General features: G+C 63.4%; 40 protein-coding genes, 1 tRNA gene and 1 pseudogene (1 of these 42 cut by a window edge). 20 read left to right on the forward strand and 22 right to left on the reverse strand.

All coding sequences use genetic code 11. The features are described from left to right. Together pdxY and MU516_RS15890 are read left to right on the forward strand one after the other, a co-directional pair. Positions 1-134 carry the 3' end of a pyridoxal kinase gene (pdxY, locus tag MU516_RS15885; RefSeq protein ID WP_260278253.1) on the forward strand. The gene continues 760 nt to the left of window position 1, outside the view, so 134 of the gene's 894 nt are visible here — the last part of the coding sequence; the start codon falls outside the window, past its left edge; its stop codon occupies positions 132-134. Next, positions 131-481 (forward strand): DUF488 domain-containing protein, encoded by a 351-nt coding sequence (locus MU516_RS15890; RefSeq protein WP_260278254.1) that lies wholly within the window; start codon positions 131-133, stop codon positions 479-481. Before pdxY ends, MU516_RS15890 begins: the two co-directional genes overlap by 4 nt. 115 nt (positions 482-596) lie before the next feature. On the opposite strand, the gene MU516_RS15895 is transcribed toward MU516_RS15890, so the two are convergent. From MU516_RS15895 to MU516_RS15910, 4 genes and pseudogenes are all read right to left on the reverse strand, one after another. Next, entirely contained in the window at positions 597-1,007 is a 411-nt protein-coding gene (locus tag MU516_RS15895; protein ID WP_260278255.1) for a cytochrome C-552, read from the reverse strand. Positions 1,008-1,018: 11 nt separating this feature from the next. Further along, positions 1,019-1,456 carry a molybdopterin-binding protein gene (locus tag MU516_RS19490; protein WP_425606872.1) on the reverse strand — a complete coding sequence of 146 codons (438 nt, stop codon included), beginning with the start codon at positions 1,454-1,456 and terminating at the stop codon, positions 1,019-1,021. 66 nt (positions 1,457-1,522) lie between these two features. After that, positions 1,523-2,534: pseudogene (locus MU516_RS19495) on the reverse strand (molybdopterin-dependent oxidoreductase); the annotation flags it as partial. Next, complete coding sequence (locus MU516_RS15910; protein WP_260278258.1) at positions 2,416-3,105, reverse strand: FadR/GntR family transcriptional regulator; 690 nt, start codon at positions 3,103-3,105, stop codon at positions 2,416-2,418. The pseudogene MU516_RS19495 and the gene MU516_RS15910, both read right to left, overlap by 119 nt. An 86-nt stretch (positions 3,106-3,191) precedes the next feature. Between MU516_RS15910 and MU516_RS15915 the strand changes: the two genes are divergently transcribed. After that, positions 3,192-3,944: a sulfite exporter TauE/SafE family protein gene (locus MU516_RS15915; RefSeq protein WP_425606871.1), complete on the forward strand. Its 753-nt coding sequence runs from the start codon at positions 3,192-3,194 to the stop codon at positions 3,942-3,944. Positions 3,945-3,954: 10 nt separating this feature from the next. On the opposite strand, the gene purU is transcribed toward MU516_RS15915, so the two are convergent. The 7 genes from purU to MU516_RS15950 all read right to left on the reverse strand — a co-directional run bounded on the left by purU (position 3,955) and on the right by MU516_RS15950 (position 12,695). Continuing rightward, complete coding sequence (gene purU / locus MU516_RS15920; protein ID WP_260278259.1) at positions 3,955-4,839, reverse strand: formyltetrahydrofolate deformylase; 885 nt, start codon at positions 4,837-4,839, stop codon at positions 3,955-3,957. Between the two features lie 22 nt (positions 4,840-4,861). Beyond that, positions 4,862-6,271 (reverse strand): L-serine ammonia-lyase, encoded by a 1,410-nt coding sequence (locus tag MU516_RS15925; protein ID WP_260278260.1) that lies wholly within the window; start codon positions 6,269-6,271, stop codon positions 4,862-4,864. Continuing rightward, positions 6,272-7,543 (reverse strand): serine hydroxymethyltransferase, encoded by a 1,272-nt coding sequence (gene glyA, locus MU516_RS15930; RefSeq protein WP_260278261.1) that lies wholly within the window; start codon positions 7,541-7,543, stop codon positions 6,272-6,274. Positions 7,544-7,611: 68 nt separating this feature from the next. Beyond that, positions 7,612-8,142, reverse strand: coding sequence for a sarcosine oxidase subunit gamma (locus MU516_RS15935; RefSeq protein WP_260278262.1), 531 nt, complete (start codon positions 8,140-8,142; stop codon positions 7,612-7,614). A 10-nt stretch (positions 8,143-8,152) separates the two neighbouring features. Further along, positions 8,153-11,143 (reverse strand): sarcosine oxidase subunit alpha, encoded by a 2,991-nt coding sequence (locus tag MU516_RS15940; protein WP_260278263.1) that lies wholly within the window; start codon positions 11,141-11,143, stop codon positions 8,153-8,155. After that, a complete protein-coding gene (locus MU516_RS15945) occupies positions 11,140-11,430 on the reverse strand; it encodes a sarcosine oxidase subunit delta (RefSeq protein ID WP_260278264.1) in 291 nt (96 codons plus the stop codon). Before MU516_RS15945 ends, MU516_RS15940 begins: the two co-directional genes overlap by 4 nt. An 11-nt stretch (positions 11,431-11,441) precedes the next feature. Continuing rightward, positions 11,442-12,695 carry a sarcosine oxidase subunit beta family protein gene (locus MU516_RS15950; protein WP_260278265.1) on the reverse strand — a complete coding sequence of 418 codons (1,254 nt, stop codon included), beginning with the start codon at positions 12,693-12,695 and terminating at the stop codon, positions 11,442-11,444. A 101-nt stretch (positions 12,696-12,796) separates the two neighbouring features. On the opposite strand from MU516_RS15950, the gene MU516_RS15955 reads away from it, so the two are divergent. Next, positions 12,797-13,789, forward strand: a complete 993-nt coding sequence (locus tag MU516_RS15955; RefSeq protein ID WP_260278266.1) for a GlxA family transcriptional regulator — start codon at positions 12,797-12,799, stop codon at positions 13,787-13,789. A 52-nt stretch (positions 13,790-13,841) separates the two neighbouring features. Here MU516_RS15955 and MU516_RS15960 read toward each other — a convergent pair whose 3' ends face one another. The 7 genes from MU516_RS15960 to MU516_RS15990 form a co-directional block, all read right to left on the reverse strand. Then, on the reverse strand, positions 13,842-15,347 hold the full coding sequence (locus MU516_RS15960) for an NCS1 family transporter (RefSeq protein ID WP_260278267.1): 1,506 nt from the start codon (positions 15,345-15,347) through the stop codon (positions 13,842-13,844). A gap of 74 nt (positions 15,348-15,421) precedes the next feature. Beyond that, positions 15,422-17,197 (reverse strand): hydantoinase B/oxoprolinase family protein, encoded by a 1,776-nt coding sequence (locus MU516_RS15965; RefSeq protein ID WP_260278268.1) that lies wholly within the window; start codon positions 17,195-17,197, stop codon positions 15,422-15,424. A gap of 23 nt (positions 17,198-17,220) precedes the next feature. Beyond that, on the reverse strand, positions 17,221-19,302 hold the full coding sequence (locus tag MU516_RS15970; protein WP_260278269.1) for a hydantoinase/oxoprolinase family protein: 2,082 nt from the start codon (positions 19,300-19,302) through the stop codon (positions 17,221-17,223). Between the two features lie 25 nt (positions 19,303-19,327). Further along, positions 19,328-20,611, reverse strand: coding sequence for a TRAP transporter large permease (locus tag MU516_RS15975; protein WP_260278270.1), 1,284 nt, complete (start codon positions 20,609-20,611; stop codon positions 19,328-19,330). A gap of 1 nt (position 20,612) precedes the next feature. Continuing rightward, entirely contained in the window at positions 20,613-21,206 is a 594-nt protein-coding gene (locus MU516_RS15980; protein ID WP_260278271.1) for a TRAP transporter small permease subunit, read from the reverse strand. Between the two features lie 73 nt (positions 21,207-21,279). Then, on the reverse strand, positions 21,280-22,326 hold the full coding sequence (locus tag MU516_RS15985) for a TRAP transporter substrate-binding protein (RefSeq protein WP_260278272.1): 1,047 nt from the start codon (positions 22,324-22,326) through the stop codon (positions 21,280-21,282). Between the two features lie 89 nt (positions 22,327-22,415). Further along, positions 22,416-23,138, reverse strand: a complete 723-nt coding sequence (locus MU516_RS15990; RefSeq protein ID WP_260278273.1) for an isochorismatase family protein — start codon at positions 23,136-23,138, stop codon at positions 22,416-22,418. 174 nt (positions 23,139-23,312) lie between these two features. Here MU516_RS15990 and MU516_RS15995 point away from each other — a divergent pair, with 174 nt between their 5' ends. Beyond that, entirely contained in the window at positions 23,313-24,212 is a 900-nt protein-coding gene (locus tag MU516_RS15995) for a LysR family transcriptional regulator (protein ID WP_260278274.1), read from the forward strand. A 93-nt stretch (positions 24,213-24,305) separates the two neighbouring features. On the opposite strand, the gene MU516_RS16000 is transcribed toward MU516_RS15995, so the two are convergent. Beyond that, positions 24,306-25,766 (reverse strand): sodium:solute symporter family protein, encoded by a 1,461-nt coding sequence (locus MU516_RS16000; protein ID WP_260278275.1) that lies wholly within the window; start codon positions 25,764-25,766, stop codon positions 24,306-24,308. A 229-nt stretch (positions 25,767-25,995) separates the two neighbouring features. Then, entirely contained in the window at positions 25,996-27,225 is a 1,230-nt protein-coding gene (locus MU516_RS16005) for an aminopeptidase P family protein (RefSeq protein WP_260278276.1), read from the reverse strand. Between the two features lie 101 nt (positions 27,226-27,326). Here MU516_RS16005 and MU516_RS16010 point away from each other — a divergent pair, with 101 nt between their 5' ends. Beyond that, complete coding sequence (locus tag MU516_RS16010) at positions 27,327-28,232, forward strand: LysR family transcriptional regulator (protein ID WP_260278277.1); 906 nt, start codon at positions 27,327-27,329, stop codon at positions 28,230-28,232. Positions 28,233-28,500: 268 nt separating this feature from the next. Beyond that, positions 28,501-29,244 carry a hypothetical protein gene (locus tag MU516_RS16015; RefSeq protein ID WP_260278278.1) on the forward strand — a complete coding sequence of 248 codons (744 nt, stop codon included), beginning with the start codon at positions 28,501-28,503 and terminating at the stop codon, positions 29,242-29,244. 99 nt (positions 29,245-29,343) lie between these two features. On the opposite strand, the gene MU516_RS16020 is transcribed toward MU516_RS16015, so the two are convergent. Then, a complete protein-coding gene (locus MU516_RS16020) occupies positions 29,344-30,447 on the reverse strand; it encodes a site-specific integrase (protein WP_260278279.1) in 1,104 nt (367 codons plus the stop codon). Between the two features lie 137 nt (positions 30,448-30,584). On the opposite strand from MU516_RS16020, the gene MU516_RS16025 reads away from it, so the two are divergent. From MU516_RS16025 to MU516_RS16085, 13 genes are all read left to right on the forward strand, one after another. Next, positions 30,585-31,040 carry a MerR family transcriptional regulator gene (locus MU516_RS16025; RefSeq protein WP_260278280.1) on the forward strand — a complete coding sequence of 152 codons (456 nt, stop codon included), beginning with the start codon at positions 30,585-30,587 and terminating at the stop codon, positions 31,038-31,040. A 26-nt stretch (positions 31,041-31,066) separates the two neighbouring features. Next, the gene (locus MU516_RS16030; protein ID WP_260278281.1) at positions 31,067-31,312 is read left to right on the forward strand and encodes a hypothetical protein; all 246 of its coding nucleotides are present in this window, start codon (positions 31,067-31,069) and stop codon (positions 31,310-31,312) included. Continuing rightward, positions 31,309-31,635 carry a hypothetical protein gene (locus MU516_RS16035; protein ID WP_260278282.1) on the forward strand — a complete coding sequence of 109 codons (327 nt, stop codon included), beginning with the start codon at positions 31,309-31,311 and terminating at the stop codon, positions 31,633-31,635. The genes MU516_RS16030 and MU516_RS16035 overlap by 4 nt, the downstream gene beginning before the upstream one ends. Before the next feature lie 21 nt (positions 31,636-31,656). Then, positions 31,657-34,320, forward strand: a complete 2,664-nt coding sequence (locus MU516_RS16040) for a PriCT-2 domain-containing protein (RefSeq protein WP_260278283.1) — start codon at positions 31,657-31,659, stop codon at positions 34,318-34,320. A gap of 363 nt (positions 34,321-34,683) precedes the next feature. After that, a complete protein-coding gene (locus MU516_RS16045; RefSeq protein WP_260278284.1) occupies positions 34,684-35,196 on the forward strand; it encodes a hypothetical protein in 513 nt (170 codons plus the stop codon). Then, positions 35,186-36,994 carry a phage terminase large subunit family protein gene (locus MU516_RS16050; protein ID WP_260278285.1) on the forward strand — a complete coding sequence of 603 codons (1,809 nt, stop codon included), beginning with the start codon at positions 35,186-35,188 and terminating at the stop codon, positions 36,992-36,994. Before MU516_RS16045 ends, MU516_RS16050 begins: the two co-directional genes overlap by 11 nt. Before the next feature lie 60 nt (positions 36,995-37,054). After that, positions 37,055-37,243 carry a type II toxin-antitoxin system Phd/YefM family antitoxin gene (locus MU516_RS16055; RefSeq protein ID WP_011910684.1) on the forward strand — a complete coding sequence of 63 codons (189 nt, stop codon included), beginning with the start codon at positions 37,055-37,057 and terminating at the stop codon, positions 37,241-37,243. A 3-nt stretch (positions 37,244-37,246) separates the two neighbouring features. After that, positions 37,247-38,794 carry a site-specific DNA-methyltransferase gene (locus MU516_RS16060; RefSeq protein WP_260278286.1) on the forward strand — a complete coding sequence of 516 codons (1,548 nt, stop codon included), beginning with the start codon at positions 37,247-37,249 and terminating at the stop codon, positions 38,792-38,794. Between the two features lie 11 nt (positions 38,795-38,805). Then, positions 38,806-41,439, forward strand: coding sequence for a DEAD/DEAH box helicase (locus tag MU516_RS16065; RefSeq protein ID WP_260278287.1), 2,634 nt, complete (start codon positions 38,806-38,808; stop codon positions 41,437-41,439). An 11-nt stretch (positions 41,440-41,450) separates the two neighbouring features. Then, on the forward strand, positions 41,451-42,188 hold the full coding sequence (locus tag MU516_RS16070; RefSeq protein WP_260278288.1) for a DUF3800 domain-containing protein: 738 nt from the start codon (positions 41,451-41,453) through the stop codon (positions 42,186-42,188). Positions 42,189-42,387: 199 nt separating this feature from the next. Then, complete coding sequence (locus tag MU516_RS16075) at positions 42,388-43,800, forward strand: phage portal protein (RefSeq protein WP_260278289.1); 1,413 nt, start codon at positions 42,388-42,390, stop codon at positions 43,798-43,800. Beyond that, positions 43,793-45,604: a prohead protease/major capsid protein fusion protein gene (locus MU516_RS16080; protein WP_260278290.1), complete on the forward strand. Its 1,812-nt coding sequence runs from the start codon at positions 43,793-43,795 to the stop codon at positions 45,602-45,604. The genes MU516_RS16075 and MU516_RS16080 overlap by 8 nt, the downstream gene beginning before the upstream one ends. 2 nt (positions 45,605-45,606) lie before the next feature. Then, positions 45,607-45,816 (forward strand): phage head-tail joining protein, encoded by a 210-nt coding sequence (locus MU516_RS16085; RefSeq protein WP_260278291.1) that lies wholly within the window; start codon positions 45,607-45,609, stop codon positions 45,814-45,816. 182 nt (positions 45,817-45,998) lie between these two features. Here MU516_RS16085 and MU516_RS16090 read toward each other — a convergent pair. After that, positions 45,999-46,075 (reverse strand) — tRNA-Met (locus tag MU516_RS16090). Positions 46,076-46,146 lie beyond the last annotated feature (71 nt).

Consider the following 46,146-nt stretch of genomic DNA (forward strand, 5'->3'; position numbering starts at 1 on the left):
GCGTGGCGGCGGCACTGGCGCGCACATCCGGCGAGCCTTGGGCCGAAATGCCGATCGCAGCCGCCATCTTTGCCATCGTCACGGCCACGGGTCGAGAGACGATGCCTGAATCCGGAACGGAGCAAATGCGATGACACAGATCTGGCTCAAGCGCGCGTATGAGGCCCCGGCGCCGTCGGATGGGCAGCGCATCCTCGTCGACCGCCTGTGGCCGCGCGGCGTCTCGAAGGAAGAATTGCACCTCGACGACTGGATGAAGGAAATCGCGCCCAGCGACGCGCTGCGCGACTGGTTCGGTCACGACCCGGCCAAGTGGAAGGAATTCCAAACGCGATATGCAAAGGAACTGGACAAGAACGGCGACGCCGTCGCGCCGCTGAAGCAAAGGCTCGACAAGGGGCGCGTGACGCTGGTCTTCGCCGCCAAGGATGAGGCGCATAACAACGCTGTGGCACTGAAAGCCTATCTCGAAGGCAACTGATATCATCGGTCGGCCGCCGCGGCACCAGTCTACCACCGCTCAACATCGTGAGGCCCGCGATACGAGGCCGCGCGATGCACGTTGACCCCGACCTTACGTCTCGTCCGGGCGGCAGCTACCGCTCGGACGAGAAGTGGGCCTTGAGATAGTCGAGGATCACGGTCTTCGTCTCGGGTTCGGGCTCGAACATGCCCTGTTCGTCGACCATCCACTGCCACAGATCGTCCCAACGGGCATCGGTGATCCGTTGTTGTTTGATGATCTCGGTGGAGTGACAGGCGGTGCACTGATAAAACGTATCCTCGGCACCCCGCGCATCGGGCAGTCCGCCAAGCTCTTCATTGGCGGAAATCTCCGCCTCGGGATCCTGCGCCGGTGCGCGCAGCGCCGCCATCGGATCGTCGGCTGACGGTGTTCCTGCCGCCGAAGCCGCAGCACGCATCGGATCGGGACGGCTCTGCGCCATTGTCGCGGCAGGGATGCCTAACAGGGCAACGGCGACCGCTGCGGAAATCAGGGCACGCATCCGCTCTCTCCTCATGTCGCGATCAGGGCGATGCGATGCACCATGTTGTTGCCGTAACCGCGCGGGTTCCAGCCCGGTGTCGTGACCGGCTGGCTAAGCCCGTTCTTGTCGGTCGCCCGCGCCCAGACCTCATAGTAGCCAGCCTGAGGCAGTGTCACATCCGCACGCCAGCGCTGCCAGGCAAATCGGTTCGGCGGCGGGTCAAGCTTGGCCTCCTGCCAGGTCTGGCCGAAATCGATCGAGACATGCATGGCTGCCACGTCACCATTGCCGGCCCAGGCATGACCGCGCACCTCGCTGGCCGTGCCCGACGCCACCTCGGTCCCGGTGCGCGGGAAGGTGACCAGCGATTTGACCGGCATTTCGGTCATCACCACCATATCCTGTTCAGGAACCTCTGTGCCCGGCGAGACGGGATAGGCCGGGAGACGATAGGAATAGCCGGTCATCTTGGCCCCGTCATGTTCCTGATCCCGAATGGTGATCTTGGTCAGGTATTTCTGGCAGGCCGAACCCGGATAGCCCGGAATGACCAGCCGCAAAGGAAACCCATGCAGCGCCGGGATGTCCTGCCCGTTCATGTCCCATGCGATGATCCCGTCCTCGGCCATCGCGTTGTCAATCGGCACCCCGCGCGAAATCACCTCCTTCTCGGAATCGCCGGAAAGATGCACGTCATTGCCGTAATGCGCGGTATAGACTGCGCTGTCCTTGACCCCGGCCTTGGCCAGCACGTCCTTGAGCCGCACCGGTCCATTCCGGGCAACCGACGGCGCCCGTGGTCCACTGGTTGCCCGAGGCGCCGGGGTTGAAGAACGCCCGCCCGTTGCCGCCGCATTCCAGCACCAGCGCGCTGGTGACATTCTCGAACCCCGATTTCAGATCCTCGATGCTCAGTTCCAGCGGCGTGTCGACTTCACCGTCGATCGTCACCGTCCAGCCAGCCGCGTCGCCGTCCAGCGCGGTCTGCGGGACAAGCCCGTTCATGCGGATGAAAAGATGCTCATAGGGCGTGAGGTCGTCATCCAGCAAATAGGCCGGCACCTCGGCGTTCAGCGGCCGGTCGCTCAGCACCGAAAGCCCATCCTTGTCGCCCAGATGCTCCTGTCCGGTATCCTGCGCCAGCGCCACCGGGATCAGCCCCATGGGCAGATTCCGTTCGAACGGGATGGTCATCCCCAAGGCCGCCCCCAAGGCCGAGGCCCCCCCCGCGCAAAAGCGCGCGGCGCCCGGTGTCAGGATTGTCCGTGCCGCAGTCCAGAGTTCTCCGGTCACTGACTGAATGAATATCGCTGTCCCGATCTTCCAGGTGATCTGGCATGAGGTCCTCCTCTTTCCTCGCGACTCCTCGAAAGAATCATGCCACACGAATGTGCCATTCGACAAATACGGGGTGGCCTGACAGACCTCATGAGGCCGAATTGCCGGTCGCACCCATGTCCAGGCTGACCGTTTCGAGATGAATCGCCATCGCCGCCGATGCGCCACTGGTATCATGACGCTCGACGGCATCGACGATCCGGTCATGCTGGTCGCTGTGGATGGTTCTGAACGCCTCCACCCCGATGCGACGATATGTCCTTTCCCACGCTCGTTGCCAGGCAACGCGACGACGTACGCCGGACAGATAGCCGAGAAAGCCTACAAGCACCGGATTGCGCGAGATGTTGGCCAACGCTTGATGGAATGCGTCGTCCGCCTGTTCGCATGCGGCGCGGTCGGGGGCCTGACGGCCCTGCCTGACTTTCTGCCGCAACAGGGCGATGTCATTGGCAACGGCATGTCGCGCAGCTTCGGACGCCACCATCGGCTCCAACAGCATCCTTGCCCGCATCACGTCGGGTGGCGTGGCACCCTCGATCAATAACAGGTCACGGAGCGGCAGATACCGGGGCCTGGGTCCGCGAAAGGTGCCCTGTCCGACATGGCGCCAGATGGCACCGTCCTTCTCAAGCGCCGACAGGCATGTTCTGAGTGTCTGCCGACTGCAACCAAGTTGGCGCGACAGATCCCGTTCGGCGGGCAATCGCGCTCCGGGTTCCAGATCTTCCAGCAGTCCGACTAGTGCTGACCGCAGTTCGGCTGTTTTGCGTCTCATCTGCAGCCCCCTTCCACGGACCAATTTGCAGACCAATATGGAAAGGCGCAAGTGACATAGACACACGCACCGAACGGATCCAACACATGTTGCTTGAACTGCTTTTTCTTTCTATTGCCGGTTTTGCGGCGGGCCTGCTGAATGCCGTTGCTGGTGGCGGGACATTTCTCAGCCTTCCTGCCCTTCTCTATGCTGGCCTGCCCCCAGTCAGCGCCAATGCAACGGCGACTTTGACGGCGCTGCCTGGTTATCTCAGCAGCGCATGGGGATTCCGCGAGGACATGCGCGCGGAAGGCGCACTTGGCCTGAAAGCGATCATCGGCATCGCAGCGTTGGGCAGCATCCTCGGGGCGATCCTGCTGATCATCACACCGGGCGACACCTTCATGGGGGTCGTGCCGTGGCTCTTGTTGCTGGCCACCGTGATGTTTGCCGCCACCCGGTCCCTTCTGAAACTGTTGCGACAGCATGGAACCGGGCTTGCCGGCCCTGCCATATCCTGCGCGGCCATCCTTGCGGTGGCAATCTATGGCGGATATTTCAATGGCGGTGTCGGGATAATGTTGCTGGCGGTCTTCGGACTGCTCGGCCATACCGACATGCATGGCATGAATGGCTTGAAGAACCTGCTGTCTGCGGTGCTGTCGCTGATTTCGGCGGCGACCTTCGTGGCTGCAGGGCTGATTGCGTGGCAACCGGCACTGCTGATGGCTGTTAGCGCCACATTGGGCGGCTACGCAGGTGCGCGCCTCAGCCGTCGAATCGTGCGAACAGACCTTTTGCGCGTGTTCATCGTTCTGGTCGGCGCCGTCATGACTGTGGCATTTTTCATGATCTGACAGCGGCAGTTCAGCCCATCCGCTCGGACGCGAACTCGCCTGGGCTGGCAGGGAACACCACTGTCTTGTCGGCGTTCAGAAAGACGCGTCGGTGAATATGAGCATGGATGGCACGGGCCAGAACCTGATTTTCGACGTCGCGTCCCAAGCTTACATAATCCGAAGCGTTCTGGGCATGGGTGACGCGGATGATGTCCTGCTCGATGATCGGTCCCTCGTCCAGATCTGCGGTCACGTAATGGGACGTCGCGCCGATCAGCTTCACACCGCGATCAAACGCTTGTTTATAGGGATTGGCACCTTTGAATGAGGGCAGGAACGAGTGGTGGATATTGATGATCCGCCCGGACATTTCCTGACACATCTGATCGGACAGCACCTGCATGTAGCGTGCCAGCACGATCAGATCCGCGCCGGTATCGCGAACGATTCGCATCTGTTCGGCTTCCGCCTGCTGTTTGCTGTCCTTGGTGACCTTTATGAAGTGGAACGGGATATCGTGATTCACGACAATCTTCTGATAATCCATATGATTCGAGATCACGCCCACGATATCGACCGGCAGCGCCCCGATACGCCAGCGATACAGCAAATCATTCAGGCAATGTCCGAAGCGCGAAACCATGATGATGACCTTCGACTTCCGGGCGGGATCGTGAAAGGCAAACTCCATTCCGGTTTCGTCAGCGATCGGCGCGAAGGCTTGGCTGAGTGACTCCGGAGTCTGCTCGGATTGTACCGAAAACATCAATCGCATGAAAAAGCGGTCATTCACGACATCGGAGAATTGCGAACTGTCCAGGATGTTGCAGCCTTGCCGAGCCAGATAGTCCGCTATCCTTGCCACGATTCCCGTCCGGACCGAGGACGAGACCGTCATGATGAGGTGAGACATTCCCAGCAATCCTTTCCGGTTCTCAGCATTCAGGCAGGTTGACGGCAATCCCGCCGGTCGAGGTTTCCTTGTATTTCAGGTCCATGTCGCGGCCGGTCTGAAGCATCACCCGAATGCAGTTATCCAGCGGCATGACGTGCTGCCCATCCCCGCGCAGCGCCAGAGACGCTGCCGAAACCGCCTTGATCGCGCCCAGCGCGTTTCGTTCGATACAGGGAACCTGCACCAGCCCCGCCGCAGGATCGCAGGTCATGCCCAGATGATGCTCAAGCGCGATCTCAGCGGCGTTTTCCACCTGCTCGTTGCTGCCGCCAAGCGCCGCGCACAGCCCGCCCGCCGCCATTGCGGATGCCGATCCCACCTCGCCCTGACAGCCAACCTCGGCACCCGAGATCGAGGCGTTGTGCTTGATGATGCCGCCGATTGCAGCGGCAACCAGCAGCAGGTCGCGACAGCCTTCTTCGGTCGAACCGACGCAATGGCCCCGGTAATAGCGCAGAACGGCGGGCACGACCCCGGCAGCGCCATTCGTGGGCGAGGTGACAACACGACCGCCGGCCGCGTTTTCTTCGTTCACCGCCATCGCGTAGACGCTCATCCAGTCATTAGCATGATGCGGTTGGGCGAGGTTGCGACCTTTTTCGGAGAGAAGCTGATCGTGGATCTTTTTCGCCCGTCGCCGAACATTCAGCCCGCCCGGCAGGACGCCTTCCTGCGACAGTCCGCGCGCGACGCAATCATCCATCGCCTTGAGGATATGATCGATTTTCTGGTCAAGCGCGTCTCCTTGCAGCAAGGCCTCGTTCGCGCGTTTCATGGCCACGACGCTGGACCCGGAAGCCTTGCCCATCGCCAGCATTTCGGCGGCAGTTTCAAACGGATAGGGAAAGTCCGGGCCAGCTCTGCCATCATGCATCGGCGCAGTGGCTGACCGCTGCCGTTCCAATTCGGCAGCAGTCAGGACAAAGCCGCCCCCCACCGAATAGTAGGTCTGCCGGTAGCAGGTATGTCCGTCCCTGTCATAGGCACTCAGAATCAATCCATTCGGGTGCCCGTCAAGCGGTGGCCCATAATCAAAGACCAGATCTTTCGACGGGTCGAAACGCAGTTCGCCAAGTTCTTCGGGGTGGACAACGCAATTTTTGCGCAGTTCTGCCTCGATCGTCTCGGCGCGATCAGGGTCCAGCGTCGCGGGCAACAGACCACAAAAGCCCAGCGCCACCGCGCGATCCGTCGCATGCCCCTTGCCCGTAAAGGCCAAGGAGCCGTGGAGGCTTACACCCAGCCGGTACAACTCACCCGCCCCCGGTATCCGTTCAACACCACCGCGCAGATCGTCCAGAAACCGTCCGGCAGCGACCATCGGCCCCATCGTGTGCGACGATGACGGGCCGATGCCGATCTTGAAGATGTCGAAAACAGAAAGAAACATTCATACGCCCGGTTGATAGATCGGGTGCGCCTTGCACAACGTTTGAACCTCGGCGCGAACGGCCGCCTCGACATCGCGGTCGCCATCGGGATTTCCGGCAAGTCCGTCGATCACCCGCAGGATCAGATTTCCGATCTGTTCGAACTCGGCCTCGCCAAAGCCGCGCGTCGTTCCCGCAGAAGTGCCAAGCCGGATGCCCGAGGTCACGAACGGCTTTTCGGGATCGTTCGGGATGGCGTTCTTGTTGCAGGTCAGCCCGGCACGTTCCAGCGCGATCTCGGCTGCCTTGCCGGTGACGCCCTTGGGCCGCAGATCGACCAGCACCATATGGCTGTCGGTCCCGCCCGAGACGATCCCCAACCCACCGGCCATCAGCGTATCGGCCAGCACGCGGGCGTTGGCGACGACATGCCGCGCATAGTCGCGAAATTCGGGGCGCAGTGCCTCGCCGAAGGCCACGGCTTTGGCGGCGATGACATGCATCAGCGGGCCGCCCTGATTTCCGGGAAACACGGCCGAATTCAGCTTTTTCGCCAGCGCTTCGTCATTGGTCAGGATGATCCCCCCGCGCGGACCGCGCAGGGTCTTGTGGGTGGTCGAGGTGACGACATGAGCATGGGGCAGCGGATCGGGATAGAGACCCGCCGCGATCAGACCCGCATAATGCGCCATATCCACCATCAGCCAGGCACCGACCTCATCCGCGATGGCGCGGAAGGCGGCAAAGTCGATCTTGCGCGGATAGGCCGAGGCACCCGCGACGATCAGCTTCGGCCGTTCAGCCAACGCCTTTTCACGCACCTTGTCCATTTCGATCAGATGGCTGTCGGGTTCGACCTCATAGGATACGACATCGAACCACTTGCCCGACATGGTGACGGGCGAGCCATGGGTCAGGTGGCCGCCATGGGCCAGCGACAGGCCCATTATCTTGTCGCCGGGATTGAGCAGCGCCAGGAACACCGCCTGGTTGGCCTGCGCGCCGGAATGCGGCTGGACGTTCACGAATTCCGCGCCGAACAGTTCTTTCAGGCGGTCGCGGGCGATATCCTCGACCTCGTCAACGAATTCGCAGCCGCCATAATAGCGTTTGCCGGGATAGCCTTCAGCATATTTGTTGGTCAGGACCGAGCCCTGTGCCACCAGCACATCACGGCTGACGATGTTTTCGGATGCGATCAGTTCGATCTGGTCCTGCTGACGCCCCAATTCGCGGCCAATCGCGGCGGCAACGGCTTCGTCTGACAGGGTTGTCGTCTTGGTATCAAGCATTGGGTTCCCTCCCTAGGGTCAAACCGGATCTCGGCGAAGAATTTTGACGTGCCGACATGCGGGCGCGATCAGAGACCGGCGATCAGCTCGGCCTCGGCCTGCGCCAGGAGACTGCGGACATGCGGGGCAAAGCTGCGCCAGATATCCATGCGGAATTCGGCCGGGCCATCGCGCCACAGCACCACCGTGGCGCTGTCGAACACGGTGCGGACGGCGCGCCCCTCGGCCAGCGCCTCGATATCGCGCGGGCAGCCCGTTGCCAGAAGATCAAGAACCTGCGGCCCGGTCAGCCGCAACGTGATCTCCCGGTCGCTGATTTCGGTCAGGCTGTGGGGCAGCCGTGCATAGGCCTCTCGCGCGGCATCGACCAACGCCGCGGGCTCCGTCGTCAGGATAAGCCATTCGTCAGGGCCAAGGCACAGCGTCTCGCCCGTGGCAAAGCCCGCCCGGTCGCCGACCTTCTGGGGCAATTCCATCGCCAGCGCCGCTGCCATGTCAGCGCGATGCTCCGGCCGGACACGAAGCGAGAAACGCACCAGATCGGCCAGTTCCTTTATCTGCACAGGTGCAGTGGCAAAATCGTGTTCCTGCATGTTCATCACATCCTCCTCAGGCTTTCAGCCGCTCGCCGTCCGGGTCATAGAAAACGGTCGAGGTGATCTTCGCCCGCTGGATCCCGCCCGGCATCGGGATATGCACCGTCTCGCCCATGCGATCATGCCCGCCTTCGATCACCGCCATGGCAATCGGATAGCCCAGCGTGCCGCAGTCATAGGACGAGGTGACATGCCCGACCATCTTCATCGGCTTGGGCTGGTTCGGGTCCAGCACGATCTGCGCGCCCTCTTCCAGCTTGCTGCCATCTTCGGTCAGCAGACCGACCAGTTGCTTGCGGCCCGACGTCACCAGATCAGGACGTTCCAGCGAACGCTTGCCGACGAAGTCGGGCTTCTTCTTGCCGATGGCCCAGGTCAGGCCCGCATCCTGCGGCGTAACCGTGCCGTCCGTATCCTGACCGACGATGATATAGCCCTTCTCGGCACGCAGGACGTGCATCGTCTCGGTGCCATAGGGGCAGATGTCATAGGCCTTGCCGCTTTCCATCAAGGCGTTCCACAGCGTCAGGCCGTGGCGCGCGGGGACGTTGATTTCAAAACCCAGCTCGCCGGTGAAGGACAGGCGGAACAGCCGGGCTGGCAGGCCCGCGACGCTGCATTCGGCGACCGACATATGCGGGAAGGCGGCGCCCGACAGGTCCAGCCCATCGACCAGCGGTTCCAGAACCTTGCGGGCATTGGGGCCGTTCAGGGCGATGGTGGCCCATTGTTCCGTCGTCGAGGTCAGCCAGACATTCAGATCGGGCCATTCGGTCTGAAGGTAATCCTCCATCATGTTCAGAACCCGCGCGGCACCCCCGGTGGTGGTGGTGACGTGGAACAGATCGGGTGACATGCGGCCGATCACACCGTCATCGCGAATGAAACCATCCTCGCCCAGCAGCAGGCCATAGCGGCAGCGGCCAATGCCCAGCTTGGTCCAGGGGTTGGTATACATGCGGTTCATGAACTCGACCGCATCCGGCCCCGCGACCTCGATCTTGCCAAGGGTCGAGGCATCGAAGATTCCCACTGATGCGCGGGTCGCGCGACATTCACGTGCCACGGCGGCATGCATGTCCTCGCCCGGCTGCGGGAAATACCAGGCGCGACGCCATTGCGCGACGGGCTCGAAGGCGGCGCCATGCGCCTCGGCCCAGCCATCGATGGGCGTCTTGCGGGTCAGTTGGAAGGTCTCGCCCCGCATATAGCCCGCGAAGGCGCCGAAGCTGGTCGGCGTATAGGGGGGTCGGAAGGTCGTCAGACCGACCTGCGGCGGTTCCTTGCCAAGCGCGTCGGCGGCGATCATCAGGCCGTTGATATTCGACATCTTGCCCTGATCGGTGGCCATCCCGTTCGTCGTGTAACGTTTGACATGCTCGATCGAGCGCATGCCCTCGCGCACGGCAAGCCGCAGATCCTTGGCGGTCACGTCGTTCTGGAAATCGACGAAGGCCTTGGCCTTGCCGGCGCTACGGTCGGTGGGCAGTTCCTTCTGGCTGCTGCCGGTGCCGGGGCGGTCGCCCTCGACCTCGAAGCGACCTTCCGAGATGGTGAGCCCCATCGCCTTCACCGCCGCCATTCCGGCCGCATTGCCGTCGACAAGGGCGGCCTCGTATCCCCAAAGCCCGCGGCCCGCACCGGCGATCTGGCAGGCCTCGGTCTTGTGATCGGGCAGGAAGGTCTTGCTGTCCGCATCCCAGGCGAGCGACCCCTTGGTGTGCGAGAACAGGTGCAGGGACGGCGTCCAGCCGCCCGACATCAGCAGCGCGTCGCAGGCGATCTTGGCGGGCTTGCCGACGCGGCCGCCCGCGACAGGGTTCACCCGCACCGAGGCAATGCGCAACCGGCCTTTGGTGCCGGTGGCGGTATGGCCCTTCAGCACGCGGATGCCGCGCGTCGCGGCTGCATTGGCCAGATCGGCGCGCAGATCATCGCGGGTGTCAATGATGGCCGCGATCCTGCTGCCGGCATCGGCCAGATCGAAGGCAGCGTACCAGGCGCTGTCATGGCTGGTCAGCACGGCGACGTTGTCACCGACGCGGACGCCATAGCGGTTCAGATAGGTCTGCGCCGCACCCGCCAGCATCACGCCGGGGCGATCGTTGCCGTCAAAGACCAGAGGCTTTTCCAGCGCGCCCTGTGCAAGGATCACCTGCTGCGCGCGGACCCGCCACATCCGTTCGCGCGGGGCATCCTGCGGCAGATCGTCCAGATGATCGGTCAGTCTTTCGCACAGCGCGACCATGTTCTGATGGTAATAGCCGATGGCGGTCGTGCGGGTCATCATGCGGACGCCAAGCGCGCGCAGTTCCGCCAGCCGCGATGCCAGCCATGTCCAGGATCCGGCCTTATCAACCCGCACCGATGGATCGGACAGGATCGAGCCACCCATTTCGGAATTCTCGTCCACCAGCACGACCCGCGCACCCGCCAGGGCGGCGCTGTGGGCCGCAGCGATCCCCGCCGGTCCGGCGCCAACCACCAGCACATCCGTGTGCAGGTAACGCGAGGCATAGGTGTCGGGATCTTCCTCGCTGGGGGATTTGCCCAGACCCGCGGCAGCACGGATGAAAGGCTCATAGACCTTGTCCCAGAAGCTGCGTGGCCACATGAAGGTCTTGTAATAGAAACCGGCCGAGAACAGCATATAGGCGCGATCGTTCACGGCCCCGATGTCGAAGGACAGGCGCGGCCATTTGTTCTGGCTTTCGGTGACCAGCCCTTGGCGCAGTTCCTGCATGGTGGCGCGGGTGTTGGGTTCAAACCGGCCCGGCCCGCGCGAGGTGCCGATCAGGGCATTCGGTTCCTCGGACCCGGCGGTGACGGCACCACGCGGACGGTGGTATTTGAACGATCGTCCCATCAGGTGAACGCCATTGGCCAGCAGGGCCGAGGCGACGGTGTCCCCGCGCAGTCCCTGATAGGATTTGCCATCGAAGGTAAAGCTGACCGGGGCATCGTGATCGACGCGGCCGCGTCCGGGGATGCGATAGCGGTTCATTCTGCGGCCTCCTTGAGGTCGGGGCGGGGTTGTCCCGCCTTGTAGGTGGTCAGGAACCGGTCGCTTACCGTGTCGCGCGCGGCATTGAAGAACCGCCCGCAGCCGATATGGCGCCAGCGCTCGAAATGCGTGCCGCGTGCGTTGGTGCGGATGAACAGGAAGTCGCGCCATTCCTCATCCGTCAGGGCCGAGGGATCGGCGGGGCGATCGATATGCGCCTCGCCCGCATAGGCGAATTCCAGTTCCGGCAGGGTTTCTTCGCAATAGGGGCAATTGATCAGCAGCATGTCGGTGCTCCTTAATGTGCGACGGCGGCGGCGGCAGCTTCGTCGATCAGCCGGCCGGTGGTGAAACGTTCCAGCGTGAAGGGGGCGTTGATCGGATGCGGTTCGTCCTTGGCCACGGTCCAGGCCAATGTGTGGGCCGCGCCCGGCGTGGCCTTGAACCCGCCCGTGCCCCAGCCGCAATTGACGTATAGCCCCGGCACCGGCGTCTTGCCCAGAATGGCGCTGCGGTCGGGCGTGACATCCACGATACCGCCCCATTTGCGCAGCATCCGCATGCGGTTGAAGATCGGAAACACCTCGCAGATCGCGGCGACGGTATGTTCGATCAGGGGCAGGCCGCCCCGCTGGCTATAGCTGGTATACTGGTCGGTTCCCGACCCGATCACCAATTCGCCCTTGTCGGACTGGCTGATATAGGCGTGGACGGTGTTCGACATGACGACACAGGGAAAGATCGGCTTGACCGGTTCGCTGACCAGCGCCTGCAACGGATAGCTTTCAAGCGGCATCCGCACACCCGCGCTTTCCATGACGACGCTGGTATTGCCCGCTGCCGATACGGCGACCTTCTTGGCCCTGATAAAGCCCTTGGCGGTATCGACCCCCTCGACCGCGCCATCCGCGCCGCGCCGGATCGCGATGACCGGGCAGTTCTGGATGATATCGACCCCCCGCGCCGCCGCCGCGCGGGCATAGCCCCAGGCCACGGCGTCGTGCCGCGCGGTTCCGGCCCGCATCTGCAACGCCGCGCCCATCACCGGGTAGCGGGCATCGGGCGATATATTCAGCGGCGGGCAGAATTTCTTGGCCTCGGCCGGTGTCAGCCAGCGGTTGTCGACACCGTTCAGGCGGTTGGCGTGAATGTGGCGCTGAAACGACTGCACGTCATGGACGCTATGCGCCAGCATCATCACGCCGCGCTTGGAATACATGACGTTGTAATTCAGATCCTGCGACAGGTTTTCCCACAGATCCAGCGCGTGATCGTACAGCCGCGCGCTTTCGTCATAGAGATAGTTCGACCGGATGATCGTCGTGTTCCGCCCGGTATTGCCACCGCCCAGCCAGCCCTTGTCGATGACCGCGACATTGGTGATGCCATGTTCCTTCGCCAGATAATAGGCCGCGCCCAGCCCGTGCCCCCCCGCCCCCACGATCACCACGTCATATTCGGCTTTGGGCTGACTGTCGGGCCATTGCGCGCGCCAGTTCTTGTGACCCGTCAGCGCGTTCTTCAGCAGCGACATCGCAGAGAAATGTGTCATCGAACCTGTCCTTGCGGGCGGTGGAAACTCATCAGCAGGAATGCCCGATTCTTGTCGGAGATGACTGTATTTTTCCGCCAGTACGATGTTATATTTGCGCCATGGCGCAGATATCCGAGATACCCTCACCACGCCTTCGCATCGGGTTCGTTCTGGCCCGCCGCTTTACGCTGTCGGCGTTTTCGAATTTCGTCGACGTACTGCGCCTTGCTGCGGATGAGGGCGATCGGTCCCGCCCGATCCATTGCAGCTGGCGGGTTCTTTCAACCTCGTCCGACCCCATTCGGTCCAGCTGCGGCATTGCGGTAACGCCCGACGAACGGCTGGGTGATCCAGGGCGCTTCGACTACATCGTCGTTGTCGGCGGGCTGATCGATGAGATGGACCGGCTAACCCCCGAGTCCACCGCATTCCTTCACCGCGCAGAGGAATCGGGCGTTCCTCTTGTCGGTGTCTGCACGGGGGCATTCATTCTGCATCGCGCCGGGCTGATGCAAGGATATCGCTGCTGCGTCAGCTGGTTTCACCATGACGATTTTCTGGAACAGTTCGACGGGCTGCATCCGGTTTCAGATCAGATCTATGTCGTGGATCGGGACCGGCTGACCTGTTCAGGAGGGGCCAGTTCCGCGCATCTGGCGGCGTTTCTGGTTGATCGCCATATCGGCAAGGCCGCCGCGCAGAAAAGCCTGCATATCATGATCATCGATCAGGCCATGGCGGCCGAAAATCCCCAGCCCGGTCTGCCGCTGGAACTGAAATCCACTGATCCGATCGTGCGTCGTGCCTTGCTGATGGTGCAGCAGAATCTGGAGGCACCGCCCGATGTCGCCACGGTTGCGTCGCGGCTTGGCGTCAGCCGCCGCAAGCTGGAACGGCATTTCACGGCATCGCTGTCCCTGCCACCTGCAGAAGCGTTCCTGAAAGTGCGGCTGTCGCATGTTCGCATGCTGCTGACCCGGTCCCGGCAAAGCATCAGTCAGATCGCCGCCGAGGCCGGGTTTTGCGACGCCTCGCACCTGATCAGGGTTTTCCGTGAACGCACGGGCACAACGCCCGAAGCCTGGCGCCATGGGACAAGCGCCAACGACTGAAAAGCCCGCCTCAGCAGGTTGCCAAGGCGGGCCGATACGGCGCTGACGCAGCCTACAAATCTTCGCGACGCGCGCCCGAGGCCGAGGTTTCCGCAAGGCTACGACGGCTGAAGCCCTTGCCCTCATCATAGGTCCAGCTGACCCCGACCGAGGTGGCAAGAAAAGCATCGCCCGATGGCTGATCCATTTCGATCTGCGGATAGCGGGACAGGACAAAGGCTTTCATCAGCAGCAGATAGAGGATCAGGCCCAACGGAAAGCCGATCAGGATCGCATATTGCGAATACCAAGCCGCCAGCCCACCGGCGATGACCCAGGCGATCAGGCCCGCCGGGTTGAACCCGCCCGCATAGCTGAACTGGCCCTCCATCTGGTAAAGCTCTGGCACATTCAGGCGGCGGCGCCTCAGCAGATAGTAATCGGCGATCATGATCCCGCCGATGGCCGACAGGAAGGCGCCATAATACCCTAGGAACACGAACAGGTTGTCCAGCAGTTGCCAGGGCATACATAGCGTGCCAACCACGCCTGCGATAACCACCGCCATCTTGTAGTTGATGACCCGCGGCGCGAAGTTGATGAAGGTCAGCGCAGACGGGATCAGGTTGGCAGAGTTGTTGGTCGACCACTGCGCCAACACCACCAGTGCCAGCAACAGGATCAGCGACAAACCCTGCCCCTGCCCCTGGATCACCTCGACCGGGTTCCAGTTCCCGGTGGCGATAAAGCTGACCGCCCCGATCCCCGCGATCAATGCCTGCGTGATAGGCAGCGCCACAAGCTGCGCCCAGAAGACATTGCGGTTGCGGCGAGTGAATTTGCGCGTTCCCGGCTCGACCGCAAGAAAGCGGGTCAGGTTCGGGATGTCGATGGCCATGGTCGACCAGAACGCCATGTTCGAGATGAACAGGATCGCGATGCTCATCTGTTCGGCACCTTGCCAGGTCCAGATATTGATGCCCTCGGTCTGGGCGACACCCTCAAGCGTGAAATACATCCAGATCGAGATCGCGATGATCGCCGGTGCGGCAAGCGAGGCAAGTCGTTCAACCGATTTGATGCCCATGGCGGTATTGGCGACCTGAAGCGCCGCGAAGACCAGATACCACAGGAACCATGAATCGAATCCCAGGAAATACTGTCCGATGCCGTTCAGGGCCAGCGCCCCCAGATAGGTCTGGATACCGAACCACGCTGCCGCGACAACGCCGCGCGACAGTGCCGGTATATGGGTGCCGCGCACCCCGAATGGCGCGCGCAGATAGACCGCGAAGGACAGTCCATGTTCGGTGCCGATATCGGCTGTCAGCAACATGAAGGCACCGATGGCCAGATTGGCCAACGCAATGATGCCGATGACCTGAGCCAGCGGGATGCCGCCTTCGACACCACCAGCTCCCAGCGAATAGGTCGCGATGATGACCGCGATCCCGACCCAGATCCATGCATAGCCCAGCATCCCGATGGGGCGTTGACTCAAATTGGTGGGCAGGATCGCTTCCTCGATCAGCGCGTCGTCACCGCGCCTGTCACCCTCAAGCGTTTCCGAGATTTCCATGATGTTCGTTCCCTGTCGCAGTTTGTTTTATTGCATATCCCGGCGCGATTTCTGCGCCGGGACGGGGGGCGTGCTTACGCCGACATCTTCTTTCGCAATGCGCCTGTGGCCTCGACATCAAGACTTTCGTCCTCAAGGTCGATCACCACGCCATAGACATCGCGGGCATCTTCCAGCGAACAGAAACCGTCCAGAACGTCCTCCAATACCTTTGCCGGCGTTCGTTTCAGCGGGTCGCCATAGCCGCCACCATTCGGGCTGTAATAGGCCATCACATCATTGGCGCCGACTTCCAGCCCAGAGAATTTCGACGGCATCTCGCGCAACTCATCGGGATTGTCCGAATTGTAGATCAGGCATTTCCCGACCGTGCCCTCGCGCCCGCCAAACGCACCCCAGGGCGCATCGGTGTGGCGTTCGGATTCATGCGTGATGAAGGCCGGCGTCAGCACCCGCTGTGCCTTGACCACGCCGATGCCGCCCCGAAACTGACCAGCCCCCGGAGGTGCGTCGTCGCGCAACTCGTACCGGTCGCAGATCATCGGAATGTGCATCGCCAGATCTTCCAGCGGATTGTTGCGGGTATTGGCCATCAGATTGTCGATGCTGTCTGGCCCGTCGCTGCGCGGGCGACCGCCATAGGCCCCCTCGTTCACCTCCAGAAAGACCCAGTAATCGCCCGACGGGCGCACGCCGGAATATGCCGCAAAGCTGATCGAGGCCGAAGACCCGGCGATCACCTTGTCCGGCATTACCGGCGCCAAGGCGCGGATGATCAGGTCGATCATGCGATTGCATTGGGTAAAGCGCGCTTCGGCCGAGGCGGGCGCACGTGGGTTGAAAATCGAACCTAGGGGCGCTGTCACCTTGATCGGCCTGAAGGAACCTTCGTTCGAAGGCACGCGTGTATCCGATACCGCCGTGTCCAGCAGCAATTTGCGGAATGCGGCAAAGGCGGCAACCTTGGTCGAGCCCTCGAAGGGCACGTTATAGGCGGTCGGCGTCTGATCGGCCGAGCCGGTCAGATCCACCTCGACCTCATCGCCCGTCACCCGCAGCGTCACCTTGACCTTCAGGCGCTGTTCGCGGTTGCGCCCGTCATCGTCCAGCCACCCTTCCGAGGTGTATTCGCCATCGGGAATTTCGGCGATCCGCTTACGCATCATCCGCTCGGAATAATCCATCAGCTGATTGGCGGCGGCAAACACCGTGCCCTCGCCATATTTTTCGATCAGTTCGACAAAGCGCTTGGCGCCCAGCCGGGCCGAGGCGACCTGCGCCTCGATATCGCTGACCAGTTGCTGCGCCGCGCGGCTGTTCATGCGGATGAAGTTCCATATCGCATTGTTGGGTTTGCCCTTGCGATAAAGCTTGACCCCCGCCAGCAGCATCCCTTCGGCAAAGACGTCCGGCACGTCGATTATCAAACCCGGCGTCGCAGCGCCAATATCGACATGATGCGCAGTATTGCCTGCAAAGCCGACCAGCCGCCCCTGATAGAAAACCGGAACGACCACCGCCAGGTCAGGCGTATGCGAGGCACCGTGATACGGGTGGTTGTGGACGACCACGTCGCCCTCGTACCATTCGCCATCCTCCAGGGTTTCCTCGATCCCCCTCAGATAACCGGGGATCGATCCGATATGCATCGGCGTCGATTCCGACTCGCACAATGTGTTGTAATCCGTGTCGAACAACCCCGCACCCAGATCCTGACTTTCCCGGATGATCGACGAGAATGACATGCGGTACAGCACATGCCCCATCTCTTCGGCGATGGTCTCAAAGCTGCCGCGGATGACCTGCAAAGTGATGGGGTCGACCTCGACGCTGGCATCGGTTTTCGTCATGATGTTCATCATCTTGTCCTCTCTCACTCGACGCCGGCCAGGCGAACGCGTGTGTTGCCATGTTTCAGCGTTTCGGCGACGTAGCCGGGCGGCACCAGCGTCGTTGAATTGTGCTGGATCAGAATGGCAGGCCCCTGAATGACATCGCCCGCGTACAGCTTGCCCCGGTCATAGCGCGGCGTTTCCAGCGTGCTGCCGTCATCGAAGGTGGTCGGGCGCACGAACATCAATGCGCGATCAGTGCTGGATCCGTCGGTGTCGGGTACCTCGGGGATGGTGATCTTGCGCGCAGCCGCCGATCCGATGGCGCGCAGGGTGATCAGCTCTACCCCGGCGTCGCGATAGGCATAGCCGTAATCCAGTTCGTGCTGATCATGGAAACTGTCGATGATGGTCGAAAGATTTTCGGCCGTTACCTCGCCTTCGGGCATTTGCGCCCGCAATTCGAACCCCTGCCCGTGATAGCGGCACTCGGCCACCAACTCGATATGCCTTGCATCTGCCGGAATATCATCAGCATCAAGCTCCGCCCCGATATCGGCCTTCAACTCCGCGACCGCCTGATTGATGCCAGTCAGTTCTGCGTCACCGGCCTTGGTAAGTTCGATGATGACCGGCGCGGTATGTTCATATTGCAGATCGGTCTTCAAAAGGCCGACGGCGGCGGTGATGCCGGGCGCGACCGGCACGATCACATCCTTGGCCGACACCGCCTCGGCCAACGCGGTGCCATGCAGCGGTCCGGCGCCGCCGAAGGGCATGATCGAAAATTCGCGCGGATCAACACCGCGCGCGACCGAGTTCGACCGGATCGCCAGCGCCATGTTGGAATTGATGATCTTGATGATCCCAAGCGCCGCGTCCCTGACCGTCAGCCCAAGCGGCTTTGCGATCTTTTCCTCAACCGCCTTGCGGGCCAGATCGGCATCCAGTTGCAGATCGCCGCCAAGCGCCATGTCCGGGTCCAGCCGGCCCAGCACGATCTGCGCATCCGTCACGGTGGGCTCGGTGCCGCCCCGGCCATAGCATGCCGGACCCGGTTCTGACCCGGCCGATCGCGGCCCGACGTTGAAGCCGCCTGCATCGTCGATAAAGGCTACCGATCCACCACCGGCGCCGATCGTGACAAGGTCGATCATCGGTGTCAGAACCGGGTGACCCGACACATAGGTATCGCGCGGGTTCATGATCTTGATCTGATGATCGGGAATGGTGCTGATATCGGCCGAGGTGCCGCCGATATCGACGGTGATGATATTGCCGGTGCCGACCAACTCACCCTCGGACGCGCCGCCGATGACACCACCCGCCGGCCCCGACATCAGAATCCGCACCGGCCGTCTGGCGCAGGCATCGACCGTCGAGACGCCGCCATTCGACTGGATGATCCGCAGCTTGGCCCCGACGCCGGAATCGCGCAGCCGCGCCTCCAGATCCCGCAGATAATAGGCGGTTTTCGGCCCGACATAGCTGTTCATCGCCGCTGTCGAGAAGCGTTCGTATTCGCGCAGCACGTTGGCGACCTCGGAGGAAAGCGTCACATAGGCGTGCGGGATTTCCTCAAGGACGATCTCGCGGGCGCGGCGTTCATGGCTGTCGTTCAGAAAGGCGAACATGAAACCGATGACGATGGAATCGATGCCACGCTTGCGAAACAGGGCGCAGGCCTGGCGCACCGCATCCTCGTCCAGCGGGGTTTCGATTTCGCCGGTCGGTGGCAGAATGCGCTCTGCAATGGCGATCCGATTGCGGCGCTTGACCAGTGGCTGACTTTGCCAGGGCACGTCAAAATGCAGGCTGAAATTATGCGGCCGCTTGTGGCGCCCGATGTGCAGAATGTCGCGGAACCCCTGCGTGGTCAGCATCCCGCATTCGCTGCCATTATGTTCGATGGTGATGTTGGTCGCGGTCGTCGTGCCATGCACGATGGTCTCGACCGCAGAGGTGTCGATCCCGGCCAGTTCGCAGATCCCGCGAACGCCTTCCACAACGCCGATTGACTGATTTTTCAGGGTCGTCGGAACCTTATGGTAGAAGACCCCGCCATCTGTCTCAAGCACCAGATCCGTGTTGGTACCTCCGACGTCCACGCCTATCCTTGCCATGTCCATTTCCCTTCCTGTTGTTCGTTCATCCGAATTTCTGTGGCATCCAGAGCGCGATCTGCGGAAATGCCAGCAGAAGGCCGATCATCACGAGAAGCGCGATCACGAATGGCACGGCGCCCCGGATCACGTCGTTCATCGAACCCGTCCCGCGCACGCCCTGAATGACATAGAGATTGACCCCAATCGGCGGAGTGATCAGCGCCGTTTCCAGAAGCAGCATCATCAGGATGCCGAACCAGACGAGATCATAGCCCAACCCGGCCACGATCGGCGCGACGAGGGGTGTCGCGATCAGCAGCAACGACATCGCCTCCATGAAGCAGCCCAGCACCAGGAATCCGGCGACGATCACCAGCATGGTCTGCATCGGCGACAGGCCCAGCCCCTCGATTGCATTGGCAAGAAGCGCGGTCAGCCCGATCACCGAAAGGACGAAGTTCAGAAACATTGCCGCCAGCACGATCAGCATGACCATGGCGGTCGTCCGCATCGTACCTTCGATGGCGGCAATCAGCATCGCCAAGGTCAGGGTGCGGTTTCCGGCGGCCAGCAGAAGCGCGGCGACGACGCCAAGCGAGGCGGCCTCTGTCGGCGTCGCAAGACCCGCATAGATCGATCCGACGACCACAAGAAAGATGCCCAGAGGCGGCAGAAGGTCAGGCAGCGCGGCGATGCGACCCTTCCAGCTTGTCTTCACCTCGCGCCCGCCCCACCCCGGACGGGCGAGACAGGCAAGAAGGACGGTCAGGCCAAACAGTCCTGCAAGCAGCAGACCGGGGACAAACCCCGCAAGATAGAGCTTGGGAACCGAACTATTGGTCAGCAGCCCATAGATGATCATGTTGATCGACGGCGGGATCAGGATGCCCAAGGTGCCGCCGGCGGCCAGCGTGCCCATGAAAAGCGGTTCGTGATAGCCGTCGCGCCTAGCCTCGGGCAGGGCCACCGTCCCGATTGTCGCCGCAGTTGCGATCGACGAACCCGAGGTGGCGGCAAACAGCGTGCTGGCACCGATATTCGAATGCATGAGACCGCCGGGTAACCAGCTGAGCCACTGCGCCAGGGCGCGATACATCCGGCTGGCGATACCTGACCGCAACAGGATCTCACCCATCAGGATGAATAGCGGCACGGCAATCAGGATGAAGTCAATGCTGTTCGTCCAGAACAGGTCACCCATCGCGCGATACAGCGGCATGGGCGAATAGATCTGCGCGAGGATCAAGGCTAGAAGCCCAAGAACTGCAGCGATCGGCACCGAAAGACCGATCATCCCGAACAATATTCCGGTCGTGACGCCAAGCATGTCAGGCCTCCTTCCGCTCTGCGATGGTGATGGTCCCGGTCTCTGCCGCGATTTCCTCTTCCTGGGTCATCGCGCCAGCGAGTTCGCTGGCACGGCGAAGGTCGCCGCGCAGCAGCGCCGCCGCTACGCCCCACAGCACGAGCAGCGCGCAAAGGCACAGGGCGATCCAGCCAGTCAGCCACAGGCTTTGCGGAAAAATTAGAGGGGTTTGCAGGGGGGTGATCGCGCGCGCGCCGCTGTTCCAGGTTTCGCCGACGGCAAGCACCGCCCGCCACGTCACCAGCGCCGAGAACAGCGCCATGCAGATGATGGCGAGAAGGTCCAGCGCGGCGCGCACATGCGGGTGCAACAGGGCGTAGGCGGCGTCGATCCTGACATTGGACCGCGTCAGCAGGGCGTATGGGAAGGCAAGCGAGGTCGCTATCGCGAAAAGATAGCCCGAGATCTCGTCCGACCCGCCCATGGTCAGCCCAAACAGCCGCCGGGCAAGGACATCGGCGCTGACCATGAGGGCGGCGAAAAGCATCATCGCCCCTCCCAGCCAGGCCGCGTAGCGGGATAGACGGGTCGCGAAGGCATGCAGTTGATCATACATCTGCAACAACTTTCCTGTTGACCGTTATGAACCTGCGGATGCCCGGATGCGCCGGGCATCCGCGCAGGCGCGATCAGGGCTTCGGAACGCTCAGCCCTGCCGCCTTGCCCGCTGTCGCGTTCCATGTGTCGGCGCAGTCTGCGCCACAGCGTTCACCCCATCTTTTCAGAACGAACTCGCTCAGGATCTTCTGGCGCGCCGCCTCATCCTCGCTGGATGGTGTGGTCAACGCGGCTTTTCCCGGCTCGCCCCACGGACATTCTCCCTCACCCGTCAGGCAGGCGACCCCGATGGCCTGGTTCGCTTCGGCCTGCTGCCAGCCCTTCGATTCCATCTCTGCCAGCGCATCGGACAAGGCCGTCCGCGATTCCTCGTCCAGCTTGTCCCAGACGCTGTTGTTGATGGCCGTGAAGGTGATCGAGTATCCGACGGGCAGCGCGAAGACATAATCGACCACCTCCTGCCAGCTTGCTTTGTAAGCCGATACGGGATCGGTGATGGCGCAATCGGCCACGCCTTTTTCCAGCGCGGGAACCACCTCGGCAAAGGGCAATGTCACGGTGACGCCGCCGGCCCCCTCGACGAAATCACCCAGCGTGGCAGAGTGCACGCGGATTTTCTTTCCGGCGAGATCCGAGATGCCAGACACCGGACCGCGGCAATAGATCATCGAGGCCGGCCAAGGATGCAGGGACAGGATGCGGGCGCCGTAGGTTTCCTGAAAGATCCTGTCCATCTCGGGCTTGTAGGCGTCGGCGATGGCATGCATGGTCGCGAAATCCGGCGCGATGCTGGACAGATCGACACCTTCGATCGCCGGGTTTTCCGAGGCGACATAGCTGCCGAGACCGTGGGCGACCTCGAAAACGCCTTGTTTGACCAGGCGCATCACCTCGGTGCCCTTCAGCCCTGCCTCGGTGATCGGGATCGCCTCTGCAGTCAGCGCGCCGCGTGTCGCCTCGGGCAGGGATTCTGCCCAGAAAGGCTTCTCCAGCGACTGCCAAGATTCTAGGTTGCCCCAAGTGCCGATGACCTTGAAGTCGTGGGGGGTGATCTCGGCGACGGCGGGAAGTGCGCAGACCGCGCTGAGGGCTGCGGTGATGGCAAGGATCGATTTCATTGTGTCTCTCCTGTCGATGACGGCGTTGTTGGTTTTTCGGTGCCGTTCAAGAAAATCGCCCCGCCCGATGCTCGGGCGGGGCGGCGGGATCACTCGGCCGCGGTGTTCAGCGCGGCGAGACCGTCGATATAGTCGACACATTCATCGACGGATTTGACGTCGCCGAACTTGGCGTCGATATCGAAGAGGTTCCAGGCCACCGCGCCGGGCACACGGTCGCCGATGCATTCGCGCACGGCGATCGGGCGGAAGCCGTCGGCGATGCCGTCGCAGATCGTCTGACGCACGCAAGCGCAGGCGGTTACCCCGGTCACAAGGATTGTATCGACGTTATTTGCACGCAGGATTCCTGCAAGTTCGGTTCCGTGGAAGGACGATGCGCGCTTTTTCAGCAGGGTGTATTCACCCTTGACCGGCGCGATCCGGCTGTCGATCGCCCACAGATCCTTGTCGGCCAGATCCACGACATCAACCGGGATCTTGTCGTGCCACAGGCCCATGTCGGTGAAGGGGGCATTACGGTCGGTGATCTCATAGGCCGTCGTGACGTGAACTACGGGCAGGTTCTGGGCGCGAAACGCCTTCAGAAGACGCTGCATGCCGGGAATGATCTCATTGTCCATCTTCTCCTGATCACAGGTGAACGGATTGCCGGGGCGGGTCCAAGCATTCGCAAGATCGACGCTGACAAGCGCCGGGCGCTTGCCGAAGCCCACGCGACGCTGAAATCCGCGTTCTTGATATAGCTTGGTCGATGCATCGAACGCAGCCTGTAGCATGCGATCAAGTTCGCGGTTGTCGATATCACTCATCCAGATTCTCCATCATTGATTTGCCTTTTCTTTCGGCGCAGTTGTCGATCAGAGAGGCAGTCAGAGGTCGCTGCTCCATTGCCTTCATGAATACGATGACGCAGAATCGGATCGCGCTGAATTGTCATTTCACCAGATGTTAATGCACCAGAAGCATTAATTGGAGACCGCGTTATGCAGGCCATCCCCGAGACCGCGCTGCTGCGGTCCTTTCTTGTCGTCGCGCAGGAACTCAGCTTTCGCCGGGCAGCGGATCGACTTGCGCTGGACCAATCGGCCCTAAGCCGCCGCATCCAGAAGCTGGAGGTCGAGTTGGGCTACGCCTTGTTCGAACGCTCGACCCGAGAGGTCACGATGACAACCGCCGGGGTCAGTCTTTATCGCGGCATATCGCGCAATCTGGACGATTGCATGCGGTCGATTGACGAGGCGCGCCGGGTCGCCGCAGGGCTGACGGGCCGGGTTCGCATCGGATATATGGCCTTTGCGGCGACCGAACTGATGCCAAGGGCCGTATCGCGCTTCAAGTCAGAGCACCCCGATGTGTCTGTCGAGATGCGCTATATCCACACGCAGGCGCAGAAAATCGCGATCGCCAATGACGAGATCGACGTCGGCTTCCTGATTGGGCCTTACGACAATCCTGACTGTCATAACGTCACCTTGTCCGATGACATGCTTTATGTCGTGACGCCCAAGGGTCACCCCATCCAGCGGGCGCGCACGCTCGAACCTGTCGACATCGCGAATTATTCGGTAATCCTTGGGGACATGTCCGAATGGGGCGAATACCGATACCGGCTGGAAGACATGTTCGGACAACTCGGCATTACCCTGAAGCCCGACCTTGAGGCCAGCAACACGCTTGCCCTGATCGGTCTGGTGGCGGCGGGGCTTGGCATCACCGTCTATCCCGAAAGCCTGATTGGTTATCTGGGCAACAATGTCGAAGTGCGCCCTCTGCACCACAGCCTGTTCAGAATAAAAACGGTCATGGTCTGGAAACGAACCAATCACGGGCGGGCCGTCACAAATTTCGTGGCCATGGCCAAGCATCGCAGAGTGGAAAGGTGATAGCCTGCGTGTTGCGATCACAATCGGCGGCACTGCAACGGAACAGTCAAGGCGCCGGAAACGCCCGACGCCTTGACCTGCGGTTCAACTGCTTCAGGCGGTGCTTGGACTTGGTACAAACCGCCCGCCCGTTACCAGGCTGACCACGACGTAGAAAACCGTCGCGACAAGGCAGCCCGTAAGTGGCCCTACGACCCAACCTGCCTGCGTCCACAGCAACATGCTGCCCGATACGGTAAAGCCGCTGATCATGCTTGCCAGCGCGCCCCAGCCGTTGCCGCGCCAGAAGGACGCTACAAAAATCGGCCCGACAAGCGCGGCCAACAGCGTCCCGGTGCCAAGAATGCCCAGCCATGACAGAAGGAACGGCGGCGCGAACAGCATCATCAGCAGACCCGCCAGACCCAGGACGACCACCGCGGCACGGTTGATGAACAGGACCGTCGCCGGATTCTTGTGCCGCGGAAACAACGCCAGACGCATATCATGCGAGGCGGCCGAAGCCACGGTGTGCAACAGCGAATTTGCCGTCGATTGCATGGCGAACAGGATGCACAGGGTGATGAAACCACCAAGCGCGGGATGCAGGAATGTTTCCAGATAGACCGGCATCGCCTTGTCGGCCTCGGCCAGATCCGGCATCTGCACCCGCATGTAAAGTCCCACAATTGGGATCAGCGACAGGATACAGGCAAACGGCGCCACGTAGGCCGCGACGGTGGTGAACTTCACATCCGGCCGGAACGCCAGAAAGCGTACCGCCATATAAGGCAGCACCGCCGAGAACATGAACGCATAGGGCAGAACCATGAACACCGCCGTCGGCGTCGTGCCATAGGGCTGCGCGGTGGATGGATTGACCAGATCCGGCTGGATATCATTCAGGGCCGCGACTAGTTGCAACGGGCCGATATCGCCGAAGATCTGAATGCAGATAATGACCGCTGCAATCATCATGCCCACCAGCATCAGCGCATCGGTCCAGGCCACGGCCAACAGACCGCCCGCCACGGTATAGATGATAATGATCGCGATCATCAGCGTCGCACCCCAGGCTTCGGGCAGGTCCAGCCAGCCAGCCGCCAGAATGCCCACCGCCTTGATCTGGCTGGTCAGAAACACCAGCAGCAGCACGATCGTCATGATTGCCGCGACACCCTGAACCCAACGGCCCAGCATCCCGTCTGCATGGGTGCGCGCCGCGTATTCCGGGATCGTGCAGCTATGCATCTCTTCTGCACGTTTCGACAGAAAGCGTGCGAAAAACAACACCGCGATGACCATCGCCGGCGCAAACATGAAATTGCCCAGAAGCTCGATCGCGCCAAACTGATAGGCGACGCCGGGTGAGCCCATGAAGCCCCAGCCGGAATACCCCGTCGCCACAATCGTCGCCGCCCCGACAAACGGGCCAAGCGAACGCCCGGCAATCAGAAATCCGCTTTCGTCATCGCCGTCCGCATGCACCGTCGCGCTGGATTTCCAGCCCAGCCAAAGAAGCCCGGCAATCGAGCCCAGCATGATCAGCCAGTTAAGCCAAAGATATTCTTGCATGGCAGTCCTCCCCACCTGCTGTCAGACCAATGACCGGGCGCCTCCCGCGCCCGATACGACCGGTCAGGATTGACGGATCGCTCCGATCAGAAGTCCCAATGCGCCGACGGCAAGCGTCGCGACATTAAGAATGATGAACCAGTCCAGAACCCAAGAATTGAGCATCGGTCATTCCCCTTCTTCGCATTGAAAAGGGCCCCCGCCAAAGCGGCGGAAGCCCATGTTTCGCTCAAGCCGCCTTGGCCTTGCCCTTCACGATCAGATGCTCGGGACCGTAGGGGAAGCCGGTGATATTGCGATTGCCGGCTTCTTCGATCACCAGAATGTCGTGTTCGCGATAGCCGCCCGCGCCGGGCTGGCCTTCGGGAATGGTGATCATCGGCTCCATCGATACGACCATCCCGGGTTCCAGAACCGTTTCGCAATCTTCGCGCAGTTCCAACCCCGCCTCGCGGCCGTAGTAATGGCAGAGAACGCCAAAGCTGTGGCCATAGCCGAAGCTGCGATATTGCAGCAGGTTTTCGGCGGCATACATCTCGTTCAGCTCGGCCGCGATTTCGGAACATTTCTTGCCCGGAACCAGCAGTTCCTTGCCGCGATCATGGACCTTGCAGTTGAACTCCCACAGACGGATATGTTCGTCGCTGGCATCTTCCGCGAACAGCGTCCGTTCCAGCGCGACATAGTAGCCCGCAACCATCGGGAAGCAGTTCAGCGACAGGATGTCGCCACGTTCGATCTTGCGGCTGGTCACCGGGTTATGCGCGCCGTCGGTGTTTACACCCGACTGGAACCAGGTCCAGGTATCCAGTAACTCGGCATGCGGCCAGGTTTTGGCGATTTCGCGGACCATCGTGGCCGTCGAATGCAGCGCGACTTCGTGTTCCGGCACACCCACCGCCGTCGCTTCGACGCAGGCCGCGCCGCCAACATCGGCAATGCGCGCCATTTCGGTGATATGCGCGATTTCCTCTGCCGATTTGACCATGCGCAACCGCATGGCCGGCGCGGCGATGTCGACGAATTCGACACCGGGAAATTCGGCCTTCAGCAGGTTCAACAGGTCGATATTGACGTGATCGAACTCGATCCCGATCCGCTTGGCCGCGCCGACAATCTGACGGATGGCATGGAAATAATTATCCTTCTGCCAATCGGTATAGGTGACATTCTCACCGAAGGTCCGACGCCAGGGCTGGCCGCCATCGATGCCAGCGCTGATTGATGTCGCCTTGTCATGATCGACAAGGAAGCCATAGCGACGGCCGAACTGGCAATACAGGAAGTCCGAATAGTAGTTAATGTTGTGATAGGACGTGAAAAGCGCCGAATCTATACCGTTCTTGGCCATGTAGCCACGAACAGCGTCCAGCCGGCGCTGCATCTCGGCCGCCGAGAATGTCGGCGCCACCTTCTTGCCGTTCCCGGCGAAGCTTTGAATTCGGTCCCGAGTTGTCATGTCGCTCCTCCTGATTAAATCTCCCTCATTCTGCGCCTCTCTTTACCCAGCGTCAAAAGACGATATATAATCGTCTGATTAGTTATTATAATGTGACTGTCATGACTCTATCGCCGCTCAACGCCCTGCGCGCCTTTGACGCCGTCGCGCGATCAGGCAGCTTCCGCGCTGCCGCAGAACTGCTGTTCGTGACCCAGCCGGCGATCAGCCATCAGGTCAAACATCTTGAAGAGTGGCTGGGAGCGCCCTTGTTCGACAGAAGCGGCAGGGTGCCGATCCTGAACCAGAGAGGTGAGGCCCTCTCGCGCGAGCTTGCCTTTGCCTTTGACCGTATCGATTCCGCCTGCGACCGCATGCGTCCGCAGAAAAGGGACAACACACTTGTAATCGCGGCCATCCCATCGATCGCAACCTGCTGGCTGATCCCAAGGCTGCCACGCTTCCGCAAGCAATATCCTGAGATATCGCTCAGGATCGTCTATGCGCATCACGGCGACGACATAGATTTCAGTGATGTAGATCTTGCATTCGTATTTTCGAAGGGTGAACCAAGCGGGCAGGATTTCACTGCCAAGCTTTTCCTGTCCGGAAAAAGCGTGCCCGTGTGCAGCCCCTCATTGCTGTCGAGTGAGCGCGCACAAGGCATCGGCGCGGCTGAATTGCTGGGTTTGGACCTGCTTCACGATACGGATGACAGCGGCTGGAAAACCTGGCTGGCAAAGGTCGGGCACCCTGTGTCAGAGGGACAGCTTCCCGGACCCATCTTCGAAGACTTCAATCTGCTGCGCATCGGCGCCCTGTCCGGGCAGGGTATCGCGCTTTGCTCAGTTGCCATGATCGAACCGGATCTTGTCGATGGTCGATTGATCAAACTGTCTGACGTTACTGTTCTGGAAGAGTTTGGCTACTATCTCGTAATCTCCGGAGTTCCAGCACGCAGACAATACGTTATGCGCATGAGGGAAACATTTTTGAAGTGGCTATTCGAAGAACGCACATTTTCCTGACTCCTCCTTCAACGTTGATGTGGCGTTGATGTGGATGCGCGCTTGTGGTGCCTGACTGCTTTAGTCGGCATCCAAGCGTTTGATTTTGTGTAATATTTTGGTTGCGGGGGTAGGATTTGAACCTACGACCTTCAGGTTATGAGGCAACCCGACGGGGCCGGAATAGTCTTTCAAAAGCAAATATTTAGAGAGATTTTGGGTAGGCGACGTCGGCGTCGTGTCGCACGGAGCAGACGCAAACCATTGGGAATAAACGGGAAAACCCCGCATGTTCATGAATCAGCGAACCTCGGTAGTTTACAGTCTATTGGCCGACTATGTGCGCAGTCCTTCCCTGCGTCATATGCGAGAGCAGCGCTCCGTGGCCAAGCTGGCCCTCGAGATCGTCACGAGACTGGATCAGGACAGTTCCATCTGGAAGAAATGGGAAGGCCCGCGGGACAAGGTCTTGGCCTCAGCGATAGAGTGCTGGATCCCGAAGGACGACATGCTCGCCTTCCTGAATGGCCTGCCTGGCCCTGCCCTGACGATGACCGATCTCGAGCAGCGCATGAAGGCCATGATCGAGGAGGAATACCTCGGAGATCCGGAACCGAAGCTCGAGGCCGAATGTCTGGCCATCTACCAGGCCGAGAAAGAGGCTGGCACGGAAATGCCCGCCATCATCGGGCGGCTGGCCGATTATGTGGGCGCGCAGTGGCAGCGCCTGCGCGACGAGGAGCGTGCGGAGGCGGAGCGGCGGTCGGAAGCGGCGCGCCTGGAGCGGGAGCGGCGCCTCCTGTCCTATGCCGATTGTCCGTGGACCCAGATCAAGGGCTCGAAGTATTTCTATTGCCGCAAGAACAGCCGGGTCTTCCAACTCAAGCCCAACAGCGACAAGAGCCTGACGCTCTATCGGGTGCAGGAGGTCGATGACACCGCCAGCGGCGACATGATCGGCCGCTATCGATCCCGTGGGGATGCCAGCAAGGTGGTGGCCAAAGCTGCCTATGAGCCTGATCCGTTTCGATAAAGCCGTTCAGGGCCCTAGCACAGGGGCTTGGGCGAGAGTGCATCCCCGGCATCCGGGGAGAGGCAAGCGAAGCATTCTGCTCCCGCCACTCAGAATCGGTCACCCGAGCAGCTTGGCCTCGACCTCGGCCATGGCGTTCTGGTGGTCGGGCGACGGGAACAGGTGGCCGTAGCGCTCCATGGTCATCTGAATCGAGGAATGACCTGCGAAGGTCATCACTTCCTTGATCGAGAAGCCCTGCTCGATCCAGAGCGACACCGCGAAATGGCGCAGGTCGTGCCAGCGCAGCTTCACGCCGACCTGCTCCTGCAGCGTGCGGAACCGGGACTGCGTGTTGGTGTGCTGGAGGACGCCACCGCGCGGCGCGGGGAAGACCAGCCCGAGATCGCTCTTCGGGCAGCGCAGTTTCCAGCGGCGCAGGGCGTTCAGCACCATCGGCCCGGCGGGGATGTCGCGATAGCCCGCGCGCGATTTCGGCTCGCCCATCTGGTTGTAGGCGTCGGCGCGCTGGCGGATGTGGATGAAGCCCTTGTCGAAATCCACGTCCTGCCACCGCAGGCCCCGCAGTTCGGAGGCGCGCAGGCCTCCAAGAGCCGACACGATTAGGTGCGGCTTGAAGTCCTCCTCGGCCGCCTCGATCAGCGCGCGGATCGTCTCCTTCGAGGGCACCGGCGCCTTGTAGTCGATCCGGCTCGACTTGATCACCCGCACGCCCTGCGCGGCGTTGGTGAACAGCTGGCCGTTGTCGATGGCGTGGTCGAGCAGCAGCTTCAGCACCGAGAGCGCGCGGCGGGTCAGATGCTCGGATCGGCCGTTCAGCAGCAGCCGGTCGCGGAACTCGTTCACATGGCGGCGGGTCAGCTGGACGATCAGCTTGTCCCCGATCCCGATTTCGGGATCCGTGACGTGCAGGCGCACGTAGTCGCTGTAGCCGCGGAGGGTGGACCGCTCCATCCGCCGCCCCGTCTTGCACCGGACCTCGCAATGGTCGAGCCACGCCTTGGCGGCGTCGGCCACGGTGATGCTCTCGCTGTCGGCCAGATAGGTGTTGTTGGCGACCAGCGAGCGGACCTTCACCAGATAGACGTCGGCGTCCTTCCGGCGCGGGAACAGCTTCGAGCGGCGCTTGCCGGCCTGGTCGGTGAAATCCACCTGCCAGCGCACCAGGCCCGAGGGCAATGTTCTCTTCCGGATCGTGGCCATGCGCGTCCTCCAACGCTTCATCACGCTCAGGTTCTCGGGACAAGCAAGGCCCGAATTTCCGAGGCGGACGAATGCCATTGACAGTGTGTCGGAGGTCATCTATCCATAGCTCAGACGAACTGTCAAAGGTTATCGCCATGAACCAGGAATTCACCATCCAGCAGCTCGCGGATGCGGCGCAGCTGACCCGCTATCAGGTCGAGGCATGGATCTCGCGCGGCCACTTCAAGCCGGAAAACCCGGTCGAGACCGGCAAAGCCCGGAAGTTCACCTACGAGGATGCCATCGTTGTCGGCGCGGTTGCCGAGTTCAGCCGACTCGGGCTCTCGCCTGCGGTCGTCTCGATGCACACGGCGCAGCTGCGGTTCCGCGACGGGCGTGGGGCGCTGTTCGTGATCAGCACGGTCTTCCGGCAGGTCAGCGCCACCGAGGCCAACCCCGACATCGAGGGCGAGATCGATATCACCTCGGGCAGCATCGTCCCGACCGCCGAGATCGCCGGCATCGTCGCCGATCCGAAGGTTCGCGCCTTCGCGGTGGTGAACCTCGAGCAACTCGAACACCGGGTGCAGGCCTCCCTCGGCGTCGCCTGACCCCACCAGAAACTTCGGAGGACATCATGCAGGAGCATTTGCGGGCTGGACCCGCCACGGGAGAGGTTTGCCCGACGCTGGCCGACGATCTGCTGCGCGGCGCAGACGCCATTGCGATCTTCGTCTTCGGCGACGCGAAGGCGCGGCGGAAGGTCTACTACTATGCTGGCGAGGCCAAGGTGCGGATGCCCACCTTCAGGATGGGCAACGTGATCTGCGCGCGGAAATCCCGGCTTCTGGACTGGATCGAGCAGCAGGAGGCTGCGCAATGAGAGTGGCACCCCTCCTCATCACGCCCGACGACCACGTTCGCTATGGCAACGCGATCCGTCATTGCCGGGCCGAGATGCTGGACCTGGTCGAGAAGGCGATCTCCGACACGATCCATCATGCGCAGGCCCGGAAGTGCCTGGTCGAGCTCGACCGCCTGCGGACCGAACTGGAGATCCATCTCCACGGAATGGTGCCGCCACGGCAGGATCCGCGGCACCTGAGGACGTCGGTCTACTCCGGTCAAAGCACCTTTTCCTGGAAGCGGCTCGCCCGGGAGGACCGTTCGCGCGACGCATTCGCGAGCTGGGACGTGGGGTACTGAGCCATGGAGGACGCCGTCCGCGTGACCGACGACCAGGCTGGCGCCGATTCGGTGGCGGATGCTTCCGCCGTGGCGCATCCCTCCAGAGCGCCTGAAGATCCGACCGAACTGCGCCTGCAGCTCCATCGCCACGGCTATCGCCCGGTTCCGGTGCTGGGCGCGCATGTCGCCATGAAGGCCGCAGGCAAGCGGCCGATGATGAAGGGCTGGGAGACCGTCTGCGCCAGCGCCGACGAGGCCGAGATCGCGCGCTGGACGAAGGCGCAGCGCAACTGCACCAACACGGGCCTGCTCTGCGGCGCTCTGATCGGCGTCGACATCGACGTTCTCGATCCGGATCATGCGCGACGACTACAGGAGATAGCTCTCGACATCCTCGGCCCCACACCGCTCCTGCGTATCGGCAAGGCCCCAAAATGCCTGCTCGCCTTCCGCACCGAGGCGGCGTTCGACAAGGTGCAGACACCGGAATTCCAGATGCTCGACGGCACGGTAGCGCGGATCGAGATCCTTGCGACCGGCCAGCAGTTCGTGGGGTTTGGCGTCCACCCCGACACCCGCGCACCCTATGTCTGGCCGGAGGCTTCTCCCCTTGATGTACCGATGTCGGACCTGCCCCTGCTCGACCAGGACCGCGCGCGCCGCTTTGTCGATGCCGCCGACCGCTATCTACGCGCCGCGGGCGGCCAGACCGCCGCCGATCGCCGGGACATCGACCGCGAGGGGCGCAAGGTCGCGGGGCTTAAGCGGAACCAGACCCCATCGCGCCAGCTGGTCGAGGAGGCCGTCGCCTGCATCCCCAACAACGACCTTCCCTATGACGAGTGGATAAAGGTCGGCCTCGCCCTTTACGCCGCGCTCGGTCCCGATGGCCGCGACCTGTGGGAGACCTGGTCGGCCGAGGCGGCCAAGAACGATCCCGCCGTCACCGCCGAGAAATGGGAGAGCTTCGCCAGCGTGCGCAGCGTCACCGTCGGCACGCTGTTCTGGCTGGCGCGGCAGAACGGCTGGCGGGCCGCGAAGCCGCACCGCTTGCGCGCTGGTGAGCAAGTCGAGCACGACGGCGCGCCTGACAACGACGAGTTGCCCACGCACGACGATGCCGGGCGGCCGATCATCTATCTCTTTGCAGGACAGATGCCCACGATCATCGACATGGCAGAGGGGGCGCTGCTGCACGCAGAGCTGGGCTACTATCAGCGCGGCAGCATGGTGGTGCGCCCGGCGATGGTGCCAGTAGCAATCTCGGACGGCCGCAAGATCGACGCGCCGCGGCTCGTGGACGTCAAGGCTCATCACATGGCTGAGGCCTTCACCCGCGTCGTCTCCTTCAAGCGGTTCGACAAGCGCGCCGAGGAATGGGTGAATTCCGATTGCCCCCATCGGATCGCGGAGACCTTTCTAGCGCGTGAGGGCCAGTGGCGCCTGCCGGTACTGACCGGCATCATCAACTGCCCGACGCTGCGGCCCGACGGCTCGATCCTCGATCTGCCCGGCTATGATCCACAGACCGGCCTGCTGTTCGACCCGCAGGACGTGCGCTTCCCCGCCCTGCCGCGCGATCCCGACCAGGCGACCGCACTGCGCGCGCTCGGCTTCCTCAAGGACCTGATCTCGACCTTCCCGTTCGTCACCGACGCGGACCGCTCGGTCGCGCTCTCCGGGATCCTCACCGCGCTGATCCGCCGGTCGCTACCCACGGCTCCGCTACACGGGTTCAACGCGCCGACGGCCGGGACGGGTAAATCCATGCTGGTCGACCTGGCAAGCCAGATCGCCACCGCCCGCCCCGCGCCGGTGATCGCGCAGGGCAAGTCCGAGGAGGAGATGGAGAAGCGGCTGGGCGCGGCGCTCATCGCGGGCGACGTGCTGATCGCCATCGACAACTGCGAGGAACCGCTGGGTGGCGAGCTTCTGTGCCAGACCCTCACCCAGACCAGCCTCAAGGTCCGCATCCTCGGCAAGTCCGTCAACGCCGAAGTGCCTAGCAACGCCGCCGTCTTCGCCACCGGCAACAACCTGACCCTCGAGGGCGACATGACCCGCCGCGCCATCCGGGCGACGCTGGACGCGGGCGTCGAGCGGCCCGAGTTGCGCGCCTTCGACCGAGATCCCCTCGCCATGGTGACGGCGCAGCGCGGCGACTACGTCGCGGCCGGGCTGACGGTGCTGCGTGCCTTCCACATCGCGGGTCGGCCCCAGATGCGAGCGCCGCTCGGCTCCTTCACCGACTGGTCGCGCTGGGTGCGCGACGCGCTGATCTGGCTCGGCGAGGCCGATCCCTGCATCACGATGGAGGGCATGCGCGGGGCCGACCCGAAGCTGGAAGCCCTGACCACCGTGCTGGAGCAATGGCGTGAGGTGATCGGCATGGACCGAGTCAGCGTTCGCGAGATCATCGAACGCGCGACGGAACAGCGCTCGCAGCTATACGGGCGGTCGGAGTTCACCCACCCCGAGTTCCGCGAGGCCCTGCTGCGCGTGGCGGGCGAAGGCGGCGCAATCAACGGCGGGCGGCTCGGCAAGTGGATCGGCGGGCAGCAGAACCGCATCGTGAACGGGCTGCGCCTGATCTCGGCGGGCGTGTCGGCAGGGCGCGCGCGGTGGCAGCTGGAGATCGCGGAAACCGGGACGGCGCCGATCAACAACGGTTCTGAAGTTCTCCGGAGCAATGCCGATGCGTGACGCTCATTCCCGATCCGTCTGGTGGGTTTGGTGGGTTTGGTGGACTTGTCCCGGCCCAAATCTGTGTTTGTCGCCCGAAGTGTCAGCGACGTGGGACGTCGCGACACGTGACGCCATGCATCATGCCACCATGCATGAAAACATGACAGTTTACAGGGGCGGGCCGGATCACCCCACCAATCTCCACCATCCCCACCAGACAGATCGTCAACCGGCGGGACGGCCGGGCTCGCCCCGTGACAACTTTAGAACCGTCGTTAGCGGCCGGGACCACCGGATCGCGGGCCGCCGGGCGGTTCCTCCTGCGCCGATCCGTATGTGGGGACGCGCAGCGCATTGGCCCGCCAGCGTCAGGGGGCGGAAATGACTAAACTCGACAGCGCCGAGACCAAGACCGCCTTCGCCGCCCGCGTCGGGCTGACCAAGGGCCGCATCTCGCAGCTGGTGGCCGAGGGGCTGCCGGTGCGCGCGGACGGGCAGATCGACGTGGCGGTGGGCCTCGCCTGGATCGAGGACAACCTTGACCCGGCCCGCCGCAACAAGGGTGGTGCCACCAGCGCCCCTACCCGCGTCTCGACCACACTCGCCGAGGCCAAGCGGCTGCATGAGATCGTGAAAGTCCAGCGTGCGAAGCTGGCGTTCGAGAAGGAGCAGGGCCTGCTGGTGGAAACCGCCGCCGCCACGCGCACCGTGTTCGCCCGCGCGCGTGCCGAACGCGACGCGCACATGGCATGGGTGCAGCGCACCGCTCCGCTGCTGGCGGCCGAGCTTGGGGCCGATCCGCGCGCCACCTTCGCCGCCCTCGACCGGATGATGCGCGAACATCTCGAACAGCTGGCCGACCTGCCGCTGGGGAGCTTCGGTGATGGTGCCTGACATCGACCTCGCGTGGCGGCGCGGCATCCGCCCGGAACCACCGATCCCGGTCTCGGACTGGGCCGACCGGCATCGCATCCTGCCGCCGACATCGGCCGAACCGGGCCGCTGGCGCACGGATCGCACGCCCTACCTGCGCGACGTGATGGATGCGCTGTCCACCTCCAGTCCCTGGGAGCGCGTCGTACTGATGAAGGGTGCACAGACCGGCGGCTCCGAGGCCGGGCTGAACTGGCTCGGCTATATCATCCAGAATGCCCCCGGCATCGCCATGCTGGTCATGCCCTCCCTCGACATGGTGCGGCGGAACACCACCGTTCGCATCGACCCGCTGATCGAGGCCACACCTGCGCTCCGCGAACTGGTCGCCGCGCCCCGCTCGCGCGACGCCGGGAACAGCCTGTTCCGCAAGTCCTTCCCCGGCGGCCAGCTGGTGATGACCGGGGCGAACAGCGCGGTGGGGCTTCGCTCCACGCCCGTCCGCTACTTGTTCCTCGACGAGGTGGACGGCTATCCCGGCGACGCCGATGGCGAGGGCGATCCGGTCGATCTTGCCATCCAGCGCACCGCGACCTTCCGGGGGCGGCGCAAGATCTACATGGTCTCGACGCCCACCTTGAAGGGCCACTCCCGCATCGAGGCGGCCTATCTCGACAGCGACCAGCGGTATTTCCATGTGCCTTGTCAGCACTGCGGCGACATGGCGCCGATCACCTGGGCGCGCATCCACTGGCCTGAGAGGCGGCGCGACCAGGCGCATCTGGTTTGCGGGGCCTGCGGCGGCATCCACCACGAGCACGAGAAGCCCCGCCTGCTGGCGGCCGGGGAATGGCGAGCGACGGCCGAGGGCGACGGCCGCACAGCTGGATTCCACCTCTCCGCACTCTATTCGCCATGGGAGACATGGGCCGAGATCGCCGCCGAACATGGCCGCGTCCGCAAGGACCCCGCGCGCCTGCAGGTCTGGGTCAACACCAAGCTGGGCGAGTCGTGGGAGGATCAGGCGGGCGACACCGTTCCTGCCGACCCGCTGATGGCCCGGCGCGAAGAATGGGGCGAGGCGCTGCCCGCCTCCGTCGCGGTGCTCACCGCGGGCGTCGACGTTCAGGGCGACCGCATCGAAGTGCAGATCCTCGGCTGGGGCCGCGACGAGGAGGCGTGGGTCATCGACTACCGCGTGCTCTGGGGCGACCCCTCCGGGCCGCGACTCTGGTCCGATCTCGACATGGTGCTGCAAGCGACCTTCCCGCATCCTGCGGGGCTCGACCTGCCCGTACGCGCCGCCGCCATCGACACCGGCGGCCACCACACCAAGATGGCCTACGAGTTCTGCCGCACCCGCCTCGCCCGCCGCATCTGGGCGATCAAGGGCCGCGGCGGGCCCGGCATCCCCGTCTGGCCGCGCCGCCCGACGCGGACCAACAAGGGCAGGATTCCGCTCTTCATCGTCGGCGTGGACGCGGTGAAGGACGCCGTTTACGCCCGCCTGCGCCTCACCGAGCCCGGCCCCGGCGCCATCCATTTCCCCCGCCGTCTCGACGCCGACTACTTCCGCCAGCTGACCGCCGAGCGCGTCGTCACCCGCTTCGAGCGCGGACGCCCGATCCGCTCCTGGCAACCCAAGCGCGACGGCGAGCGCAACGAGGCGCTCGACACCTTCGTCTACGCCCACGCCGCCCTGCACGGCCTCATCAGCATGGGTCTCAGGCTGAACGAGGAGGTGGAGGGGGTTGCGGCCTCGCCGACGCGGACGGATGCGGATGCTGCGAGGGTGATCCGGTCGGCGTGGATGGGGTGATCGAGGATTGACCATGAGGACCTATTGTGACCATTCTGACCACAAATCAGGGAGGGGCCCATGAAGGCCGTGTCTGCCCGTGAGGCCAAGCATCACTTCGGCCAGTTGATCGACGAGGCGCGGGCCGAGCCGGTGGTCGTCGAAAAGCATGGCCGTCCGGTGGTCGTCGTCCTTGCGGTCGAGGAGTACCAGCGGCTGACCGGACGGACCGTGGAACCCTCCGGCAAGAAACGAGAGGACGAGCGGTAGCGCATGCCGATACTGAACTGGCTGACACGGGACGAGGACATCCGCACGGCGCAGCGCGTGCCCTATCGCCTGCTGGAGGAAGTCCCGGATTTGTCGGCTGGCGACGGTGGCGCGGGCAACATGCTGATCCAGGGCGACAACCTGGAAGCGCTGAAGGCCCTGCTGCCCTTCTATGCCGGCCGGGTGAAATGCATCTATATCGACCCGCCCTACAACACACGCTCCGCCTTCGAGCACTACGACGACAACCTCGAGCACACGCAGTGGCTGGCCATGATGTGGCCCCGTCTGGAACTGCTCCGCGATCTTCTGGCCGAGGATGGCTCGATCTGGGTGTCCATCGACGACAACGAGGGGCATTACCTGAAGGTCATCATGGACGAGGTGTTCGGGCGGCGGAACTTCGTCACGTCCTGCACATGGCAGCAACGAACAACCCGGGAAAACCGCAAAGTGTTCTCGGAGGATTGCGAACGAGTTGTGATCTACTGTCGAGAGCCCGCAAAGTTCGGGGCCGTGCGGAATGATCTTGAACTCTCCGACACGGTAAGGGGCCGCTACAAGAATCCTGACAATGACCCTCGGGGCCCATGGCAATCAGTATCGGTAAACGCACAGGGAGGACATGGAACTCCGAGCCAGTTCTACGATTTCACGGCGCCAAATGGAAAGGTTCACACCCTCCCAGCCGGGCGCTGTTGGCTTTACACTTGGCCTGTGATGCAGGAAAAAATCGCAAACAACCGGATTTGGTTTGGTGCAACGGGAAATAATGCGCCGCGAGAAAAGAAGTTCTTGTCCGAGGCCAAAGCCGGTCTGACCCCGAATACCCTTTGGCTGGCGGCTGACGTGGGCACGAACGACGAGGCGAAGAAAGAGACCGTGAAGCTTTTCGGCTCGACGGTTTTTGATACCCCGAAGCCCGAGCGATTGATCCAGCGCATCGTGCACATTGCCACAAACCCGGGCGATTTGGTGCTCGACTCATTCCTCGGCTCAGGCACGACAGCCGCCGTGGCGCACAAAATGGGACGACGCTACATCGGCATCGAACTGGGGGACCACGCCCATACCCACTGTGCGCCGCGCCTGAACAAGGTCATCGAGGGCGAACAGGGTGGAATCTCGAAGGCCGTGGATTGGCAGGGCGGCGGCGGTTTCCGCTTCTACCGGCTCGGCCCGCCCGTCTTCGACGAGGGCGGCCACATCCGGCAGGACATCCGCTTCCCGGTGCTGGCCGCGCATGTCTGGTTCTCGGAGACCGACCGACCTTGGGACGGCAGTGGCGACAGTCCGCTGCTCGGTATCGAGGACGGCCGCGCCCATGCGCTGCTCTACAACGGCATCCTTGGCGACAAGAGGCCGGGCGGCGGCAACGTGCTGACCCGCGCGACCCTCGCCCTGATCCGTGCGGATATCGCCAAGCTGGCGCCGGGCTTCGACGGCCCGCTGACCGTCTATGGCGAACAATCCCGCCTGACGCCCGCGACGCTCGATCGCGAGCGCATCACCTTCAAGCAGACGCCCTACGACGTCAAAGCGCGGGCCTGAGGGGGCATCTGATGAAACTGAAGCAATACCAGACCGATACTCTCTCCGTTCTCCGCCGCTTCTTCGAAGAGGCGCGCGTGGCGGGCCCGAAGGGCGCGTACGAGGCGATCACCAGGGAACCGGATCAGGCCAAGCGGCTCGGCCGGTACGGCGGCACCTACACGCCGCTCGCCGAGCTGCCGGCCGTTCCCTATGTCTGCCTGCGCCTGCCCACCGGGGGCGGCAAGACGATCCTCGGCGCCCACTCCATCGGCATTGCGCGCGACGCCTGGGTGGAGAAGGACTATCCGATGGTCCTGTGGCTGGTGCCGTCGAATACGATCCGACTTCAGACGGCCGAGGCGCTGAAGAACGCCCGCCACCCCTATCGGCAGGCGCTGGACGAGGCCTTCGACGGCCGGGTTCGCGTGTTCGACATCGCCGATTTCACCCACATCCGCCCGCACGACATCCGCGACCATTGCTGCATCGTCGTCGGCACGATCCAGACCCTGCGCGTGTCGAACACCGAGGGCCGGAAGGTCTATTCCCACAACGAGAACATGGAGCCGCACTTCACGGCGCTGCCCAAAAGCCTGCCGGGGCTGGAAAAGCTGGAGGGCGGCGGCGTGAAATTCTCCTTCGCCAATCTGATGCATATCCACCGGCCGTTGATGATCGTGGACGAAGCGCACAACGCGGTCACCGGCCTGACGCGCGAAATGCAGGCACGCGTCAATCCGTCCGCGATCATCGAGTTCACTGCGACGCCGCGGCTCAACTCGAACATCCTGCACAGCGTGACGGCGCAGGAGCTGAAGCTCGAGGAGATGATCAAGCTGCCGATCATGCTGTCCGAGCACGACACCTGGCAGAACGCCGTGAACGGGGCGATCGCGTCGCGGGCGTCGCTGGCAGAGGAGGCTGACAAGGACACCGACTACATCCGGCCGATCGTCCTGTTCCAGGCGCAGCCGAAGAACCAGGAGGTGACGGTCGAGGTGCTGAAGAAGCACCTGATCGAGGTCGAGCAGATCCCCGAGCACAAGATCGCCGTGGCCACAGGCGATCAGCGCGAACTGGATGGCATCAACCTGTTCGATCCGAAATGCCCGATCGAATACGTCATCACCGTGGAGGCGCTGAAGGAGGGCTGGGATTGTTCCTTCGCCTATGCGTTCTGCTCGGTCTCGCGGATCCAGAGCGCGGTGGACGTCGAGCAGTTGCTGGGACGCGTCCTGCGGATGCCTTATGCCAAACGCCGCAAGGCCGAGGATCTGAACCGCGCCTACGCGTTCCTGTCGGAACCGTCGTTCGGCGAGGCGGCTCGGTCGCTGGCCGACAAGCTGGTGGCCATGGGTTTCGAGGAGGATGAGGCGCTCGACAACATCGAACCGGCGCAGACCTCGCTCGATGCCGATACCGGCCTGTTCGGCCCGCGCGACAAGCCGAAGCCGACCTTCAAGCACACGGTGACGGCGACGCCCGAGGTGGTTGCCGAACTGAAGAAGCGCGAAGGGGTGAGCGTTCGCGAAACCGACGATGGGAAGGTCGAGATCGCCGTGACGGGGCGTGTTGACGGCGGCCTCGAAAAGGCGATCGTCGAGGCTCTCCCCGAGACCGAACGAACGGGGTTCTCGGCGGCCGTCACCAAGTATCGCGTCGAGGTGAAGGACCAGCTATCGCCTGCAGAACAGGGCGAGGCGTTCGAGGTCCCCCGCCTGGTCTCCGAGATCCAGGGCGAGTTCGAGTTCGCCGACACTGACGTGTTCATGGAGTTTCACGACTGGTCGCTGCTCGACCACTCGTCGAAACTGGGCGAAGGCGAGTTCGCGATCCGCGAGACGGCGCGCAGCTTCGAGATCGACCTCGACGGCAACCGCATCACCTACCAGTTCGCGGACGAAGAAGAACAACTGGCGCTCGACGTCGATGTCGAAGGGTGGACACCGGAGGCGCTGGTGCTCTGGCTCGACCGGCAGGTGCGGCAGCCGGACATCCATCAGAGCGAACTGCTCCGCTGGCTGCGCGACCTGGTCGGCCACCTGATCGCCACACGCGGCATGCACATTGCGGCGCTGATGCGGTGCAAGTTCATGCTCGCCCGCAAGGTCCGCGAGAAGCTCGCCGCCATCCGTCAGCAGGAACGCGATGGCGTCTACCAGCGGTATCTTTTCGCCCCGGAGGCCAACGTCGACGTGTCCTTCGACCAGGCTTTTTCGTTCAAGGACGGGATGTACTGGGATCAGCGCCGGTATCGTGGGCGCTGGAAACCTCGCAAGCATTTCCTTGGGCCGGACCATGTACCTGCTTTCGACGGGGCCGAGAACGGTGAAGAATTCCAATGCGCGCAAGCCATCGACAGTTTGCCGGGCCTGAAGTTCTGGATCCGCAACGTGGCACGCCACCCCAACTCGTTCTGGTTGCCGACGGCCACGGACAAGTTCTATCCGGATTTCGTGGCTCAGTTGGAGGACGGCCGACTGCTCGTCGTGGAGTACAAGGGCGGATTGACGGCCGAGGGTGCAGACACGGACGAGAAGCGGACAATCGGACAACTCTGGGAGTTGAAGAGCGGCGGAAAGGGCTTGTTCGTCGTGGTCGAGAAGACCATCGACGGCAGGGACATGCGGGCTCAGATGATCGGAAAGGTCAACGTTAGCTGACGAATCGCCTCATGACCTACAGCGACTACGTGATCTACGTCGACGAGAGCGGCGACCACACCCTGACCGCCATCGACCGGGATTATCCCGTGTTCGTGCTGGATTTCTGCATCTTCCGGAAGGACAGCTACGCCAACGTCGTCGCCCCGCAGGTGCAGGCGTTCAAGTTCGCCCATTTCGGCCACGACATCGTCGTCCTGCACGAGCACGAGATCCGGAAGCAGAAGCCGCCCTTCGTGTTCCTGAAAAGCCGCGACAAGCGCGATGCCTTCATGGACGGGCTGAACCGGCTCATCGAGCAGGCGGACTTCACCATCGTGGCCGCCGCAATCCACAAGGAGCGGCTGACCCAGCGATACGCCGCGCCCGGCAACCCCTACGAGATGGCGCTGACGTTCTGCATGGAGCGGGCCCATGCATTCCTGCGGGATCGCGGGCAACACAATATGACCACGCACATCGTCGTGGAGCGTCGCGGCAAGCGGGAGGACGACGAGCTGGAGCTCGCCTTCCGCCGCATCCGCGACGGCGCGAACTACGTGGGCGAGATGCCGGGTTTCGAAATCATCTTCGCCGACAAGAAAACCAATTCGGCCGGGCTGCAGCTCGCAGACCTGACGGCGCGCCCCATCGGTCGACACGTTCTCGACCCTGCGCAGCCGAACCGCGCCTGGGAGATCATCGAACCGAAGCTGCGGCGCAGCCCGGCCGGTGCGGTGAGAGGGTGGGGACTGAAGGTATTCCCCTGAAAAGCAAAAGGCCCCGGGAGACCCCAGAGCCAGTCGCCGACCGGGAACAACCCCCAGTCCGATGATGCATATATGGCATGTGCCGAGGGCCAGGTCAAGGATTCCGGGCGACGGCCATCCCGGTCCACGCCGCCGGATACCGGATTTTGCAAAACATTACCAATAGCTTAATCGATCCGCTGGCGCGAGACTCGCGCCCATGCGGACATTCCTCCATCGCCTCCTCGACCTCGCGCGCGCTCGCGGCTTCGACGCCGCGGGTGGCGGGCGGCGTTGGGAGGGGGCGCGGACGGTCGACGGGCTGAACGCGGCGATCCTGGCGGGCGCGACCACGGCGGCGCGGCGGGCCGGGTGGTATGCGCGCAACAACCCGTGGGTCGCGGCGGCGGTCGAGAGCCTCGTCGGCAATGTCGTCGGCGCCGGGATCAAACCGCAATCCACCCATCCAGACCGCGCGGTGCGTGAGCGGCTGCAGGCGCTCTGGCTGCGCTGGACCGATCACGCCGCCCCGGACGGACTGGCCGACTTCTACGGGCTGCAGGCCATGGCCGTGCGCGCGATGGTCGAGAGCGGCGAGAGCTTCGCCCGGCTGCGGGTGGCCAGCGACGCCGCCAGCATCCCCCTCCACCTCGAGCTTCTGGATCGCGAACAGGTTCCCATGGACCTGCACCGCGAGATCGGCGGCGGGGCGCGGATCCGCGCGGGCATCGAGTTCGATGCCTTCGGTCGCCGGGTCGCCTACCGGGTCTTGTCCTCCCGCCCGGGCGATCCGCTGGGGTCTCTCCGCATGGACCCGCTCCGCGTCCCCGCCGCCGATTGCCTGCACCTGTTCAAGCCGCTCGCCGCGGGCCAGCTGCGCGGGATCACCTGGCTCGCGCCGGTGCTGCTGCGGTTGCACGAGCTCGACCAGTTCGAGGATGCCGCGCTGGTGAAGGCCAAGGTGGCGGCGCTCTTCACCGGCTTCATCACAGATCCCGAAGGCACGGCGGGCGGGCTCTCTGGCACCAACACCGGCGGCGCGCTGACCGTCGGCATGGAGCCCGGCAGTCTGATCCCACTGCCGCCCGGCACCGACATCCGCTTCTCGAACCCGACGGAGCACGACGCCTATGCGCCCTTCGTGAAGAACCACCTCCGCGCCGTCGCGGCGGGGCTCGGTCTGCCCTACGAGCTGGTCTCGGGCGACCTGGAGGGCGTCACCTATTCCTCGATACGGGCCGGGCTGATCGAGTTTCGCCGCCGCGTCGAGCAGCTGCAGCACAACGTGGTGGTGCATCTGTTCTGCCGCCCGGTCTGGGAGCGGTTCGTGCGCCTCGCGGTGCTGACCGGCGATCTGCCCGCGCGCGACTTCGACAGGAACCCGGAGGCCTACCTCGGCTGCGAATGGCTGCCGCCGAAGTTCGACTACGTCGATCCGATGAAGGACGTGCAGGCTGAGATCATGGCGATCGGCGCGGGGCTCAAGAGCCGGTCCCAGGCGATCTCCGAGCGCGGCTACGACGCCGAGCAGGTGGACGCCGAGATCGCCGCCGACCGTGAGCGCGCGGAGGGGCTGGGGCTCGCCTTCGGCCAGATGGCGTCGCCCCAGCAGAAGGAGGCCGCCGATGGCTGACACCGTGGAACTGCTCACCCGCCGCGCGACGCTCGCGCCCGCGACGGTCGATCCGGAAGCCCGCACCGTCGAGGTGGTCTGGTCCACCGGCGCACCGGTGCGCCGCCGCGACATGGCGGGCCAGTACATCGAGCGGCTCAGCCTCGCGCCCGAGGCCGTCGACCTGTCGCGCCTCGAAGGCGCCAGCGTGCTCGATGCACATCGCCAGACCGCCGTCCGCGACGTGCTCGGCTCCGTCCGCAGCGCTGCCGTAGACGGCAAGCGCGGCACGGCGCTGATCCAGTTTTCGGCCCGGCCCGAGGTGGAGCCGGTCTGGCAGGACGTGCTGGCGGGCATCCTGCGCCACGTCTCGGTCGGCTATTCCGTCGAGGACTGGGCCGAGACCGCCGAGAACGGCGCGCGCGTGCTGACCGCCGTCCGCTGGACGCCCCACGAGATTTCCCTGGTGCCGACGCCCGCCGACCCCGGCGCCCATATTCGCATGGAGACAGAGATGACAGCTACGACCACCACCCCGGCCTCGCCCGAGGCGCCGTCTACCGAGACCCGCGCCGAGGCGAACGCCGAGATCCGATCCATCGCCCGCATCGCCGGGCTGGACCAGTCCTGGATCGACGGGCAGATCGACGAAGGCGCAGATCCCGACACCGCCCGCCGTGCGGCCTTCGAGGCGCTCGCAAGCCGCAGCGCGCCGTCGATCCGCACCGAACAGGTTCGCGTCGAGATGGGCGAGAGCCAGGACGACCCGGCCCTGCGCGCCCGGCAGATGGGCGAGGCGCTCTATGCCCGGATCAACCCGCGTCACGATCTGAGCGAGCCCGCCCGGCGCTACGCCTATTCCACGCCCGTGGACATGGCGAAGGAACTGTTAACGCTGCGCGGCGAGTCCACCATGGCGCTGTCGCCCGCGAGTCTCGTGACGCGGGCCCTGCACACCACCTCCGACTTCCCGATCATCCTCGGGGACACGGTTGGCCGCGTGCTGCGCGACGCCTATCAGGCCGCGCCCTCTGGCGTCCGCCGCCTCGGCCGCCAGACGACGGCGCGGGACTTTCGCGCGGTGAACAAGATCATGCTGGGCGAGGCGCCGCTGCTGGAGAAACTGAACGAGCACGGCGAGATCAAGGCCGGCACGATGGCCGAGGCGCGCGAGGCCTACAAGGTCGAGACCTGGGCGCGGAAGATCGGAGTCACCCGGCAGGTGCTGGTCAACGACGATCTCGGCACCTTCGCGGACCTCGCCCGCCGCATGGGCCAGGCCGCGGCCGAGACGGAGGCGCGGATCCTCGTGACCCTCCTCGAGGCGGGCAGCGGGAACGGACCCACGATGTCGGACGGCAAGACGTTGTTCCATGCCGACCATGGCAACAAGGCGGGCACTGGCGCGGTGATCTCGGACGCCACGCTCTCGGCCGCCCGGCTGGCGCTGCGCACCCAGAAGGGCATCGAGGATCGCACGATCCGCGTGACGCCCCGCAACCTGCTGGTGCCGCCCGCGCTGGAGACCACTGCCGAGAAGTGGCTGGCGAGCATCGCGCCCGCGACGGCGGCCGACGTGAACCCGTTCTCGGGCTCGCTCTCTCTTGTGGTCGAGCCACGCCTGTCCTCGGCCACGCGCTGGTACGTCACCGCCGACCCCGGCGAGATCGACGGGCTGGAGTTCGCCTATCTCTCGGGCGCGGAAGGCCCGCAGGTCGAGAGCCGCTCTGGCTGGGATGTCGATGGCGTGGAGATCCGGGTGATCTTGGACTTCGGCGCGGGCTTCATCGACCACCGCGGCTGGTTCATGAATGCGGGCGCGTGAGCATGGCCGACCTCGCCCAACTCACCGCCTGGCGGGACGCCCTGATGGCCGCACGCTACCGGGGCGTCCGCACCGTCGAATACGACGGCAAGCGCGTCACCTACGCGAGCGACGGCGAGATGGCCGCCGCGCTCGCGGACCTCAACCGGCAGATCGCAGGGGCGACCGACCGCATCTCGGTCGTCCGCATCGCGTCGTCGAAGGGACTGTAAGCCAGAACATCTGCGGAACATCGGTGCCATCCCGTGTCGCATCCGTGTTGCACGGAGGAATCGGGACTGATCGTAAGCCTTTGGAATCTTTGGGGAGCGGTCGGGACGGGCTTGGAACAGGATGCGGCACGAAAAAGCCGCCCCGAGGGCGGCCTAAGCGTTTGATATCTTGCAGGAAAGTTTGGTTGCGGGGGCAGGATTTGAACCTGCGACCTTCAGGTTATGAGCCTGACGAGCTACCGGGCTGCTCTACCCCGCGCCAATTGCATCGCGGTGATCTGCGGTGCTTTTGTCATCGTTTCAGAGAGTTTCCGTTTCTTTCCAGGTCTG

This window comes from Paracoccus maritimus (assembly GCF_025195095.1).
In the GTDB taxonomy this organism is placed as follows: Bacteria; Pseudomonadota; Alphaproteobacteria; order Rhodobacterales; family Rhodobacteraceae; genus Paracoccus; species Paracoccus maritimus.

Excerpts from the sequence above, each read along its gene's own strand:
- MU516_RS15890 (WP_260278254.1), top strand. The coding sequence starts at position 131 with ATGACACAGATCTGGCTCAAGCGCGCGTATGAGGCCCCGGCGCCGTCG.
- MU516_RS15895 (WP_260278255.1), bottom strand. The coding sequence starts at position 1,007 with ATGCGTGCCCTGATTTCCGCAGCGGTCGCCGTTGCCCTGTTAGGCATC.
- MU516_RS19490 (WP_425606872.1), bottom strand. The coding sequence starts at position 1,456 with ATGACCGGCTATTCCTATCGTCTCCCGGCCTATCCCGTCTCGCCGGGC.
- MU516_RS15910 (WP_260278258.1), bottom strand. The coding sequence starts at position 3,105 with ATGAGACGCAAAACAGCCGAACTGCGGTCAGCACTAGTCGGACTGCTG.
- MU516_RS15915 (WP_425606871.1), top strand. The coding sequence starts at position 3,192 with ATGTTGCTTGAACTGCTTTTTCTTTCTATTGCCGGTTTTGCGGCGGGC.
- purU (WP_260278259.1), bottom strand. The coding sequence starts at position 4,839 with ATGTCTCACCTCATCATGACGGTCTCGTCCTCGGTCCGGACGGGAATC.
- MU516_RS15925 (WP_260278260.1), bottom strand. The coding sequence starts at position 6,271 with ATGTTTCTTTCTGTTTTCGACATCTTCAAGATCGGCATCGGCCCGTCA.
- glyA (WP_260278261.1), bottom strand. The coding sequence starts at position 7,543 with ATGCTTGATACCAAGACGACAACCCTGTCAGACGAAGCCGTTGCCGCC.
- MU516_RS15935 (WP_260278262.1), bottom strand. The coding sequence starts at position 8,142 with ATGAACATGCAGGAACACGATTTTGCCACTGCACCTGTGCAGATAAAG.
- MU516_RS15940 (WP_260278263.1), bottom strand. The coding sequence starts at position 11,143 with ATGAACCGCTATCGCATCCCCGGACGCGGCCGCGTCGATCACGATGCC.
- MU516_RS15945 (WP_260278264.1), bottom strand. The coding sequence starts at position 11,430 with ATGCTGCTGATCAATTGCCCCTATTGCGAAGAAACCCTGCCGGAACTG.
- MU516_RS15950 (WP_260278265.1), bottom strand. The coding sequence starts at position 12,695 with ATGACACATTTCTCTGCGATGTCGCTGCTGAAGAACGCGCTGACGGGT.
- MU516_RS15955 (WP_260278266.1), top strand. The coding sequence starts at position 12,797 with ATGGCGCAGATATCCGAGATACCCTCACCACGCCTTCGCATCGGGTTC.
- MU516_RS15960 (WP_260278267.1), bottom strand. The coding sequence starts at position 15,347 with ATGGAAATCTCGGAAACGCTTGAGGGTGACAGGCGCGGTGACGACGCG.
- MU516_RS15965 (WP_260278268.1), bottom strand. The coding sequence starts at position 17,197 with ATGACGAAAACCGATGCCAGCGTCGAGGTCGACCCCATCACTTTGCAG.
- MU516_RS15970 (WP_260278269.1), bottom strand. The coding sequence starts at position 19,302 with ATGGCAAGGATAGGCGTGGACGTCGGAGGTACCAACACGGATCTGGTG.
- MU516_RS15975 (WP_260278270.1), bottom strand. The coding sequence starts at position 20,611 with ATGCTTGGCGTCACGACCGGAATATTGTTCGGGATGATCGGTCTTTCG.
- MU516_RS15980 (WP_260278271.1), bottom strand. The coding sequence starts at position 21,206 with ATGTATGATCAACTGCATGCCTTCGCGACCCGTCTATCCCGCTACGCG.
- MU516_RS15985 (WP_260278272.1), bottom strand. The coding sequence starts at position 22,326 with ATGAAATCGATCCTTGCCATCACCGCAGCCCTCAGCGCGGTCTGCGCA.
- MU516_RS15990 (WP_260278273.1), bottom strand. The coding sequence starts at position 23,138 with ATGAGTGATATCGACAACCGCGAACTTGATCGCATGCTACAGGCTGCG.
- MU516_RS15995 (WP_260278274.1), top strand. The coding sequence starts at position 23,313 with ATGCAGGCCATCCCCGAGACCGCGCTGCTGCGGTCCTTTCTTGTCGTC.
- MU516_RS16000 (WP_260278275.1), bottom strand. The coding sequence starts at position 25,766 with ATGCAAGAATATCTTTGGCTTAACTGGCTGATCATGCTGGGCTCGATT.
- MU516_RS16005 (WP_260278276.1), bottom strand. The coding sequence starts at position 27,225 with ATGACAACTCGGGACCGAATTCAAAGCTTCGCCGGGAACGGCAAGAAG.
- MU516_RS16010 (WP_260278277.1), top strand. The coding sequence starts at position 27,327 with ATGACTCTATCGCCGCTCAACGCCCTGCGCGCCTTTGACGCCGTCGCG.
- MU516_RS16015 (WP_260278278.1), top strand. The coding sequence starts at position 28,501 with ATGTTCATGAATCAGCGAACCTCGGTAGTTTACAGTCTATTGGCCGAC.
- MU516_RS16020 (WP_260278279.1), bottom strand. The coding sequence starts at position 30,447 with ATGGCCACGATCCGGAAGAGAACATTGCCCTCGGGCCTGGTGCGCTGG.
- MU516_RS16025 (WP_260278280.1), top strand. The coding sequence starts at position 30,585 with ATGAACCAGGAATTCACCATCCAGCAGCTCGCGGATGCGGCGCAGCTG.
- MU516_RS16030 (WP_260278281.1), top strand. The coding sequence starts at position 31,067 with ATGCAGGAGCATTTGCGGGCTGGACCCGCCACGGGAGAGGTTTGCCCG.
- MU516_RS16035 (WP_260278282.1), top strand. The coding sequence starts at position 31,309 with ATGAGAGTGGCACCCCTCCTCATCACGCCCGACGACCACGTTCGCTAT.
- MU516_RS16045 (WP_260278284.1), top strand. The coding sequence starts at position 34,684 with ATGACTAAACTCGACAGCGCCGAGACCAAGACCGCCTTCGCCGCCCGC.
- MU516_RS16050 (WP_260278285.1), top strand. The coding sequence starts at position 35,186 with ATGGTGCCTGACATCGACCTCGCGTGGCGGCGCGGCATCCGCCCGGAA.
- MU516_RS16055 (WP_011910684.1), top strand. The coding sequence starts at position 37,055 with ATGAAGGCCGTGTCTGCCCGTGAGGCCAAGCATCACTTCGGCCAGTTG.
- MU516_RS16060 (WP_260278286.1), top strand. The coding sequence starts at position 37,247 with ATGCCGATACTGAACTGGCTGACACGGGACGAGGACATCCGCACGGCG.
- MU516_RS16065 (WP_260278287.1), top strand. The coding sequence starts at position 38,806 with ATGAAACTGAAGCAATACCAGACCGATACTCTCTCCGTTCTCCGCCGC.
- MU516_RS16070 (WP_260278288.1), top strand. The coding sequence starts at position 41,451 with ATGACCTACAGCGACTACGTGATCTACGTCGACGAGAGCGGCGACCAC.
- MU516_RS16075 (WP_260278289.1), top strand. The coding sequence starts at position 42,388 with ATGCGGACATTCCTCCATCGCCTCCTCGACCTCGCGCGCGCTCGCGGC.
- MU516_RS16080 (WP_260278290.1), top strand. The coding sequence starts at position 43,793 with ATGGCTGACACCGTGGAACTGCTCACCCGCCGCGCGACGCTCGCGCCC.
- MU516_RS16085 (WP_260278291.1), top strand. The coding sequence starts at position 45,607 with ATGGCCGACCTCGCCCAACTCACCGCCTGGCGGGACGCCCTGATGGCC.